At 66.6% G+C, this 57,359-nt stretch carries 52 protein-coding genes, 1 pseudogene and 1 riboswitch (1 of these 54 running past the window's edge); of the genes and pseudogenes, 34 read left to right on the forward strand and 19 right to left on the reverse strand.

From position 1 onward, the window contains the following. From ACGFNJ_RS41525 to ACGFNJ_RS41535, 3 genes are all read left to right on the forward strand, one after another. The coding region (locus ACGFNJ_RS41525) for a GAF domain-containing sensor histidine kinase (RefSeq protein ID WP_393461691.1) at positions 1 to 977 on the forward strand (977 nt) is incomplete at its 5' end. Positions 978 to 1,101: 124 nt separating this feature from the next. Then, positions 1,102 to 2,019: a universal stress protein gene (locus ACGFNJ_RS41530; RefSeq protein ID WP_393461693.1), complete on the forward strand. Its 918-nt coding sequence runs from the start codon at positions 1,102 to 1,104 to the stop codon at positions 2,017 to 2,019. Positions 2,020 to 2,054: 35 nt separating this feature from the next. Next, on the forward strand, positions 2,055 to 2,933 hold the full coding sequence (locus ACGFNJ_RS41535; protein WP_393461695.1) for a universal stress protein: 879 nt from the start codon (positions 2,055 to 2,057) through the stop codon (positions 2,931 to 2,933). Here the strand turns inward: ACGFNJ_RS41535 and ACGFNJ_RS41540 are convergent, their stop codons facing one another. Then, positions 2,934 to 4,277 carry a wax ester/triacylglycerol synthase family O-acyltransferase gene (locus ACGFNJ_RS41540; protein WP_393461697.1) on the reverse strand — a complete coding sequence of 448 codons (1,344 nt, stop codon included), beginning with the start codon at positions 4,275 to 4,277 and terminating at the stop codon, positions 2,934 to 2,936. Positions 4,278 to 4,810: 533 nt separating this feature from the next. Between ACGFNJ_RS41540 and ACGFNJ_RS41545 the strand changes: the two genes are divergently transcribed. Continuing rightward, positions 4,811 to 5,059, forward strand: a complete 249-nt coding sequence (locus ACGFNJ_RS41545; protein WP_393461910.1) for a CBS domain-containing protein — start codon at positions 4,811 to 4,813, stop codon at positions 5,057 to 5,059. A gap of 116 nt (positions 5,060 to 5,175) precedes the next feature. On the opposite strand, the gene ACGFNJ_RS41550 is transcribed toward ACGFNJ_RS41545, so the two are convergent. Then, positions 5,176 to 5,598: an Hsp20/alpha crystallin family protein gene (locus ACGFNJ_RS41550; RefSeq protein WP_393461699.1), complete on the reverse strand. Its 423-nt coding sequence runs from the start codon at positions 5,596 to 5,598 to the stop codon at positions 5,176 to 5,178. 192 nt (positions 5,599 to 5,790) lie between these two features. After that, the gene (locus ACGFNJ_RS41555; protein ID WP_393461701.1) at positions 5,791 to 5,964 is read right to left on the reverse strand and encodes a hypothetical protein; all 174 of its coding nucleotides are present in this window, start codon (positions 5,962 to 5,964) and stop codon (positions 5,791 to 5,793) included. A gap of 387 nt (positions 5,965 to 6,351) precedes the next feature. On the opposite strand from ACGFNJ_RS41555, the gene ACGFNJ_RS41560 reads away from it, so the two are divergent. Next, positions 6,352 to 6,798: a CBS domain-containing protein gene (locus tag ACGFNJ_RS41560; protein WP_393461702.1), complete on the forward strand. Its 447-nt coding sequence runs from the start codon at positions 6,352 to 6,354 to the stop codon at positions 6,796 to 6,798. A gap of 84 nt (positions 6,799 to 6,882) precedes the next feature. On the opposite strand, the gene ACGFNJ_RS41565 is transcribed toward ACGFNJ_RS41560, so the two are convergent. Continuing rightward, positions 6,883 to 7,269 carry an acyl carrier protein gene (locus ACGFNJ_RS41565; RefSeq protein WP_393461704.1) on the reverse strand — a complete coding sequence of 129 codons (387 nt, stop codon included), beginning with the start codon at positions 7,267 to 7,269 and terminating at the stop codon, positions 6,883 to 6,885. A 342-nt stretch (positions 7,270 to 7,611) separates the two neighbouring features. Between ACGFNJ_RS41565 and ACGFNJ_RS41570 the strand changes: the two genes are divergently transcribed. From ACGFNJ_RS41570 to ACGFNJ_RS41585, 4 genes are all read left to right on the forward strand, one after another. Beyond that, positions 7,612 to 9,657: an erythromycin esterase family protein gene (locus ACGFNJ_RS41570; protein WP_393461706.1), complete on the forward strand. Its 2,046-nt coding sequence runs from the start codon at positions 7,612 to 7,614 to the stop codon at positions 9,655 to 9,657. Between the two features lie 150 nt (positions 9,658 to 9,807). Continuing rightward, positions 9,808 to 10,362, forward strand: coding sequence for a flavodoxin domain-containing protein (locus ACGFNJ_RS41575; RefSeq protein WP_393461708.1), 555 nt, complete (start codon positions 9,808 to 9,810; stop codon positions 10,360 to 10,362). Positions 10,363 to 10,489: 127 nt separating this feature from the next. Further along, complete coding sequence (gene ppsA / locus ACGFNJ_RS41580) at positions 10,490 to 12,784, forward strand: phosphoenolpyruvate synthase (protein ID WP_393461710.1); 2,295 nt, start codon at positions 10,490 to 10,492, stop codon at positions 12,782 to 12,784. Positions 12,785 to 13,236: 452 nt separating this feature from the next. Beyond that, positions 13,237 to 14,109 carry a DUF302 domain-containing protein gene (locus ACGFNJ_RS41585; RefSeq protein ID WP_393461712.1) on the forward strand — a complete coding sequence of 291 codons (873 nt, stop codon included), beginning with the start codon at positions 13,237 to 13,239 and terminating at the stop codon, positions 14,107 to 14,109. Positions 14,110 to 14,288: 179 nt separating this feature from the next. On the opposite strand, the gene ACGFNJ_RS41590 is transcribed toward ACGFNJ_RS41585, so the two are convergent. Further along, positions 14,289 to 15,278: an Acg family FMN-binding oxidoreductase gene (locus tag ACGFNJ_RS41590; RefSeq protein ID WP_393461714.1), complete on the reverse strand. Its 990-nt coding sequence runs from the start codon at positions 15,276 to 15,278 to the stop codon at positions 14,289 to 14,291. A 443-nt stretch (positions 15,279 to 15,721) separates the two neighbouring features. Continuing rightward, positions 15,722 to 15,967, reverse strand: a pseudogene (locus tag ACGFNJ_RS41595) (PfkB family carbohydrate kinase); the annotation flags it as partial. 50 nt (positions 15,968 to 16,017) lie between these two features. Between ACGFNJ_RS41595 and ACGFNJ_RS41600 the strand changes: the two are divergent. The 4 genes from ACGFNJ_RS41600 (at position 16,018) to ACGFNJ_RS41615 (ending at position 18,798) form a co-directional block, all read left to right on the forward strand. Then, entirely contained in the window at positions 16,018 to 16,512 is a 495-nt protein-coding gene (locus tag ACGFNJ_RS41600; RefSeq protein WP_393461716.1) for a hypothetical protein, read from the forward strand. A 275-nt stretch (positions 16,513 to 16,787) separates the two neighbouring features. After that, positions 16,788 to 17,165 carry a hypothetical protein gene (locus tag ACGFNJ_RS41605; RefSeq protein WP_393461718.1) on the forward strand — a complete coding sequence of 126 codons (378 nt, stop codon included), beginning with the start codon at positions 16,788 to 16,790 and terminating at the stop codon, positions 17,163 to 17,165. Positions 17,166 to 17,326: 161 nt separating this feature from the next. After that, entirely contained in the window at positions 17,327 to 17,980 is a 654-nt protein-coding gene (locus ACGFNJ_RS41610; RefSeq protein WP_393461720.1) for a phosphoribosyltransferase, read from the forward strand. Between the two features lie 425 nt (positions 17,981 to 18,405). After that, the gene (locus ACGFNJ_RS41615) at positions 18,406 to 18,798 is read left to right on the forward strand and encodes a hypothetical protein (protein WP_393461722.1); all 393 of its coding nucleotides are present in this window, start codon (positions 18,406 to 18,408) and stop codon (positions 18,796 to 18,798) included. 99 nt (positions 18,799 to 18,897) lie between these two features. On the opposite strand, the gene ACGFNJ_RS41620 is transcribed toward ACGFNJ_RS41615, so the two are convergent. After that, positions 18,898 to 19,896 (reverse strand): potassium channel family protein, encoded by a 999-nt coding sequence (locus tag ACGFNJ_RS41620; RefSeq protein ID WP_393461724.1) that lies wholly within the window; start codon positions 19,894 to 19,896, stop codon positions 18,898 to 18,900. A gap of 466 nt (positions 19,897 to 20,362) precedes the next feature. Between ACGFNJ_RS41620 and ACGFNJ_RS41625 the strand changes: the two genes are divergently transcribed. The 3 genes from ACGFNJ_RS41625 (at position 20,363) to ACGFNJ_RS41635 (ending at position 22,734) form a co-directional block, all read left to right on the forward strand. Further along, the gene (locus ACGFNJ_RS41625) at positions 20,363 to 20,629 is read left to right on the forward strand and encodes an SHOCT domain-containing protein (RefSeq protein ID WP_393461726.1); all 267 of its coding nucleotides are present in this window, start codon (positions 20,363 to 20,365) and stop codon (positions 20,627 to 20,629) included. An 88-nt stretch (positions 20,630 to 20,717) separates the two neighbouring features. Beyond that, entirely contained in the window at positions 20,718 to 21,116 is a 399-nt protein-coding gene (locus ACGFNJ_RS41630) for a hypothetical protein (protein ID WP_393461728.1), read from the forward strand. A gap of 94 nt (positions 21,117 to 21,210) precedes the next feature. Beyond that, complete coding sequence (locus ACGFNJ_RS41635; RefSeq protein ID WP_393461730.1) at positions 21,211 to 22,734, forward strand: multicopper oxidase family protein; 1,524 nt, start codon at positions 21,211 to 21,213, stop codon at positions 22,732 to 22,734. 156 nt (positions 22,735 to 22,890) lie between these two features. Here the strand turns inward: ACGFNJ_RS41635 and ACGFNJ_RS41640 are convergent, their stop codons facing one another. Continuing rightward, positions 22,891 to 23,241, reverse strand: coding sequence for a winged helix-turn-helix transcriptional regulator (locus ACGFNJ_RS41640; protein ID WP_393461732.1), 351 nt, complete (start codon positions 23,239 to 23,241; stop codon positions 22,891 to 22,893). Positions 23,242 to 23,402: 161 nt separating this feature from the next. On the opposite strand from ACGFNJ_RS41640, the gene ACGFNJ_RS41645 reads away from it, so the two are divergent. From ACGFNJ_RS41645 to ACGFNJ_RS41655, 3 genes are all read left to right on the forward strand, one after another. Next, the gene (locus ACGFNJ_RS41645) at positions 23,403 to 24,350 is read left to right on the forward strand and encodes an NADP-dependent oxidoreductase (RefSeq protein ID WP_393461912.1); all 948 of its coding nucleotides are present in this window, start codon (positions 23,403 to 23,405) and stop codon (positions 24,348 to 24,350) included. Between the two features lie 512 nt (positions 24,351 to 24,862). Continuing rightward, positions 24,863 to 25,618 carry a respiratory nitrate reductase subunit gamma gene (locus ACGFNJ_RS41650; protein ID WP_393461734.1) on the forward strand — a complete coding sequence of 252 codons (756 nt, stop codon included), beginning with the start codon at positions 24,863 to 24,865 and terminating at the stop codon, positions 25,616 to 25,618. A gap of 462 nt (positions 25,619 to 26,080) precedes the next feature. Next, positions 26,081 to 26,518, forward strand: a complete 438-nt coding sequence (locus tag ACGFNJ_RS41655; protein ID WP_393461736.1) for a hypothetical protein — start codon at positions 26,081 to 26,083, stop codon at positions 26,516 to 26,518. Positions 26,519 to 26,895: 377 nt separating this feature from the next. Here the strand turns inward: ACGFNJ_RS41655 and ACGFNJ_RS41660 are convergent, their stop codons facing one another. Further along, the gene (locus ACGFNJ_RS41660; RefSeq protein ID WP_393461738.1) at positions 26,896 to 29,076 is read right to left on the reverse strand and encodes a malate synthase G; all 2,181 of its coding nucleotides are present in this window, start codon (positions 29,074 to 29,076) and stop codon (positions 26,896 to 26,898) included. A gap of 310 nt (positions 29,077 to 29,386) precedes the next feature. Between ACGFNJ_RS41660 and ACGFNJ_RS41665 the strand changes: the two genes are divergently transcribed. The 4 genes from ACGFNJ_RS41665 to ACGFNJ_RS41680 are packed head-to-tail and all read left to right on the forward strand — an operon-like array spanning position 29,387 to position 33,109. After that, positions 29,387 to 30,136, forward strand: a complete 750-nt coding sequence (locus tag ACGFNJ_RS41665; protein WP_393461914.1) for an SDR family NAD(P)-dependent oxidoreductase — start codon at positions 29,387 to 29,389, stop codon at positions 30,134 to 30,136. Continuing rightward, positions 30,133 to 31,182, forward strand: coding sequence for a zinc-binding dehydrogenase (locus tag ACGFNJ_RS41670; RefSeq protein WP_393461740.1), 1,050 nt, complete (start codon positions 30,133 to 30,135; stop codon positions 31,180 to 31,182). The genes ACGFNJ_RS41665 and ACGFNJ_RS41670 overlap by 4 nt, the downstream gene beginning before the upstream one ends. Continuing rightward, positions 31,179 to 31,817 carry a TetR/AcrR family transcriptional regulator gene (locus ACGFNJ_RS41675; RefSeq protein WP_393461742.1) on the forward strand — a complete coding sequence of 213 codons (639 nt, stop codon included), beginning with the start codon at positions 31,179 to 31,181 and terminating at the stop codon, positions 31,815 to 31,817. The genes ACGFNJ_RS41670 and ACGFNJ_RS41675 overlap by 4 nt, the downstream gene beginning before the upstream one ends. A 2-nt stretch (positions 31,818 to 31,819) precedes the next feature. Then, positions 31,820 to 33,109, forward strand: coding sequence for an acyl-CoA dehydrogenase family protein (locus tag ACGFNJ_RS41680; protein WP_393461744.1), 1,290 nt, complete (start codon positions 31,820 to 31,822; stop codon positions 33,107 to 33,109). A gap of 102 nt (positions 33,110 to 33,211) precedes the next feature. Here ACGFNJ_RS41680 and ACGFNJ_RS41685 read toward each other — a convergent pair whose 3' ends face one another. Next, complete coding sequence (locus ACGFNJ_RS41685) at positions 33,212 to 33,901, reverse strand: winged helix-turn-helix transcriptional regulator (RefSeq protein ID WP_393461746.1); 690 nt, start codon at positions 33,899 to 33,901, stop codon at positions 33,212 to 33,214. A gap of 91 nt (positions 33,902 to 33,992) precedes the next feature. Here ACGFNJ_RS41685 and ACGFNJ_RS41690 point away from each other — a divergent pair, with 91 nt between their 5' ends. The 5 genes from ACGFNJ_RS41690 (at position 33,993) to ACGFNJ_RS41710 (ending at position 38,789) form a co-directional block, all read left to right on the forward strand. Then, entirely contained in the window at positions 33,993 to 35,123 is a 1,131-nt protein-coding gene (locus ACGFNJ_RS41690; protein ID WP_393461748.1) for an acyl-CoA dehydrogenase family protein, read from the forward strand. A gap of 171 nt (positions 35,124 to 35,294) precedes the next feature. Next, complete coding sequence (locus tag ACGFNJ_RS41695; protein WP_393461750.1) at positions 35,295 to 35,840, forward strand: DM13 domain-containing protein; 546 nt, start codon at positions 35,295 to 35,297, stop codon at positions 35,838 to 35,840. A gap of 319 nt (positions 35,841 to 36,159) precedes the next feature. Further along, complete coding sequence (locus tag ACGFNJ_RS41700; protein ID WP_393461752.1) at positions 36,160 to 36,708, forward strand: HNH endonuclease; 549 nt, start codon at positions 36,160 to 36,162, stop codon at positions 36,706 to 36,708. A 26-nt stretch (positions 36,709 to 36,734) separates the two neighbouring features. Then, a complete protein-coding gene (locus ACGFNJ_RS41705) occupies positions 36,735 to 37,010 on the forward strand; it encodes a WhiB family transcriptional regulator (protein ID WP_393461754.1) in 276 nt (91 codons plus the stop codon). A gap of 171 nt (positions 37,011 to 37,181) precedes the next feature. Then, positions 37,182 to 38,789, forward strand: a complete 1,608-nt coding sequence (locus tag ACGFNJ_RS41710) for a VWA domain-containing protein (RefSeq protein ID WP_393461756.1) — start codon at positions 37,182 to 37,184, stop codon at positions 38,787 to 38,789. A gap of 169 nt (positions 38,790 to 38,958) precedes the next feature. Here the strand turns inward: ACGFNJ_RS41710 and gcvP are convergent, their stop codons facing one another. The 7 genes from gcvP to ACGFNJ_RS41745 form a co-directional block, all read right to left on the reverse strand. Beyond that, positions 38,959 to 41,769 (reverse strand): aminomethyl-transferring glycine dehydrogenase, encoded by a 2,811-nt coding sequence (gcvP, locus tag ACGFNJ_RS41715; protein ID WP_393461758.1) that lies wholly within the window; start codon positions 41,767 to 41,769, stop codon positions 38,959 to 38,961. Between the two features lie 151 nt (positions 41,770 to 41,920). After that, positions 41,921 to 42,021, reverse strand: a riboswitch (glycine riboswitch). Positions 42,022 to 42,353: 332 nt separating this feature from the next. After that, the gene (locus ACGFNJ_RS41720) at positions 42,354 to 42,911 is read right to left on the reverse strand and encodes a MerR family transcriptional regulator (RefSeq protein ID WP_069160941.1); all 558 of its coding nucleotides are present in this window, start codon (positions 42,909 to 42,911) and stop codon (positions 42,354 to 42,356) included. 195 nt (positions 42,912 to 43,106) lie between these two features. Continuing rightward, positions 43,107 to 43,580: a bifunctional nuclease family protein gene (locus tag ACGFNJ_RS41725; RefSeq protein WP_069160942.1), complete on the reverse strand. Its 474-nt coding sequence runs from the start codon at positions 43,578 to 43,580 to the stop codon at positions 43,107 to 43,109. Positions 43,581 to 43,899: 319 nt separating this feature from the next. Then, positions 43,900 to 44,691, reverse strand: coding sequence for a MerR family transcriptional regulator (locus tag ACGFNJ_RS41730; RefSeq protein ID WP_393461761.1), 792 nt, complete (start codon positions 44,689 to 44,691; stop codon positions 43,900 to 43,902). Between the two features lie 100 nt (positions 44,692 to 44,791). After that, positions 44,792 to 45,277: a glycogen accumulation regulator GarA gene (gene garA / locus ACGFNJ_RS41735; RefSeq protein ID WP_069160944.1), complete on the reverse strand. Its 486-nt coding sequence runs from the start codon at positions 45,275 to 45,277 to the stop codon at positions 44,792 to 44,794. A 168-nt stretch (positions 45,278 to 45,445) separates the two neighbouring features. Beyond that, entirely contained in the window at positions 45,446 to 45,844 is a 399-nt protein-coding gene (gene gcvH, locus ACGFNJ_RS41740; protein WP_393461763.1) for a glycine cleavage system protein GcvH, read from the reverse strand. Positions 45,845 to 45,926: 82 nt separating this feature from the next. Continuing rightward, the gene (locus tag ACGFNJ_RS41745) at positions 45,927 to 46,523 is read right to left on the reverse strand and encodes a CDP-alcohol phosphatidyltransferase family protein (RefSeq protein WP_393461916.1); all 597 of its coding nucleotides are present in this window, start codon (positions 46,521 to 46,523) and stop codon (positions 45,927 to 45,929) included. A 235-nt stretch (positions 46,524 to 46,758) separates the two neighbouring features. Between ACGFNJ_RS41745 and ACGFNJ_RS41750 the strand changes: the two genes are divergently transcribed. The 3 genes from ACGFNJ_RS41750 to ACGFNJ_RS41760 all read left to right on the forward strand — a co-directional run bounded on the left by ACGFNJ_RS41750 (position 46,759) and on the right by ACGFNJ_RS41760 (position 50,986). Continuing rightward, a complete protein-coding gene (locus ACGFNJ_RS41750) occupies positions 46,759 to 48,453 on the forward strand; it encodes a GMC oxidoreductase (protein ID WP_393461765.1) in 1,695 nt (564 codons plus the stop codon). Between the two features lie 85 nt (positions 48,454 to 48,538). After that, a complete protein-coding gene (locus ACGFNJ_RS41755; protein WP_393461767.1) occupies positions 48,539 to 49,936 on the forward strand; it encodes a DUF2252 domain-containing protein in 1,398 nt (465 codons plus the stop codon). 168 nt (positions 49,937 to 50,104) lie between these two features. Beyond that, entirely contained in the window at positions 50,105 to 50,986 is an 882-nt protein-coding gene (locus ACGFNJ_RS41760; protein WP_393461769.1) for a nuclease-related domain-containing protein, read from the forward strand. A 7-nt stretch (positions 50,987 to 50,993) separates the two neighbouring features. Here ACGFNJ_RS41760 and ACGFNJ_RS41765 read toward each other — a convergent pair whose 3' ends face one another. Then, a complete protein-coding gene (locus tag ACGFNJ_RS41765; RefSeq protein WP_393461771.1) occupies positions 50,994 to 53,399 on the reverse strand; it encodes a LuxR C-terminal-related transcriptional regulator in 2,406 nt (801 codons plus the stop codon). A 312-nt stretch (positions 53,400 to 53,711) separates the two neighbouring features. On the opposite strand from ACGFNJ_RS41765, the gene ACGFNJ_RS41770 reads away from it, so the two are divergent. Beyond that, positions 53,712 to 54,341 (forward strand): phosphatase PAP2 family protein, encoded by a 630-nt coding sequence (locus ACGFNJ_RS41770; protein ID WP_393461773.1) that lies wholly within the window; start codon positions 53,712 to 53,714, stop codon positions 54,339 to 54,341. Here ACGFNJ_RS41770 and ACGFNJ_RS41775 read toward each other — a convergent pair. Next, complete coding sequence (locus ACGFNJ_RS41775; RefSeq protein ID WP_393461775.1) at positions 54,310 to 56,241, reverse strand: acyl-CoA dehydrogenase; 1,932 nt, start codon at positions 56,239 to 56,241, stop codon at positions 54,310 to 54,312. The genes ACGFNJ_RS41770 and ACGFNJ_RS41775 overlap by 32 nt on opposite strands. Positions 56,242 to 56,346: 105 nt before the next feature. On the opposite strand from ACGFNJ_RS41775, the gene ACGFNJ_RS41780 reads away from it, so the two are divergent. Together ACGFNJ_RS41780 and ACGFNJ_RS41785 are read left to right on the forward strand one after the other, a co-directional pair. Then, positions 56,347 to 57,000 (forward strand): TetR family transcriptional regulator, encoded by a 654-nt coding sequence (locus ACGFNJ_RS41780; protein ID WP_393461777.1) that lies wholly within the window; start codon positions 56,347 to 56,349, stop codon positions 56,998 to 57,000. Then, positions 57,000 to 57,359, forward strand: the 5' end (the start) of a protein-coding gene (locus ACGFNJ_RS41785; protein WP_393461779.1) for an ATP-binding cassette domain-containing protein. Its footprint extends 576 nt past the window's final position; only the first 360 of its 936 coding nucleotides appear in the window; it begins with the start codon at positions 57,000 to 57,002; its stop codon lies beyond the right edge, outside the window. Before ACGFNJ_RS41780 ends, ACGFNJ_RS41785 begins: the two co-directional genes overlap by 1 nt.

The raw sequence follows: 57,359 nt of genomic DNA on the forward strand, positions 1-57,359 counted from the left end.
CCCATGACGAGGTCACCGAGCTCGTCATCGTCGCTGCAGCGGGCAGCGGGGCGGAACAACTTCCCGGACAACGCATTCCCGTGGCCGAGTCGCATGCGGGCACGGTCTTCCGGACCGGCCGGGCGGTCGCAGGCGACCAGTTGCTGTTCCGTCCGCAATTCGATGGCCCCGCCGATTTCGGCGCGGCGCTGGTCCTTCCGTTGCGCGCCGAGCACACGGTCATCGGTGTCCTGGTCACCTTGCGCCCCGCCGATGCACAACCGCTGGACGCATCCGGGCAGACGATGATCACCGCCTTCTCCGACCAGGCGGCACTAGCACTGCAATTGGCGGCGACACAACGACGCATGCGCGAACTCGACGTGCTCTCCGACCGCGACCGCATCGCAAGAGACCTGCACGACCACGTCATCCAGCGACTGTTCGCGGTCGGCCTTTCGCTGCAGAGCACAGCCCAACGGGCCCGCACCCCCGAAGTCAAAACCAGGCTCACCGAAACCATTCAAGACATCCAGTCCATCGTGCAGGAAATCCGGCACTCGATCTTCGACCTGCACAGCAGCACCGCCGCCGACGCCCCGACCCTGCGCAAAAAACTGCACGCGGTCATCGCCGAGATGACCGCGGACACCGGCCTGCGCACCACCATCCGGCTCGCAGGCCCGGTCTCGGTGCTGGGACCACCACTGTCCGAAGACGTCGAAGCCGTCCTGCGCGAAGCAGTCAGCAATGTCGTCCGCCACGCCTCGGCGACCACGGTCTCCATCAACCTCACAGTCCGCGACGACGTCACCATCGAAATCACCGACGACGGCACCGGCGTCCCCACCGACCTCTCGCGGATGAGCGGGCTGGCGAACCTTGCCGCACGCGCTGAACAGTCCGGCGGCAGCTTCAAGATCGAGCACGGCGCCGAGCAAGGCACGGTGCTGCGCTGGTCGGCGCCACTGCCCGACCAGCCACCGCGTAGAGCCTGACGAACGACACCCCAGGTAGCAGCCTTTGGACCCGGGCATTGGGGACCAAAGACAGACGTGTCCGGCCACGTCCGCTACCTAACCTTCGGGTACCAGAGTCACTGGACCCGAAGGGACGCCGCGCATGCCCACCTACCCCACCAACGATCCGCACCGGCTGGCCACAGCCGCAGTGGTCGTCGGCGTCGACGGCTCCGAACCCTCCGATCTCGCCGTCCGCTGGGCCGCCGAAACCGCCTCCCAGCACAACCGCAGGCTGCACATCGTGCATGCCCTCGATCTGGCGGCCTCGGCAGAACTGCTCGGCATCTACGACATGCTGGTGCCACCGGTGATCGACACCTTGCGTCAACGCGGCGTCGACCTGGTGACGGCGGCCCGTAGGCTCGCCCACCAGGTCGACCCCACTCTCACAGTGGAAACCGAAGTCTCCGAAGCAAATCCGGCTCGACTGCTGATCCGTCGATCTGAGACGGCATATCTCGTCGCGCTCGGGGCCGCAGGCGGCGGGTCCGCGCTGAGCTATCTCGGATCCACCTTGCTCGCCGTCACCAGTCACGGCCGAGGCAGCATCGTGGTCGTCCGTGACACCGGCACCGACCAGCAGACCCGGCGCGTCGGCCCGGTGGTTGTCGGTCTCGACGGCACCGCGCACAGTGAGCGCGCCGTCGCGGCGGCGTTCGCCGAAGCGAGCGAGCGACACACCCAACTCGTCGCGGTGCACGCGTGGGGCGACCTGTTCTTCGACCGGTTTGCCGGAGTCCCCGCCACCATTCCGGACAAGGACGCGCAGATAGCCGGTCAGGCCATTCTTGCTGAGCAGCTCGCGGGCTGGCAGGAGAAGTACCCGGATGTGCAGGTGATCCGCAAGGCGTATCTGTTCGGTCCACGGCGGGCGCTGATCGACTGGTCCGGGTCCGCCCAGCTCGTCGTGGTCGGCAGCCGGGGTCGCGGCGGATTCCGCGGCCTGCTGCTCGGCTCCACCGGTAACTCGCTGATCCAGCGGGCACACTGCCCGGTCATGGTCGTCCACGCCAAATAGTGGCACCGAATCTTCCCCGAAAGGTGTGCAATCCTATGTCTGCCAACAGCATCAACCCACCGGTCGTGGTCGGCATCGATGGCTCGCACACTGCCGACGAGGCGTTGCGCTGGGCCGCCGTCGACGCCGTACACCACGACGCGCCGCTACACATCGTCCATGCCGTCGGCGCACCGGCCGACTTCGGCCCCGGTGTCGATTTCCACCGCGTCGACCACGACGAATATCTGAAGGCCTGCGCTGTCCGGCTCACGGCGGCGCGGAGGTTCGCCACTGCCGCCGCCGCACCCGTCGATGATCTCGACATCGAGACGTTCCTGGTCGAAGCCGGACCAATCACGACGCTGCGGGACCGGTCCAAGGATGCGCGTTTGCTCGTCGTCGGCTCCCACGGGATGGGAGCGTTCCGGCGTGGACTGCTCGGGTCCGTCAGCACGGCCATGGCGCGGCACGCGCAGTGTCCGGTCGCGGTCGTCCCCGAACCCGAGCGGTACTCCCCGCATCGCCTCCGCGGGCCGGTAGTCGTCGGTGTCGACGGATCGCCGTGCAGCATGCGGGCCGTCGACATCGCCTTCGACGAGGCGTCCCGTCGCGGCGTCCCGGTGCGTGCCGTACTCACCTGGTCCGAGTTCAATCGCTACATTCCCCGCACCGAGATGCAGGCCGAAGCCGAGACACTGCTGTCCGAGACCCTGGCCGGCCACGCCGAGCAGTACCCCGATCTCGAGGTGCAACGGGTGGTCACCGAGGACCGGCCAGCCAAACGTCTGCTCGAGGAGGGTGAAGTGGCGCAATTGATCGTGGTCGGCAGCCACGGCCGCGGCGGTTTCGCGGGGATGACCCTCGGTTCGGTCAGCCAGGCCGTCTTGCACGCGGCCGATTGCCCACTCATCATCGCCCGGTCGCAGAGCTGATCAGTTCGCCTCGCCCGCCCGGGCACGGTTGAGCAGGTGCTCGATGGTCTCCTCGATGCGCTCGGCGAGCAGGTGCAGATCCGGCGTGCTGTCGTAATCGCCGGTGATACCGAACCGCAGCTGGTCCCCGTAGCTGAGAATGGCGATGCCGATGCGCACCCGCATCGCAATCGGCGCGTAGGCCAGGATTTCCAGCACCTCCCGGCCGTGCAGGTGCAGTCGGCGGCGGGGACCGGGCACATTCGTCGCCAGGCCCGAGATCCCCCGCTGCGGATATCGCGACACCAGGCGCACCGTCCACGCGATCGACGCGAACGGCAGCCACCGCGCCAGCGAGAGCAGCGAATTCGCCGCCGCTGCTTCACCACTCGCCTTGTGCTCGGCCATCCTGCGGTGCACAGTGGTCAATTGCTCGACCGGGTCCGCGGATTCGATCGGCAACAACGGCAGCATCGCCGAAACCCGGTTGTCGAGTATGTTCTTCGCGTCGGCGGCGCGCACCGATACCGGAGCGAGGATGCGCAGCTTGTCGGCCGTCGGCTCCTCACCGCGGGACAGCAGGACGGTACGGAACGCCGCGGCAACGGCGGCGAGCACCACGTCGTTCACGGTCGCTCCGAAAGCCGCACCGATCTCCCGAACGGCAGGCAGCGATGCCCGCGCTACGGTGTATCGGCGTTGTCTCCCGATGGAGCCGTTCAGTGACGAACCCGCAGCGGGTAGCACCGCGGATATCGCCAGCGGTACCGCGGCGCGCAGTGTCTGTGCCACGAACCGCGGCGCATCGATCGGCAGTCGCAACGACTTCGCCAGCAGGCCGACCCAATCATTGCGCGCAGCACCCATTTCAGACACGGAGATGTCTGGTAGCTCGGCCGGATCATCGCAGAATCGCTCGAACAGCGTGATCCCGGAGACGCCGTCGACCATGCTGTGGTGGACCTTCACGATCATCGCCCACCGGTCGTCCACCAGGTGCTCGACCACTACGCATTGCCACAGTGGATGATCGCGGTCGAGGCGCTCCTCCATCACCTCGGCAACCAGCTCGCACAGTGCGTCCTCATCCATGGGATCGGGCAACGCCATCCACCGAAGGTGGTGTGCCAGATCGAAATTCAGGTCGGGCACCCACGCAGGTGCCGCGAGATCCCATGGTGTTCTGCGCACCTTCTGGTGCAGCCTGCGGTCCACATCCAACCGCTTCGCCAACTCCGCGCCGAACTCCTCGCGCGACGGCGGCGATCCCGCGACGATCGCGACAGCCCCGATCCCGGCACTCACATGCCGATCGGTGTCCTCCAACTCCATGAATCCCGAGTCCAGCGGGCCAAGTTCGGACATCGTAGACGTTCCGTTCTGACAACGTGGACGCCGAGCCGAGGGTCGGCGACGGTCGCGACCACAGATCCATGGTCCACTGCTGTTCGGGTGGTCGGGAAGATTCGAAAGCCACTCCGGGGCAGTGACCTTCGACCCGGCTCAGCCGACGCGGCGTTGCGACGCCGCACTCACCTCGTCTCCCACGGCGAAGCGCTCCACGTCCGCCGAAGCAGGTCCGGGTGAACCGGACGGCCGCGTCGTGCCGGTGCCGGTGCCGGTGGATCGCACCGTGCCTACCGAACTCTTGGCGGCCGAAGTGCCCACGTCCAGGACCCAATTCCGCTACTGCACGCCGGTTTCGGCGCCGACTTCAGCCGAGAGCAGGTCGGGACGCCGTCGGCAGGGCCATTCGCCACTTTCTGCGAATACCAACGGCCCGAACAGCGCTCGACTTCGACCCTGCCGGACAGCGACGGAGCAGGCGCACACTCACGGCACAGGAGTACAAGCGCGCGGGAGGAAATCCCTTGAAACACAGGAAAGTCACCGACGTGATGACACGCGATGTGGTGTCTGTCCGGGCTTCGTCGTCGTTCCAGCAGGTGGTCCGCACCTTTGCCGAGCAGGACATCAGCGCCGCGCCCGTGCTTGGCCCGCGATCCAAGGTGATCGGCATCGTCAGCGAGGGCGATCTGCTCCGGAGAACGTCGGAATCTTCCACCCACTCACCGAACACTGACACCCATCAAGACACAGCGATAGCGCAGTGCGGTCGTCTCAGCGCTGCTCAATCCTGGCCGTAGCGGGCCGGTCGATGATCCGGTGGATGACCTACCGGATGTCGCGCACCGGCCCGCGGCGCTGTCGTCACCGACCATTCCGGCGTTTGCGGGTCATCTGACAATCCACCTCGTGATCGCTACTCGGCGGTCTTGACCTCAACTTTCTTCGCGAGCTCCGTTGGCTTACCGAGCGGCACGCTGACCGTCAGGATGCCCTTGGCATAGCTGGCCGAGACACCTTCGTCCTCGGCGTTGTGCGGCAACGTCACAGAGCGGTAGAACGAGCCGTAGCTGAACTCCGAACGCCCCTTCTCCTCTCGCCTTTCGGTGCGCTCGGCCTTGATCGTCAGCTGCCTGCCCTGGACAGAAACCTCGACGTCCTTCTCCGGGTCGATACCTGGGATCTCCGCACGCACGACGTAATGGCCGTCCTCGACGGCATCTTCGACCCGCAGCAGGTGCGAACCGAACAGCGGCGCCATTCCGGTGGGCGCGAGGGAGCTCCACAGATCATTGAGATCGGGCAGCAGTGACTCACGATGTGCGGGAAGCAGACTCATCATTCCTCCTGGTGAAAATGTTTCGGACACCATTGATTTCACTCACTCGCGGCGACGGCCGATAGGGCATCGGGTAGCCGATACCACGGACCGCAGATGGTGCGGGTGGTGACCAAAGCCACTTGAGCACCGGCCGCACGTTCTCCTGCGGGGATGCGAGGCCACGGTCGCTCAGCACTCGCAACGGCAGCGTCATGACCGCGCGGCTGTCGTCCGTGCCGCCAGGAGCCTGCGGTAGAGGTCGGCGTAGTCGCGAGCCATACGATGCATGTCGAAGCGGTGCTCGGCCGCGGTACGGCAGTCGCGGCGGATGAACAACCGGACGTCGTGCCCGAGCGCGGTCAAACACCGAGCGAGGTTGTCCACAATGGCTTCGGTGCCGCCGTAGGCGGGTGATGGAATCGGGACCCACGGGGGTGCGATCAGGCCGATCCGGAAGCCGTGATCGGGATCTCGCGGAGCCGAGGAGGCGGTGCTTTCGTCCTGATTCAGGAAACCGCGCGGGCGGTACTACCACGTAGGGGCGCAGGTCACCCGTTGTCGTTACCGCTACGTGTCACGATGGGTGCCGAAAGCCCCTTGCGCAGAACTCCGTTGGTCCGATCACGATTCTCACCCGCGACCACAGCGCGCGGCCGATCTCGCGTGAGCGACGAAAGATCCCTTGCCGCAGTGACCTTCTGCCCTGTTCCCGGTGCGCCCACCATCGAATGATGGTCTGGGCTATTGCCCACTACGGCAGGGAGACTCATCATGACCACTGCACACACCGTCATGCGCTCCGATGTGGAGCACATCACCGTGCGCGACACCATGGAGACCGCGGCACAGCGCATGCGCCAGCTCGATATCGGCGCGTTGCCGATCTGCGACAGCGATGGATGCCCGGTCGGCATCGTGACCGATCGCGACATCATCGTCAAAGTCGTCGGCGTCGGCGCCAACCCGAGGACGACCACCGCGGGTGAAATGGCGCAGGGCGCTGACCAACTGCACACCGTCGAGGCCAGCGCCGATATCGACGAGGCGCTCGCCATGATGGAGCAATACCAGATCAGGCGCCTTCCCGTCACCGAGGACGGCCTGCTCGTCGGCATCATCACCGAGGCCGATCTGGCGCGACACCTGCCCGAGGCGACGGTCGGCGAATTCGTCGAAGCCGTCTGCGCTCAGCATCTTCCGACGGCTAGCGACGCCTGAACCCACGATGCCGCACCGGATATCGAAACCCGGTGCGGCATCCCTGCCGCGTCACCGACGACCGACCTCGCCGGCACGCCGACGTCACGAGGCCGCGGTCACGAAATCAACGCAGGTGCTGATGGTGGCCAAGGTGGGATAGTCGGCCTCGTCGATCCGCACGCCGGTGGCTCGGGTGAGCCGTTCGACGAAGGTGAGGAAGTCCAGGGAGTCGAGATCGAGCGTGACTCGCAACGGCTCGTCGGTGGACAGGTCCGCCAGGTCGGCGTCGGGGGCGAACCCACGGAGCGCGCTCCGTACCGCGGATTCCGCGTCCGCCCGGGACAGGGTGTCGGCATCCCAGGAGAACCCGTGGCATGTCTGCGCGTAGTCGGCCAGGTTGGCGTTCGCCCGCTCGAATGCGGACTTCTCGATCGGTGCCCAGCAGAAAGATCCGGTCGCCGGCGCGCCGGACGCGGTCGTTTCAGTCATATCGTCATGGTCTCCAGCGCAGGCTCGACGCGGCAGAGTCGGCGGACCCGCACTCGTCGGCACTCAACCGGGAAAAGTCCTCTACCAAAAGGACTTCGGGCCCTGGTGCCGTTCGCACGCACCTGATCCGCGCGATCGAGCGCCCAGTCAGGGACCATCGCCCCGCCGGATGGCAACCTTCGGCCCTGTGGCTGGCCGAAGCCGCGCAACAGGCTGGGCAGTACCACCTCTCGATTAGTACCGGGTGATGCACCGAGGAGGAAGCTCATGCCGCACCACGACGATCCGTTCGCGCCACCGTCGCCCAGTATCCGTCCGTGACGACCGATCAGGAGTCCCATCATGAGCAGCACTCGAGCGAAAGACGATGCGCCCCAGACGATCTTTCGTGATCGACACGAAGCCGGGCGAACACTGGCCGCTCTGCTGGACCATTATCGAGGCGATCCTGGCGTGCTCGTACTCGGCTTGCCACGTGGCGGTATCCCCGTTGCCTGGGAGGTCGCCGCAGCGCTCGACGCACCGCTGGACGCCCTGGTCGTGCGCAAGCTCGGCGCGCCGGGCAACCCCGAGTTCGCGATCGGCGCCCTGTCGGCGGGCGGTCACGTCGTGCTCAACGACGATCTGGTGCGCGCGCTGCGGCTCACCGCGGACCAGATACGGACGATCACCCGCGAAGAAGCCGAGGAACTGCACCGCCGCGAGGCGGCCTATCGAGCAGGCCGAGCGCCGATCGATGTCGCTGGGCGAACAGTGATCCTGGTCGACGACGGCTTGGCCACCGGCGCGAGCATGTTCGCGGCGCTCGAGGCGATCAGGGCGGGCGAGCCCAAGCGCATCGTGGTCGCCGTCCCCGCGGCGCCGGAATCGACCTGCCGGGAGCTCGGCGCCTCGGTCGATGAAATGGTGTGCGCCACCATCCCCGCCCCGTTCCGCGCGGTCGGCGAATCGTTCTGGGACTTCACCCAGGTCACCGACGACCAGGTGCGGGCGCTGCTCGCCATGTCGACCACCGGCACCGCGGTGCCACCGACAGATGCCGCGGCGACGATCCGCGCGGCGGCCATCGAGGCCCCCGGCGGCGTCCCGCCCGAAGCGGTACTCGATGACCTCATCGGCGACGCCAAGATTGTGCTGATCGGCGAAAGTACGCACGGCACTCACGAATTCTATGCCGCACGCGCGGCGATCACCCGATGGCTCATCGAGCGAAAGGGTTTCACCGCGGTCGCGGTCGAGGGCGACTGGCCCGCCGCGTACCGGGTGAACCGCTACCTACACGGCAGCGGCGACGACACGACTGCCGCAGAGTCGCTGCGTGGTTTCGAACGGTTCCCTGCGTGGATATGGCGGAATACCGTGGTGCGCGAGTTCATTACCTGGCTACGCGCCCACAACGACGAACAAGTGCGCAACGATCGACCGCGCACCGGGTTCTATGGATTGGATCTCTACAGTCTGCACCGCTCGATGCACGAAGTGGTCGGTTTCCTCGAACACACGAATCCTCTTGCAGCACAACGAGCCAAGGCTCGTTACGGCTGCTTCGATCAGGTCGCGGGCGACGACGGTCAAGCCTACGGATTCGCCGCCGCCTTCGGCGCGGGCAGATCGTGTGAAGCACAGGTGCTCTGGCAGCTGCTCGACCTGCAACGCAGCTCTCCCGGGATCGCCGAGTTGCCTCCGATGGAGGCCGACGACCAGTTCGACGCGTTCCGCAATGCCTGGTCGGTACGCAACGCCGAGACCTACTACCGGGCCATGTTCAGCGACCGGGTGTCCTCATGGAACGTGCGCGATCGGCACATGGCCGACACGCTCGACGCATTGCTCAGCCACCTGTATCGCGGTGGCGTGCAGACTCCGAGCGATAGCGGAAACAATCCTCGTATCGTTGTGTGGGCACACAACTCTCATGTCGGCAACGCCCGCGCCACCGAGCTTGGCAGCGACGGTCAATTGAGCCTGGGGCAGCTCGTCCGCGAGCGCCACGGCGTGCACTGCCGATCCCTCGGGTTCAGCACGTGTACGGGCACGGTCACCGCGGCCGAAGACTGGGGCGGCCCCGCCGTTCAGGAAAACGTCCGCGCCGCATTGCCTTCCAGCGTAGAAGCGGTGCTGCACGACACCGGCGTTGCGCAGTTCCTGCTCCGCATGGACGTTCCCGGCGACGCGGTCGAACTGCTGCGTCAGCCACGGCTGCAGCGCGCCATCGGGGTCATCTACCGGCCGGGCACCGAACGCCAGAACCACTATTTCCACACTCGTCCCGCCGACCAGTTCGACGCTCTCATCCACATCGATCGGACAACGGCGGTCGAGCCACTCGAAACCGCGGGCCAATGGCTCGAGGGTACGACGCCGGAGACCTACCCCTCCGGCCTGTGAGCGCATGGTCGCGGTGAGCCTCGTACAGCGGCGCATCGCAGTCCTTCAAATCACTACAGCGCCAAAGACTTCTCGGAAAGGACATTGGTCCCTCCAGCCCGGGTACCACGGCTCTGACCTGTGTATGTGCCTCTGCGCCACGCTGAATGCATGGAAACGAAACCCACCAGGATCGCGGTCATCTACGCGACCGCGCAAGGATCGACCCGCGATATCGCGGAGTTCATCGCCGCGGATCTCACCGAGCGTGGCGCCACCGTCGAGCTGAGCGACTTCGAGCACGCGCCTGATCTGTCCCGCTTCGACGGTGTCATCCTGGGCAGTGCGGTGCACAACCGGGACTTTCTGCCCGCTGCGGCGGCCTACATCCGGGCCCACCGCGACGAGCTGCGCAGATCGGATGTGTGGATGTTCAGCGTCGGCCTCGGCCCTGCGCTGCGCGGACCGATCGGCCGTCGCATCGGTGCCACTGTGCCGAAAAAGATTGCCGCCCTGTGCAAAACGGTCTGCCCGTGGGACTTCCGCCCCTTCGCCGGGCATTACGAGCGGATCAACGTGTCCTTGCAGGCAAGGCTGCTCTACCGCCTCATGGGCGGCGGCCGCTACGGCGACCTGCGGAACTGGCACGCGATCCGCACGTGGTCGACGATGATCGCACAGTCGCTCGGCCTGCCAAGCGCCAATGCGGCGACCGTCCATCCCTAGAGCTCGACATCCGTCTCGGCGTGACCCCGGGTCCAACGCCGCGGTATGCCGGGACTTTCGGCCGTAGTGACCAACTCCCTATCCGGGAGACGCTGAACGCCAGGACATAACAGAGATCGGAGCCGAAATGGGCGACTACGTGGCTGGATTCGGCGAGCTGCGGCTCGCTGACGCGGACAAGGCCGGGGGCAAGGGCGCGAACCTCGGCGAGCTGGTGGCGGCGACCCTGCCGGTGCCACCGGGATTCGTGATCCTGCGGTCGTGCTACGACGAGCTGATCACCGAGGGGCCACACGGTACGGAGCTCGATCGCCTGCACACCGAGGCACTCCAGGCGAGCGCCGACGGCCCCCGCGTTGCCGAATTGTGCCGTCGCATGCGCGAACTCGTACACAAAGCGACCATCGACGGGGCAGTCCGAGATTCCGTACTGTCCGCCTACCACGCGCTCGGCGAGGACGCGACCGTGGCGGTGCGCTCCTCCGCCATCGGCGAGGACGGCGCCACCTCATCGTTCGCCGGTATGAACATCTCGCGCACCAACGTGCGCGGCGACGACAAGCTGATCGCGACCGTCATCGATTGCTGGGCTTCACTGTTCACTCCGCGCGTGGTGACCTACCGGGCCAGGCGCGGCATGCATCAGCGCCCGGTGATGGCGGTCGTGGTGCAACGCATGGTTGCCGCCCGGCAGTCCGGGGTCGCGTTCACCGCCGACCCGGCGACCGGACGCCGCGATCGCGTCGTCGTCGATGCCGCCCGCGGCCAAGGCGAGGTCGTCGTGTCCGGCGCGACCGAGCCCGACACCTACCTGTTCGACTCGGCGGGCCCGACCTTGCTCGAAAGCCACAGGGGCCACCAGAGTTTCGAGATCGTCGCGGGACCGGACGGCGACCGCCAGGTCGACCTGACCGGTACCGATGCGCCGGTGCTCGACGAGGCGCAGGCCACAGCGGTCGCCCGGCTCGCGCTGGCCGTGCAGCAGCACCACGGCGGCAAACCGCAGGATGTCGAATGGACCTTCGACGACGACACCCTGTGGCTGGTGCAGGCGCGCCCGATCACCATGCTCCCCGACAGTCCGCACGAGCAGCCCATCGCGGGCCCGATCCCGCGGCCCGTCCTCGTCCGCGGCCTCGCCGCCGCACCGGGCAAGGCCACCGGCGCCGTGCGCGTCCTCTCCTCTCCCGCACAAGGTCAGTCGCTGCGCGACGGCGAGGTGCTGGTGGCGCCGATGACCAATCCCGACTGGCTGCCCACCCTCACCCGCGCCGCGGCCGTCGTCACCGACAGCGGTGGGATGACTTGTCACGCTGCGATCGTGGCACGTGAGCTCGGTGTGCCCTGCATCGTGGGAGCCCGTACCGCGACCACGACACTCACCGACGGCCTTGTCGTCACAGTGGACGGTTCCGCGGGTGAAGTCCGTGCAGGACAACAGGAGTCGTCCACCAGCACGGTCACCGTCGAACCCGCCCCACGCGTCGCCGCAGCGACCACGGCCACCCGTATCTACGTCAATCTCGCATTGCCGGAAGCGGCAGAGCGGGTGGCGAAGACCGATGTCGACGGCGTCGGCCTGCTGCGCGCGGAAACATTGCTCACCGAGGCGCTCGACGGCCGCCACCCGCGCGATCTCATCGTCCGTGGCGAGGAACAGCGCTTCGTCGACCGCATGGCCGAGTCGCTGCACCGCATCACCGCCGCCTTCCAGCCACGACCGGTCGTCTACCGCGCAACCGACCTGCGCAGCAACGAGTTCCGGGCGCTTACCGGCGGAAGCCGCTATGAGCCTGTCGAACACAACCCGATGATCGGATACCGCGGCTGCTACCGCTACATCCGCGAACCCGAACTCTTCGCACTCGAACTCGCCGCCCTTGCCCGGGTCCGCGAGCAAACCCCCAACCTGCACTTGATGATTCCCTTCGTCCGCACCCGCTGGGAGCTCGAAGCCTGCCTAGAACTCGTCGACAAGAGCCCGCTCGGCAAGCAACGCGGTCTGCACCGCTGGGTGATGGCCGAGGTGCCGTCGGTCGTGCACTGGCTCCCCGCATACGTGGGGCTCGGCATCGACGGCGTCTCTATCGGCAGCAACGACCTCACCCAGCTCATGCTCGGCGTCGACCGCGACTCCGAACACTGCGCCGAGCTCTTCGACGAGTCCGATCCCGCGGTCCTCGACGCCATCGGCCGCATCGTCTCCACCGCCCGCCGTCTCGGCATCACATCATCGCTCTGTGGACAAGCGCCGTCGAACCACCCCGAGTTCGCCGAACACCTTGTACGCATGGGCATTACATCAATTTCGGTCACGCCGGATGCCGTTCCCGCAGCCCGGCGGGCGGTCGCCGCGGCGGAACGGCGACTACTCCTCGACCGCGCACTCGCTGATTCGGCAACCGTTCCTGGACATCCGTGAGCCGACCGGTTCGACCGCGAACGTAGACGACCTTGGTCCAGCTGCCACAGGACCAAAGACCCTGACCGCGACACCACTGAGCAGGCAATGTGTCCATCGGGCCGCAGCACTCCCCCTGGCTGCGGCCCACCCTCGTTCATCGGAGGAATCATCGTGCGTGACACGACTTCCCGCGAGCTGTATCACAAGCAAACCCCGTGAGAGTCCTGCCACCGCTTGTCCAGCGGCACCAGGTCGGGATGCGATGAGGTACCGCCGGCGTGCCGGTCAGCGGACGTTCGATCGGGCTCTGCCCCACTCCGCCGGTGCGCGGCCGAAAGTCCCTAGGCAAGCGTCAATTCGGCACTATTCGCGGCCGCGGCGGTTCCTTAGCGTCGAACTGACAACGCGTTGCAGTCGGTCAACCGAACAGGACCGGATCGCGCAGTGCGTACGAACCTGAGGAGTCGACAATGTCGTATCAGATCTCGGTCGACCGCTCGGCCCCGCACACCGTTCTCGGGCTGCGCCGGACCGTGCGGATCGACCACGCCGGAGACGACATCGGCGCCGGTATGGCCGCGCTCTACGAGCTGGCAGCCGTCACCGGATTCAGCCCCGCCGGGCCGCCGTCCACCACCTATCGCGGCGAATTTCGAGCAGGCACGTCGACGGAGGCCGACTTCGGACTTCCCGTCGCCCCGGAATCGATAAGAGCGGCCAACGAAGAGGTGACAGTGCGGCGGAGTGAGCCGGAGATCTTCGCGCACCTCACCCATCGCGGCGACTACCACCGCATCGGCGACGCCTACAGCGCCCTCTACGAGTGGATCCGCGGCTCCCAGTATCAGCAGGCTGGTCCACCAACCGAGGTGTATCTGGTTGCGCCCGACGAGGCGCTCAATCCCCATGATCTACTCACCGAAATCCGCGTCCCCGTTGTGCTCGCCGAACTCGTGGTGCGCGTCTCGACACCATTCGCCGAAACCGTCGCTGTGGTGCGAGAGGCGCTGGCCGAGCAGGGATTCGGTGTACTCACCGAAATCGACGTCCGCGCGACCTTGCGCACCAAGCTCGGCGTTGACATGGAGGACTATCTCATCCTCGGCGCCTGCAACCCGAATCTCGCGCATCAGGCACTCGATATCGACAGGCACATCGGGCAGCTCCTGCCCTGCAATGTCGTAGTCCGTACCGACGACGACGTCACTGTCGTCGAGGCTGTCGATCCCGACCAGCTGCTGCGTGCGGATAATCAGGCGGCACTCCGCCCGATCGCGCACGACGCTCGAGACCGGTTGGCCGCCGCACTCTCCGCCGTCGCCAAGCGTGCCACCACGCAGTAGTTCCCTCTCGCTGCGGCAGCCAGGGACGGTCGAACGCCCCTGGATGTTCTGTGCATGCTTCGATCCGATCATCTTCCTGCGCAACGATATTCATGACGAAGCAGCCGATGGTCCGGACACCGACGGCCGCCGGGTGCACTGGGTGCGCCCGGCGGCCGGTGCAGGTCTGGTTCGGCGGATCAGCGTCCAGTGCAGGACTCGAACGGGTCGAGCACGTCCTCGATCGAACGACGTGGCGTCGGCGGCAACGGTTCGGCACTCGTCGGCACCCAGCCGATACGGACGATCGCCTGCGGATAGGCGCTGTCATCGAGTACGCCGACGCGGACATCGCGACGCAGTTGCGCAAGCTCGAGCGGTTCGGTGAGCACGCACGTGGCCAGGCCGACGTTGGTCGCAGTCAGTAGCACCGCACTCAACGCCTCACCGGCCCGCAGCCGGGAGATCCGGTCGTCGGCAGACGTACCGATCACCAGCAACTCCGCACAATCCGGTTCATGCGCGCTGTCGCTGAGCTGCGGGGCGACAAAGGTCCTGGCAGGCAACTCGTCATCCGGCCGAGGGCTCGGGGTGTTGCGCGCGGGCACCCCGTCGGCGGCACTGTGCCTACCGCTCCAGTTCGCCAATTCGAATCGGTACTCCGGGTCCATCGCATGCTGGACGGCCGCGGCGCGCGCTGCCGCGACCAGATGATCACGCGACCGATCCGAGGCCTGCCGGACGATCGCACCGAGGGCAGCCGCGCGTTCTGCGGCGAGCCCGAGATAACCGGCCGGGATCGGCCACGAGCTGTAGTGCCTGCGATCGGTCCGCCTGCGCGAAATGACCGCGCTGAGTTCGACTTCCGCCGGGGTGGGCCGGTGCCGCAGCAGTTCGACCGACGCCAAGTGATTCGGGTCCGCCGGATTGGGCAGCCGGTGCACCACCGCCGACCAGCCGAGCGCCGCGCAGGCCACGCGCAGATGATGCAGTGCCGCACCACAACTCACTATCATGTCGCGCTGATCGGGATCGGTGGCCGGCAGTGCGCGTGCTGGATCGAGGTATAGATGCACCGACCGGCGACCGATCCGCCAGCGCCACGGCTGGGAGTTGTGCACCGACGGCGCCCGCACCGCGAGCGCCAGTGCCGCCTTGACCGTGTTGTCGTCGGGCAGTCCATGGTCCATGTCGTCTCCTCCGTCGTGTTTCGAACAACCGTCTCACCAGCGCATGCCCACGGATAAGAGCCGGACGGCCTCGACTCGGACCAGAAGACCCTCGCCATCAAGGACCTTCGGCCACCCCGGCGGATTCGATGACTCCGCGTGTCACGCGCGCCCGCGCTACGCGGTGTGTGCGCACCGCATCGAGTAGCGCGTCGACGGCCCTCGGCTCGAATACCTCGGTACCTGGTCGCAAGACGGTGGCCGCGGCTGCCGCGACGCCGTCTGCCGGTCAAGACAAGGTACGGAAACTGGTGCGCGGCAGCGATAATCGCCTCGACGCAGCGATCCTGTTCGATCGCGGTGAGCTCAGTACCCGGTGGGACCAGGTGATAACTGTGCCACGGGTGCGTCTCGGCGACAACAACGGCTTCTCTTGTGTCAGAACCTATCTCGACTCCCCGATGCGGGAGCCCCTCCTCGTCGAGCAGCCGATTCAGTCGCTGCCCGACTTCCCTGCCGTAAGTGTGCAGCGCAAGTGCGGAACCACCGAGTTTGCCGACACAGCGGGCGACATTGATCCCGCCACCACCGCCCTGTACCGAACGCACTCTGGCCCGGTTCTTCCCCTCGTCGCGCAGACGATCCACCTCGAGACTGATATCCACGGTCGGGTTCATCGTGACCGTCAGAATCGTCGGAGACACCGCCATCGAGTTCTCCTCGCGAGATTGGGCTCGGCCACCATAGAAGCAACGGCGGCATGACCAATACCGTACGAAGACAGGGCCATACCGGACTGCTGGACATCGTCACCAACAGAGAGGCCGAACGGCCCTGCACTCCCCTCGCGACCAAGCCGACACTGGAAACAGGCCGGAAAGAACAGCTTTCCGACTCCGACGAACGCCAGAAGGTGCCACAGATGAAGGTCGCGGACGTGCTCACCACAGCAAAGGACTCCATGGCGGTATCGCGAGTATTCGGCGAACCGATCGAACGAGACGGCATCACCATGATCGCCGCGGCCGCGATCTCCGGCGGCGGCGGCGCCGGTGAAGGCGGGGACGACACGGGGCAAGGATCCGGAGGCGGATTCGGCCTCGGCGCAAAACCGGTCGGCGCCTTCATCATCAAGGATGGTCAGGTGAGTTGGCAGCCATCGGTCGACGTCAACCGCATGGCGCTGGTCGCTGGGGTAGTCGTCGTGACCGCGCTCATCGTCGGGGCCCGCATCGCACGACTTTTCGCACGCTGATAACCCGGTGCACTGTGCTGTCACCCGCACGGTGCACCGGATCGGGTCGCACGTGCTCTCGAGAGCTCCATTTCGTAGTCCAGATCTCTCGACGACCGGTCGTTCTACGTTGTAGAACTATCACGTAGCCCAACGCTGTTGACTTCCCTCATGTGCAGGCGTGTACTGGGAGAATCATCCGGTCCAGAAGACGGAAGCTTCTGGGCGATCGAGGATCAGCTTGTGCCATGTGGAAGCGGCAGGCTCCCCGTGGCGAATCACGACAAAGGGACGCGATGACGCCCACGACCGTAAACCGAGATGCCGCCAGCGCGGAGATGACGCAGCCGCACCCAACCGGGCATGGCAGTAGCCTGCTCACACACCACGGCGCCATGCCTGTTGAACTCAATAATCGCCTGGTTCAGCACCTGAATGACATCAGCGACGCGGTTCTGACCATCACTGAGCAAAGCCAGGACACCACCGCGGCCGTTGACGAAGCCGTGACCCGAGTAGTCACCGAGCTCGACCACATCATTTTTGAAGCACACATGTTCCTGAGCAGACTCGGCTCTTCGCCCGCACCACACCCCCGCGTGACTGAGCCTCCGGTTGCACATCAACCCGCAAAGGCTCAGCATTCCCACCAGAACCCAACAGCCGAAGTTTAGTTGAGGATTGCCGTTGACGCGCGGCCCGGCGATCGCGGTAGCCGCAACCGTGCGCTGGCCAGCTATATGTTCGGTGGTTCACGGCGTACAGTTCCAACTACTTTCTCCGAGTCCCGCAGCGCGGCTCGCCCCGGTGTGGATGCCAGACTCAGGAGCAGAGTGTGTCGTTTCTCGATCGCCATGACGCGGGCCGTCGACTCGCCGAACGCCTGGAGTCGCATCGAGGGCCAGCAGTGGTGGTGCTCGGGCTACCACGCGGCGGTGTCCCAGTCGCCTACGAGGTCGCGACCGCGCTCGGTGTTCCGCTCGATATTGTGGTGTCCCGCAAGCTCGTTGTCCCGGATCGGCCATGGCTGGTGTTCGGCGCTGTCGGCGAGGGCGGGGTGCGGGTGACCGATAGCGATTTCGGGGGTCGCGCCTTCATTTCCGCAGACGACCGAGCTCAGGTGGCCGGTGAGCGACGAGAACAGTTGCGCCGCAGCGTTGCTCGCTACCGTCGCGGAGATCTCCCCCTGCCATTGGACAGCACTACCGCGCTCATCATCGATGACGGCCTCGCGACCGGCGCCACCGCACACGTGGCCCGCGGTGTCGCCCGCGCCCGCGGCGCCGCTCGGGTGGTGTTCGCCACCCCGGTCGGTTCGTGCCGAGCCCTGCGTGCGTTGACCGCGGTCGCAGACCAGGTCATCTGCTTGCACGCACCGCAACTGCACGGCCCGATTCGCCCCTGGTACAAGGACTTCGCCGAGGTGACCGACGACGAGGTCTGCGCCTTGCTGGATCGGGCGGGCGAAACCCGCGCTGTCCACGCGTAGTCAGCGCAGCCTCCCTGCTCACCTGACTACGGCCGCATCGAGATCCATTCTGCGTGCTGATCTCGTTCATCGGGGACATTGATCCCGGCGCCAGGAGCCGGATGCCTCTCATCACCGCCACCTGCGGAGAAGGCGGTGGAGTTGCTGGCCGCCGGACTGTCCCTGCTCAACGCGATCATCTTCGCCGTCGGACTGCTGGTGGGCAATGTGCCCGAGGGGCTACTGCCCACCAGCACCCTCGCGCTGGCGATCGGTGTCCGTGATCTGGCACGCCGCGGCGCGATCGAACACCGATCGCACTCATTTCAGCAGAGTCTTTCGACCCCTCGACGGCGCCGAAAGTCGGCAACCGCGCACCGTCGAAATTGTGACATCAGAGGCCGTTCTGCTCTGGTCCCGACGGGATCCGGCACCGACACTTGGACGTGCAGACACTGTCGAAACACATTGCTGATCAACATATTTCGAGAGGCTCAATCATGAAATCGTTGTCGGAATCGCTGATGGAACTCGCCACCAAGGTGAAGAAGTTCGAAGAATCATCGACCGCCGCACGGGAGAAGAACCGGGCCAAGCTGCAGTCTCGACGGGAAGAGTTCGACTCAACCTTCGAGCACGAGCGGGCCGAGTTCGACAAGACCACGGCGGAACTGCGCGAAGCAGCGCTGAGCTGGTGGTCGGACACCAAAGAGGCCGTTGAACGTCAGATCAGCGTAATGCGAGCCGACTTCGAGAAGTGGCAGGCCGACATCAAAGCTGCGGAAACAGCACAGCCTGCTGCGGCGGACAAGCCCGCCGAAGCACTGCGTGAAGGCTGATCGAGACAGAACGCCCGGCCGAAGAGGCCAGTTCGGCCTCGGCTCGTCGAACCCGCCGACGACGTGGACAACTCTGGTGAAATCCGTTGCCGGTCAATGTCAGATACTCGTTGCGACCGCAGCGCGGGTGTGTACTGCGTCGAGCTGGGCCCGGGTGCCGAGGACGATCAGGATGGCGTTGGCGCATAGCTCGATGTCGTCGGTGGGGTTGGCGACGAACTGGCCACCGGAAGTTCGCAAAGCCAGTAGCAATGCACCGGTGGCCCTGCGCAATTCGATGTCTCTGAGTGAGCAGCCGATCAGCGGTGACCCCGCGCCGATCGCTATCTCCTCGATCCGGTATTCGAGGGTCTCGTCGTGCATCACAACGTCGAGGAACTCAGCCACGTTGGGCTGCAAGGCAAATGCCGCCATCCGGCGGCCACCGATGAGTTGAGGGTTGACGGCCCGGTTCGCTCCGGCGCGTAACAGTTTGGATTTGGAGCCTTCGGTCCGTGCCCGGGCGATGATCACCAGATCGCTGCGCATTGCCCGGCTCGACAACGTCACGTAAACGTTGTCGGCGTCGCTGTCCAGCGCCGCGATCAAGGCTTGGGCGTGCTGGATACCGGCAGCCTCCAGCACGCTGTCGTCGGTGACATCGCCGAGAATGTACGGGTAGTCGATGTCCTGTAGCCGCTGCGGATCATGATCGATGACCACGATCGTCTTACCGAGGCTCGTCAGATACTTCGCGGTCGAACATCCGACCCTGCCCCAGCCGCACACGATGATGTGCCCACGCATTCGGTCGATGTGGCGATTCATCCGTCTCTGCTCCAGGTGGTGGCGTAGATGTTCTTCGATGAGGGCCTCCAGCAGCACCCCGAACATGTAGAAGACGGTGCCCGCGCCGACCAGGATGAGCGCCATGGTGAACACCTGGCCGATCGGCGAAAGTGGATGCACCTCACGGAAACCGACCGTCGATATCGTCGTTACCGTCTGATAGAGCGCATCGAGGACACCGAACCCGAGAATCACATAGCCGACCGTGCCGACCAGCACTACGAGCAGGAACACCAGCACCACGCGGCTCAGACGACGCAAAGGGTTCACGCGGAGACCATGTCCTTGCCCTGTGGCGCAACCGCGTGCGACGTCGACTCCGATTCGATAGTCACACCGCGAGCAGACCAAATTCTGGCCTCTTGCCCATAGGGCCACAGGTCCCCTCGCCGGGAGACCTTCGTTCGATGTGGCAGTTGCGGAGTGATCCGACAGCGGCTGCTCCGCACCACACGAGTGACCGAAAGCCCGTCGCTGAGAGCCGGATTGCTCTACACGCCGGCGGCCCGCACATCGACAGTTGATACGTACCCAACTCACCAGATCGTTGAGGTACCGACGGCTCACCAGCATTCGAGGCATGGTCGGAGTCCGCGCAGCTGATCGTGGTCGGCAGCCGGGGCTGCGACGGCTTCCGAATCACGATGCCACTAAGCACAATCACCCGACACCTGGAAGGAGTCCACCAATGATGTATTGGAACAACGGAGACATGAGCGGTTGGGGTTATGCGCTCATGTCGATCAGCATGATCGTGTTCTGGGGGTTGGTCATTGCCGGTGCTGTCGCGGTGTTCCGCTACGCGGGCCGACCCCAGCAATTCGACAATCATCCCACGGTGCGTCTGACCCCCGAGCAACTGCTCGCCGAACGATTTGCTCGCGGAGAAATCGACCAGCAGGAATACCGTGACCGCATGCGCACGCTGGGCAACCCGACCGGCCCCAGCCAGCCTGTTCTCGACAAGAACGGGCCCGCTGTCACACCATCGCATCAACCGTGACCTCTCGCCAGCGGACCGGGTGGCCTCTGTCATCGGGTGGTTGCGCGATGACGGTTCCGACGCCAGGTCGCCGCGTACGATTTCCGGTATGACCGCAGCGAACCGACAGCTGGTGCTGACGTGGGCACTGCTGTTGTCGCTGGCGGTCACGATCATGCATTCGCTCACCGCGTGCCCGCCGAACCGGATGCACGGCATGCACGGCGCTGATTCTCCCGAACACCCCGTGGCCGTGGTGCTGACCAGCCCGGCCGATACCGCGCCGGTTGCCGGATGCGAGCACGACCAGCCCGGTGTACGCGCCCATCAATGCGTGGGAGTTCCCAGTCCGCTGTTCACGATCGCGCCGCCGGGAACGCCTGCGCTCTCGATCGAGCTGTCGACCGAACCCGAAACGCGAAACGCGGTATTGGTGCGAGCGTTCGGAGGGCGCGGGCCGCCGTGGACGACTCCGTCGTTGTCACAACTTTCGATTCTGCGCGTGTGACGGACACCCCCGCCCGGCACGCCTGCCGGAGCGGGACCGCTGTCTGTCCCAATTCTTGCGCGCTCGCGCACACCTTTTTCGAGGGAATCTTGTGATGACCGAATATTTGCGCCGTACCCCGCTTACCCGCCGAACCTTCCTCGCCGCCACGATGATCGGCGGACTCGCGCTGACCGCGTGCGGCCGTACCGGTGACGACGCCGCTTCCAACAGGTCCGCGCCCACCGTGGATACCGCAGCGCTCGAGGCCGCCGAAGCAGCCCGCCCGCACACTGGTCGCACCGTCACCGCAGCACTGCGACCGCAGACCGCCGAGATAGATCTCGGCGGAATCACCGCCCGGACACTCGCCTACGGCGACACCGTGCCCGGTCCACTGATCCGCGCGAACGTCGGCGACGGACTCGGCATCACCGTCGCCAACGGCCTCGACCACCCGACCTCGATCCACTGGCACGGCATCGCGCTGCGCAACGACATGGACGGCGCCGCACCCGCCAGCCCCGACATCGGTCCGGGCAAGGACTTCACCTACCGATTCTCGGTCCCGCATCCCGGCACCTACTGGGCCCATCCGCACACCGGGCTCGACACTGACTACGGCCTGTATATGCCGGTGATCGTGGACGATCCCACCGAACCAGGGCGCTACGACGCCGAATGGATCGTCGTCGTCGATGACTGGACCGACGGTGTCGGTAAGAGCCCACAACAGATCCTCGACGGGCTGCGGGCCTCCGGGTCAGGCATGCCGTCCTCGGGCATGGGCCACGGCGGCATGCCGGGGATGGGTGGCGTCGGCAGCAGTGCACTCCTCGGCGGCGACGCAGGCGACATCGCCTACCCGCACTACCTGATCAACGGCCGCATCCCTGCCGCACCGTCCACCTTCAAAGCCACACCAGGACAACGCATTCGGATCAGGATCAGCAACGCCGGAGCTGACACCGCGTTCCGGGTCGCACTGGCCGGGCACCCGATGACAGTCACCCACACCGACGGCTTCCCCATCCAACCCACAGTCGTGGACGCCCTCCTACTGGGCATGGGCGAGCGCTACGACGTCACCGTCACCGCGGGCGACGGCGTGTTCCCGCTGGTCGCCCTTGCCGAAGGCAAGAACCGGATCGCCCGCGCACTGCTGTCCACCGGCAGCGGCAGCGCCCCCGACCCGGGATTGCGGCCCACCGAACTGAGCGGACGCGTCGGCACCGTCGACTCGTTCACCGCAACTACGGAAGCCGCACTGCCCCAAACGAAACCGGATGTAACGCTCGCCGCGAACCTCACCGGCGGAATGATGAGATACGACTGGGCCATCGGCAACCGGGCTTACCCGGACAACACGCCGCTGACCGTCACACAGGGGCAACGAGCACGGCTCACGTTCACCAACAAGACGATGATGTGGCACCCGATGCACCTGCACGGTCACACCTTCCAGGTCGTCAAACCCGACGGCACCCCAGGCCCACGCAAGGACACCGTGATCGTGCTCCCGATGTCCAACGTCCGGGTCGACCTCATCGCCGACAACCCCGGCGACTGGATGCTGCACTGTCACAACGGATATCACATGGATGTCGGCATGATGACCAGACTCGACTACCGAGCATGAGCGAAGCGGCCTCCACCAGGCTGCACACAGCTCGAGCAGGCCAGGCCGCATCATCTCGATGACCGCCGCATGGGTCGGATAGCGGCGACCGCACCAGCGCCCAACCGCGTGAGTTCCATCGGCCGCGCCTTGAACACGCGGATCAGCAGCCGACTCCTAGGCCGGGTGCTCGGCGATCTCGTCCATGTGATGTTCGACCCAGATGCGCAGTCCCGCAAGCGGTTCGGCGACACTTCGGCCGAGCTTCGTCAGGGCGTACTCGACATGCAGAGGGACGGCGGGGTAGATGGTGCGGTCGACGAAGCCCATGGACTCGAGCCTGCGCAGGGTGTTGGTCAGGACCTTCGGACTGACGCCGTCCAGCCGTCGCTGCAGCTCGCCGAAGCGCTGCGGACCCTGTTCCAGCGCGCCGATCGCCAACGCCGACCACTTGTTGGCGAGCAGGTCGAGCACATCACGGCAGGGGCACTGGGCCGAGTAGACATCGTGGTGGTCGTGCAAACCCACCGTGCAGCTCATAGCCACGGCAATAATTCCCTTCACTACCTCTACACTTCCCAATAGATAGTACTCGCCCTTGCGGGTAACTACCACCCTGCGGATAGCTTCGTCGGTACACCGCACGGCCATTCGACGCCGAGCCCCAGTGAGGAGATTTCGTGAACACGATGCGAGCGATCACCCAGGATCAGTTCGGCGGACCCGAGGTCCTGCACCTGACCGAGCTGCCGAGGCCCGAGCCGCTGCCTACCGAGATCCTGGTCCGCGTGCACGCCGCCGGCGTCAACCCTGTCGATGACAAGACCCGCGCCGGAGGCGGTATGGCACACATCCTCGGTGCGCCACCGATCATCCTCGGCTGGGACGTCTCCGGCGTCGTCGAAGAAGTCGGCTTCGGCGTGCACACACTCCAGGTCGGCGACGAGGTGTACGGCATGCCGTGGTTCCCGCGCCAAGCAGGCGGCTACGCCGAATATGTGACCGCCCCCTCCCGGCAGTTCGCTCGCAAACCGGCGACGATCGGTCACGACCAGGCCGCGGCCGTGCCGCTGGCGGCGCTGACCGCCTGGGAATCACTGGTGGACGCGGCCGGCGTGCAAGCAGGCCAGCGCGTCCTCATCCACGCCGCAGGCGGCGGCGTCGGCCATTTCGCCGTACAGTTCGCCAAACATCTCGGTGCCCACGTCATCGGCACCGCGCGCACCGACAAGCACGACTGGCTGCGCAAGCTCGGCGCCGACGAACTCATCGACTACACCCAACAGCCATTCGAACAAGCTGCACACGACATCGACGTGGTGATCGACCTGATCGGCGACGCCAACGACCGCACAAGCACCCGCTCACTCGACACACTCCGCCCTGGCGGACTCATCGTCGCCGTCCCGTCCGGTGTCTCCCCCGAGCTGTTCGAACAAGCACACGGACGCGGCCTGCGCGCCATGCCCTTCCTCGTCGAACCCGACGGCCACGCACTGACCCGCATCGCCGAGCTCATCGACGGCGGCCAAGTACACGTCGAAGTCGAAGAGGTCCTCCCGCTCGAGCAGGCAGGCGAAGCCCACCGCCGCATCGAACAGGGCCGTACCCGAGGAAAACTCGTGCTCAGCATTTGACCCCCACAACCCACCGCGACACCGACCACACGTCCAGCTGATGAAGCTGACGGCCTGGCGTTGGACCGGGCGGTAGTGGTCGCTCTCGACCTCTGTCGAGAGCGACCACTGATTTGTTCGAACTTATCCGGCTGCGGTGCGGATGATGTTCGCGACCGCGGCCGGGCGGGGAACGTAGATGGCGTGGCTGCCCGGAGTTTCGACGACGAGAACGATTCTCGCCAACCCAAGTACAGGCCGAGCACGGCCTACCCGACAGTGCCGAAAGGCCTTCTCCGCAAATATCTTCAGGCAATGAGCAAACCAGCCGGTCGCCACCGCGCCGATGCCGAATCCGCGAAATTCGCACTGCCCATACTGTTTCGAGATTGCTACCTGCGATGTAGGACCGTCTACGGTTGCATGATTTCAGTCAGCCGACCGACGTCCCGGTATGCGGTGGGCTTTTCGCGCAGTTCGGGCCGGTAGGAGTCGTTGGTCCCTAGCGGGGCGTTCCCATCCCTGCCAGAGTGATGCGCTATCGAGGTAGCCGTGCGCGAAAGGTGTGTGGAAAGTTGTCTGCGCTGATATGGATCATATTGCCCTACAGCGCTTTCCTCTCCTTCGTCCTAGGTCACGTGTGGCGGCTTCGGCACGACGGATTCCGGCGCTACACCAGCGGAACCGGGTTGCACCGGGCCGAACGCATCGGGGCGAGGACGTTCGGACTCGGGGTAGGACTGCTCGTGGTTGCGCGGCTCACCGATCTGGCGGCGTCGGGACCCCACACCCATCCAGGCAGCACCGTCCGTCTCGCCATCACCGTCATCGAGATTCTCGCCGCCGTTCCCGCGGTCATCGGCGCCATGCTCCTGCTGGTCCCGAATTTGATCACGGCCACCGCCGGATCACCGGTCACACCGTTGGACCGCGTGACGTTCCCGCTGCTGACCGCGGGCCTGCTGTCCAGGGTCGCCATCCACGTGGACCCGAATTCCGACAGCGGTCGATATCGCAGCGCCGAAACACTGTTCAGCTGGTTCCGTTCCTTGTTCACCACCCACCCGCAGGTCGAAATGATGCAGCAGGCCCCGCTGCTCTACCAGACACGAGCACTGATCCTGTTGCTACTCATAGCGATCTGGCCCTACACCCGCCTCGCCGGGACCTTCACCCGACCGATCTACCGCACAATCAAACACCTCGCCTCGCACCCGACCCGCCCAGCGCGCGGCGCTGCGGCACCGGGTGGTTACCGACTTGCTCAGACCGGCACACCAAAACGCTGAAACCGCCACCGGGTTACCGACGGAAAGTTGCCTCTCCGATCGGCCATCTACGGCCACCACTCTGATACCCCGAACCCGCCGACCACGATGTTCTCGACCATCACGCCCGGCACCGTCAACACGGACGATGCGTTCGATCCTCGGATGTCAATCAAACGACCGATAGCTTCCCCCTATTCAGGTCATTACGCTGTATAGGAAGCGATGTCTGTCGCTGTATTGTCAGGAGCAGCGATGCCAATCCCATCCACTCGAAGATGGGCCGCGCTCATCGCTGGTCCGTTGCTTTTGCTCGCTTCTGCGTGCGGCACTGACGATTCCAGTGGCTCGGGATGGGAACCCAAGCCCTGCGAGACCTACCGAGGGCCCAACCCTACTCAGGCACAGGTTGTCACGGACAGGCGTGAGCGGGCCATCGGGGCGAACAAGGTCGCCGCCGCGCACGCCCAGACGATACTCGACATGACCCTCGACACATTTCGAAACGCCGGCGCACCGCTGCCTCCTGGAATCGACCTGTCCACCGTCGCAACCCCTGCCGACGTCGATGAGGCCGCACGACTTCCCGCCCGCCAGACGCGAATCCTTGCCACAATGCCGCCAAACGCTCTCGACAAGTTCTCGCAGCACGTCTGCAATTATGTCGCAACCGCAGACACTGACAAGGAGATCAAGTCGATAGCGGCCGAAGTCGGCATCGACAACTTGCCCAGCGGCCCAGACGTCAGTCCCGCTGCCGCCAAATACTTCGCCGCGCTCTCGGCGAACAACTCCGCACACCTCATGGCACAACTGCTCGACACCGCAGAATCAGTCTGCACCACTCCAGAAAGAGAACAGAACCCCACCACGGAAACCAGAAAGATCTACACAGACTCGGCTCCCCTGATGTGCCGCTGAAGATTCCACCAAACGGCCGACCGCAACGAACGTAGCCACCTTGTTTCCCGCACACTTTCTGTCTTCCCGCACACGATCTAACATGCGAAATGGTGTGCGGGAACTCAAAAAGTGTGCGGCACGGAGTCTTTGATCTTGAAGGGTCCGTACCGAGCCGACGACCTTGTGCCGAACCCGTCGGCCACGCGGCCGTTGAAAGCGGGTAGCCAACAGAAGACGAACTCCGATGTGGGCGTGCGTCTCACCCTGTGAGCGTGACGGACCGGTATTCGAGCTGATCTCCAGTAACGAACGAGCCCCCCACGCCGGGTGTCTCCGGCGCGGAGGGCTCGAGCGGAAAAGTGGTGCTAGGCGCTACTTTTCAAGCACTGAACGCGCTACTTGCAGTCCAGCGCTTTGGCTTCCCGCCGCCGCCGGTGCAGGATCGGCTCGGTGTAGCCGTTCGGCTGCTTGGTGCCTTCCAGAATCAACTCCTTGGCCGCCTGGAACGCGATACTGCCCGCGAAATCCGGCGCCATCGGCCGGTAATTCGCGTCGCCCGAGTTCTGCCGATCCACCACCGGCGCCATGCGCTCCAGGCTGGCCACCACCTCGTCGGCGCTGACAACGCCGTGGCGCAGCCAGTTTGCCATCAGCTGGCTCGAAATGCGCAGGGTGGCACGGTCTTCCATGAGCGCGACATCGGCGATGTCGGGCACCTTGGAGCAGCCGACGCCGTGGTCGATCCAGCGCACCACGTAGCCGAGGATGGACTGCGAGTTGTTGTCCAGCTCCTGCTGCTTCTCCTCGGCCGACCAGTTCGGCGCCTGCGCCAGCGGGATCTCCAGGATCTGGTCGACGGTGGCCCTGCGGCCGCCCTTGACGATCTCGCGCTGCCGGTCGAGCACGTTCACCTGGTGGTAGTGGGTGGCGTGCAGCGTGGCCGCGGTCGGCGACGGCACCCACGCGGTGTTGGCGCCCGCCTTGGGGTGGCCGATCTTCTGCACGAGCATGTCGGCCATCAGGTCCGGCATCGCCCACATGCCCTTGCCGATCTGCGCCTTGCCGGGCAGTCCGGTGGCCAGGCCGGTGTCGACGTTCCAGTCCTCGTAGGACTTGATCCACTGCTGGGCCTTCATGTCGGCCTTGCGGACCATCGGCCCGGCCTCCATGGAGGTGTGGATCTCGTCGCCGGTGCGGTCGAGGAAGCCGGTGTTGATGAACACGACGCGCTCGGCGGCGGCCTGGATACAGGCCTTGAGGTTCACCGTGGTGCGGCGCTCCTCGTCCATGATGCCGACCTTGAGGGTGTTGCGCGGGACGCCGATGACGTCCTCGATCCGGCCGAACAGCTCGGCGGCGAAGGCAACTTCGTCGGGTCCGTGCATCTTCGGCTTGACGATGTAGACCGAGCCGGTGCGGCTGTTCTTCAGTGCGGTGTCCTCGCGCAACGAGTGCGTCGCGATGAGCGAGGTGACCAGGCCGTCCAGGATGCCTTCCGGCACCTCGTTGCCATCCTTGTCGATGATCGCATCGCTGGTCATCAGGTGCCCGACGTTGCGCACGAACAGCAGCGAACGACCGTGCAGCACAAGCTCACTGCCGTCGAGCGCGGTGTAGATGCGGTCGGGGTTCATGGTGCGGGTGAAGGACTTCTCGCCCTTGGTCACCTTCTCGGCGAGGTCGCCCTTCATCAGGCCGAGCCAGTTGTGGTAGCAGAGCACCTTGTCCTCGGCGTCCACGGCCGCGACCGAGTCCTCGAAGTCCATGATCGTGGTGACCGCGGACTCGAGCACCAGATCCTTGACGCCCGCGGTGTCGGTGCTGCCGACCGGCGAGCTCGGGTCGATCTGGATCTCGATGTGTAATCCGTTGTGCTTCAACAACACCGAGGTGGGCGCGGCCGGGTCGCCGAGGTAGCCGACGAGCTGTCCCGGATCGGCGAGGCCGATCTCGGTGCCGTCCTCGAGGCCGACCTCCAGCTCACCGTCGACGATCTTGTACGAGGTGGATCCGATGTGCGAACCGGTGATCAGCGTGGCGGCGTCGTCGAGGAAGTTGCGAGCCCACTCGATGACCTTGTCACCGCGAACCTTGTTGTAGCCCTTGCCTTTTTCCGCGCCGTTGGCCTCGGAGATGGCGTCGGTGCCGTAGAGCGCGTCGTACAGCGAGCCCCAGCGCGCGTTCGCGGCGTTGATCGCGAAGCGGGCGTTCATCACCGGCACCACGAGCTGCGGCCCTGCGGTGGTGGCGATTTCGGCGTCCACGTGCTCGGTGCTGATCTGGAAATCGGCGGGCTCGGGGCGCAGGTAGCCGATCTCGGTCAGGAAGCTCTTGTAGGCGGCCTTGTCGTAGTTCGCGCCGGGGTGCTCGGCGTGCCAGGCGTCGACCTTGCCCTGGATCTCGTCGCGTTCGGCGAGCAGGGCGCGGTTGCGCGGCGCGAGATCGTTGATGACCTGCTCGGCACCGGCCCAGAACGCGGCGGAATCTACGCCGGTTCCGGGAAGCGCCTCGTTCTCGATGAACTCATGGAGAACGCTGGCCACCTGAAGCCCGCCGACCTGAATCCGCTCTGTCATCTACTGCCTCACTTCTGAGAAAGCCGGGTGGGAAAGACGCATCCATGTTACCGGTGGGTAGTGATACCACCCTGTGCCGGGTCGAAACGCCGCGTCTCACCGTTTCATTCCGCCGCGCCGATCGTGAGGAGGTCGATCAGTCGGCGCGTCGCATCCTGTCGGCGGTCGGCCGGACAGTGCCCTTGATTGTAGAGCGGCAGGCATTTAATGTACTGATCGGAACATTTTCTGACCTGCGGGAGTGTATGTGTCGCTCACAGACAGCGGCGCCCTGGTTGACAGCGGCGCCCGCACCACAAGCGATGCCCTCATAGACAGCGGCGCCCTCACCGACAAGGTCGTCGTCGTCACCGGCGGCAGCCGAGGGCTCGGCAAGGACATGGTGTGCGCGTTCGCCGCCGCGGGCGCGGACGTGGTGATCGCCAGCCGCAAGCTCGACAGCTGCGCCGAACTGGCCGACGAGGTCGAGCACACGCGCGGCCGCCGCGCACTGCCGGTCGCCTGCAACGTCAGCGACTGGGCCCAGTGCGACGCACTCGTCGACACCGTGTACGCCGAGTTCGGCCGCGTCGACGTGCTGGTCAACAACGCTGGCCTCTCGCCGCTCTACCCGAGCCTGGATCAGGTGTCCGAGGCACTGTTCGACAAGGTCATCGGGGTGAACCTCAAAGGGCCGTTCCGGCTTTCATCGCTGATCGGCACCAGGATGGCGGCCGGTGGCGGCGGTTCGATCATCAACATCTCCTCGATCGAGGCGACCCGTCCCGCGCCGTTCGCGCTGCCGTACGCGGCCGCGAAGGCCGGATTGAACACGCTGACTGTCGGTCTCGCGCAGAGCTTCGGACCGACGGTGCGCGTCAACACCATTCAGTGCGGCGCGTTCGCCACCGACATCGCCAAGGCATGGCCCGACGAGATGCGCAAGCAACTCGCCACCCTCAACGCCCTCGGCCGGGTCGGCGAACCACACGAAATCGTCGGCGCCGCACTGTTCTTCGCGACCGACGCCTCGGCGTTCTGCACCGGCGCCACCCTCGCACTGGACGGCGGCTGGCGATGAAAGCACTCACTTACGAAGGTCAACGCCAGATTTCGTACTCCGACGTGCCCGACCCGACGGTGACCGCGCCGGACAGCGCGATCATCCGGGTCACCGCGACCGGCATCTGCGGCAGCGATCTGCACATCTACGGCGGCCACGGCTTCACCGACCGCACCGGCTACAGCGTCGGCCACGAAGCGGTCGGCGAGATCGTCGAGGTCGGCCCCGAGGTGCGCCGCCACGCGATCGGTGACCGGGTGCTCGTCGCCGCGTCGGCGGGCTGCGACCGCTGCGCACGCTGCCGGGTCGGCGTGGTCGCGGCCTGCGAACGCACGCCGCTCCCGATCGACGCCTGCTACGGCCTCGGCGGCGCCCTGCCCGGCGGCCAAGCCCAGCTGCTCGCCGTCCCGCACGCCGACGGCAACCTGATCGCGCTGCCCGACGAGATCAGCGACGCGGCCGCGGTCGTCCTCACCGACAACGCGCCCACCGCCTGGTACGGCGCCCGCCGCGCCCGCATCGCACCCGGTGAGACCGTGGTGGTGATCGGGCTCGGCCCGGTCGGGCTGATGGCGGTCCAGTCGGCGTTCGCGATGGGCGCGGCCCGCGTCCTCGGCGTCGACCTGATCGCCGAGCGCCGCAAGCAAGCCGCCGAGCTCGGCGCGGAACCCGTCGAAGGGGACGACCCGAAGCTCGCCATCCGCGAACTACTCGGCGGCGGCGCGGATGTCGCGATCGAGGCGGTCGGCGCCGACGCCACCATCAAGCTGGCGATCAGCGCGGTCGGCCACCGCGGCCGGGTCAGCGTCATCGGCGTCAGCCAGAACCGGGCCTATCCTTTCCACATGCCACTGGCGCAGGTCAAGGAGCTCGAGTTCCATATCGGCCTCTGCTCGATCCAGTACGAACTGCCCGCATTGCTGCGCCTCACCGCGGCCGGGCGGCTCCGGCCGGAGGCGGTGGTCACCCACCGGCTGCCGATGTCGGAGGGCCCGCACGCCTACCAGCTGTTCGCCGAGCGCGCGGACGGAGTCGGCAAGGTCGTGCTGGACCCGGCCCGATGAACGCCCCCGCGCGCAGGCGCGGCCGCCCGCCCGCGACCGAGTCGACGGCGGGCGACACCCGGGCACGCATCATGCGGGCCGCACGGGACCTGTTCGCGGAGAAGGGTTTCCACGGGACCGGGGTGGCGGAGATCGGTGACCGGGCCGACGTGCAGCGCGGCGCGCTGTACTACCACATCGGCTCCAAGGAGGAGCTGCTCTGGCAGATCCTGCACGACTACATCCAGCTGATCCTGGTCGACGCCGAACGGATCGTCGCCGCCGACGACGATCCGATCACCAAGCTGCGCAGCCTGATCCACAGCTACGTCGGCTTGATCATCGAGCACCGCCGCGAGGTCGCGATCCAGCTGCGCGATGTCACCGCGCTCACCGGCGAGCGCGGCGCGCAGCTGCAGGAGCTGCGCGACCAGGTGCAGCACCGCTGGCAGCGGGTGATCGACGACGGCCACGCGGCCGGGCTGCTGCGCACCGACGATCACGTCATCACCAACAGCGTGCTCGGCATGCTCAACTCGGTGACCCTCTGGTACCGCCCGCACGGCGAGCGCTCCCCCGCCGAGATCGCCGACATTCTCGCGACCACGTTCCTCGACGGCGTGGTCACCACGACCGACCCCCACACGAAAGGCTGATCATGGCTTGGGATTTCGAGACCGACCCGGAGTTTCAGCAGAAACTGGACTGGGCAGCGGAATTCGTCCGCACCGAGGTCGAGCCCATGGACCTGCTGTACCCGAACCCCTACGACCGCACCGACAAAGAGGCCATGGCGCTGATGCGCCCGCTCAAGGAGCAGGTGAAGGAACAGGGCCTGTGGGCCTGCCACCTCGGTCCCGAGCTCGGCGGGCAAGGCTACGGGCAGATGAAGCTGGCCCTGCTCAACGAGGTGCTCGGCACGTCGGTTTGGGCGCCGTCGGTCTTCGGTTGCCAGGCACCGGATTCCGGTAACGCCGAGATCCTCGCGCACTACGGCACCCCGGAGCAGAAGGCGAAGTACCTCGCGCCGCTGCTGGCCGGTGAGATCGGATCCTGTTATGTGATGACCGAGCCCACCGGCGGCTCGGACCCGACGACGTTCCAGACCCGCGCGGTCCGCGACGGCGACCACTGGGTGATCAACGGCGAGAAGTGGTTCAACTCCAACGCCCAGTTCGCCAGCTTCCACATCGTCATGGTGGTCACCAACCCCGATGTCAGCCCCTACCAGGGCATGTCGATGTTCATCGTGCCCGCCGACACCCCCGGCCTGGAGATCGTCAAGAACTTCCACGTGCACGGCTTCAGCGAGCACGAGGGCCACCTGCGCTTCACCGACGTCCGTGTTCCCGCCGACCACCTGCTCGGCGCCGAGGGACAGGGCTTCATCGTGGCGCAGACCCGGCTCGGCGGCGGCCGCGTGCACCATGCGATGCGCACGGTCGCCTTGGTGCGCAAGGCCTTCGACATGATGGCCGAACGCGTCGTCTCCCGTCCGATGCGCAAGGGCCCGCTCGCAGGCCTGCAGATGACCCAGGAGCGGATCGCGGACAGCTGGATCGAGATGGAGCAGTTCCGGCTGCTGGTGCTGCGCACCGCGTGGCGCATCGATAAGGAACAGGACTACCTCAAGGTGCGCAAGGACATTGCCGCCATCAAGGTGGCCATGCCGAAGGTGATGCACGACATCGCCCAGCGCGCACTGCACCTGCACGGCGCCATCGGCGTCAGCACCGACCTGCCGTTCGTGGACATGATGAACTACGCCGAGGTGATGGCGATCGCCGACGGCCCCACCGAGGTGCACAAGATCACCCTCGCCAAGGAGGTCCTGAAGGACTACGCTCCAGGCGATCCCGTGTACCCGAGCGGCTACCGGCCCGCACTGCGCGAGAAGGCCCGCGAGCTGGTCGCACAGCGTCTCGAGCACGTCGTCGGCAACCTGTAGCAGGCACCCCGGAGTCGGCATCACCGCATCGACGCCGACGCCGACTCCGGCCACGGGCGCGGTGGCCGCCGCACGCAGACGACAACCGCGCCGAGCCACGGATCACGAAGCGCGACTGGCGAAATCGACAGGCTGCGGTTCGGCATAAGGCGCCATCGGGCTCAACTGCAGCACCGACGGCATCCGCCGAGTCAGCGCGGTCGGGCCGGAGAAGACCAACCGCCCCGTCCGAATCGCCTGTGCCGCAGACACTCTGCCGAGCCACACCTGATACAGCGAAGCAACGTCGGAGGTGATGATCACGTCGACCGGATACCCCGGATCGGCGTCACACACCGACGGCGTGCCCGCCTCGATCACGATCCAGAACCGGTGCGCCACATCGGCGAACCGCACCGCGAACACCTGCCGCCGCCCCGGAAACGCCGACGTGTCCATGCGCGTATGCATCCACCACACCAGCACCGCCGGATCGAGCTCCTCGGGCCGCGGATCGCCGAAGGTCCACCGCGAACCCCATTCGCCGAGACCGAACAGGATCGGCTTCAGCTCCAGACCCGCCTCGGTGAGCAGATACTCCGAGCCGACCTTGTCCACCAATCCGGCCCGCTCGAACTGACGTAACCGCTTGGCCAGCAGGCTGCGGGACAGCCCGGGCAGCCCGCGCGCGAGATCGTTGAAGCGCGTGCTGCCGACCAGCAGGTCGCGCAGGATCAGCAGCGACCAGCGCTCGCCGAGCACATCGAGCGCCCGGGAAATGGGACAGTACTGGCCGTAACCGGGTGTCGTCATGGGTCACCTCACGATCGGGGTCCAGATTCTGGACCGGCAGGGTCCACTTTCTGGACTATTCGGTTATCGCGCGCCTTCTTACCTTCGAAACATGACGACAACCTCCCCTGACATCAGCATCGACTGGACCGCCCGCGCCCGCCGGGTCGGCGAAACCCTGCGCCCCGAGGTAGCCGCCCGCGACCGCAGCGGCGAATTCTCCACGGCCGCTTTCGATCTGCTTCGCGACGCGGGCCTTTCCGCCGCGCTGGTTCCCGCCGAATTCGGCGGTGGCGGCGCCACCCATCACGAGATGGGCGCGATCCTGCGCGAACTCGGCCGCCACGATCCGTCCACCGCGGTCGCCTTCGCCATGCACACCCATCTGGTCGCCGCCCAGGTGTGGCGGCACAATCACGGCATCGACGCCGCCCCGCTGTTCGGCAAGGTGGTCGACGGCGCGATCCTGATCAGCACCGGCGCCTCGGACTGGGTCGGCTCCAGCGGCCGCGCCGAGCGGGTGGACGGCGGCTACCGGGTGCACGCGCGCAAGGCACCGGCCAGCGGCGTCGAGGCGGGCACGGTGCTGGTCACCAGCATCCGCTGGGGTGACGCACCCGACGGCCCGCACGTCCTGCACTGCGCCGTCCCGCTGAACTCCCCCGGTGTGCGCATCGAAAAGACCTGGGACACCCTCGGTTTGCGCGCGAGCGGCTCACACACCGTGATCCTCGACGACGTCTTCGTCCCCGACAAAGCGGTCTCGCTGATCCGCCGCGCGGATGCCTGGCCGCCGTTGCTCAACGTGGTGATGGGCGCGGCGATGCCGCTGGTGATGTCGGCCTACCTCGGCATCGCCGACGGCGCGGTGGAATTGGCGGCGGCGCTGGCGGCCGAGCGCGCCGACGCACCGACCTTCCAGCTCGCCGGTGAGATGGTCAACGCCCACCTCACCGCCACCGATCTCATCGCCGCCATGTTCACCGCCGCCGACAACCTGCAGTTCGACAACACCGACCAGCACGCAAGCCACATCCTCGCCCGCAAGACCGCCGCCGCCGAAGCACTCCTCAACACCGTCCGCATTGCGATTGAAACCGTTGGCGGACTGGGCTATTCGCGACACTGCGAGCTGGAGATGCGCTACCGCGACGTGCACGGCTGCCTGTTCCATCCGCTGCCGAGGGCCAAGCAGACCCGGTTCTCCGGGCGAGTCCTGCTCGGACACACGCCGAACGGCTAACACCGAACCCCGCCGCCCCCATAATCCAATGGGGGCCCAACCCACTCCCCGACTCCGGCCGTCCCGATTTCGTCACACATTCCCGGGGCCTTTTCCGAACGGCCGGCCCTACCGTTGAAGTCGTCGGCCGCCCGGTCCGACAGCCGCGAACCGTCGAAGGAGCAAGCAGCCATGGTGTCCGTACGCAGGATCGCGCGTTCCCCGATCACCTGGACGCTGGCAGTCCTGCTCGTGCTCGGGCTCGGCGTCGGCTTGGCGCTCACCCAGCCGTGGCGGCTGTTCACCAACACCACCGTCGTCGAGGCGGCACCGACTGTCGCGCACTCCAACGGCGCCGCACCGCCCGTGGGCACCGCGCAAGAACCGCGCGTCCTCGCCACCGGCACCTTCGTCTCGCACGAACACGACACCTCGGGCAGCGTGCGGATCCTGCAACTGCCCGACGGCAACCGAGTGCTGCGGCTCGAAGACCTCGACACCTCCGACGGACCCGCGCTGCACGTCTGGCTCACCGACGCACCGGTGGTCGAGGGCAAGGCAGGCTGGTTCCTCTTCGACGACGGCAAGCACACCGACCTCGGCAGCCTGAAGGGCAACAAGGGCAGCCAGAACTACCCTGTCGCCGCCGACGTCGACCTCGGCACCCTGACCAGCGTGTCGATCTGGTGCGAACGCTTCCACGTCTCGTTCGGCGCGGCCACGCTGCGCTACACCTGACCCGACGGGCCGGATCGAAGGTCGCCTCGGGCCGGCCCGAAATAAATGACCCGACAGCGGCGGGTCCGTTATGTCACCATGGAATTCGACGATGATCACCGAGTAACGGTGGTCGAACGAGCAGGTGGAAAGGAGGAGGTGGCGAATGATCCCGAACGCTGCGATTCGAGCGAATGCCGATGCTACGCAACGGTTGTCGATGGACAAACTCGCATCAGGCCGAAAGCAGAGCCCAGCATGCGACGACAGCCACCTCCAGGCCGGTCACTGACCCGCCCTCCCCTTTCTCGCTCGACTTTCCCGAAACATGGTGATTCCCATGACCTTCCGCCATGCCGCCAGATCCGCGGCACTCACCGCAGACAACTGGATACACACCCCGGTGCTGGTGCTCAACGCCTCCTACGAGGCGCTCGACGAGATCAGCGCCGACCGGGCCGTCGTGTTGCTGATGGCCGGAACCGCGGAGTCGATCGCCGACCGGGCGCCGCACTTCCTCGTTCGCTCCCAGCGCGTCGAAGTGCTACTCCCGGAAACCATTCGGCTACGGCACTACGTGTACATCGAGCACACCGGCCGGGTCAACGACGAGAGCCGGGCGACCCTGGCCGGCGTGCTGCGCCGCGACAAGCACCGGTGCGGCTACTGCGCCGCCTGGGCCCGCACCGTCGACCACATCCGCCCGCGCAGCCGGGGCGGCCCGAACACCTGGGCCAACCTCGTCGCCTGCTGCGGTCCGTGCAATACCGCCAAGGCCGACCGCACCCCGGAAGAGGCGGGCATGCGGCTGCTCTGGCAGCCGAAGGCGCCCAACCACCGGGCCAAGCAACAGCGCAGGGTCTGGCAGCAACTCGCCGCCGCGACCTGAACCGATCCGAGAAAGGAGAGATCGCGATGAGCGTTCGTACCGACACCACCGCCGTGGTGGACCTGACCCTGGCCGAGCTGCTCCCACTCTCGGATTCCCGCGAGTGGCATCGGGCGGCCTGCCGGGGTGACCCGCATCACGAGGCCTGGTTCCCGTACCCGTCGCAGGACTTCGAGTACGCGCGCGAAGTCTGCGCGGGCTGCCCCATCCGGGTGGCCTGCGGTGAATTCGCGGCCAGCACCGGCCAGTCCGGGGTGTGGGGTGGCCACGAGTTCGACCGAGGGCAGCTGATCCGCCCGTAGCGACCGCCGCCGTGTCCGCAGGGGCACGGCGGCGTTTCGTGTCGGCGTGCCGCGCACGGCACGCGCCACTCGCCGAGCCCGCAAACCGCAGGTGAACATACACTGTGCTGCGTGGGCACTCATCGCAGCGGAGCCAGGTCCCGAGGAGTCAGCAAAGGTCCGGTTCTCGCCGTGTTAGCCGTTGTGTTGCTGGTCGCGGGCGTCGTCACCTGGTTTCAACTCCGCGACCGCGCGGCCAATGAGGACAGCGCAGCGGCCGCCGAGTGCGTCTCCGGCCCGGCGACGCTCTACGTCACGGCCGATCCGGACATCGCCACCCAGATACGGGCCGCCGCCGACCGGTACAACGCCACCAACCCGCGCGTCCGCGATCACTGCGCCAAGGTCGCGGTGACCGCGCGACCCTCCTCGGCCATCGTCGCGGCCTTCACCAGCGGCAAACCATGGGATCAGGCCCTCGGCCCGCAGCCGGTGCTGTGGATCCCCGACTCGACCCGCTCGATCGAAGCCATGCGGGTGCCCGGCGTGATCGAGGGCAACCCGGCGCCGATCGCGGTGAGCCCGATCGTGCTCGCCGTGCCGGAACCGTTGCGTGGCGCCCTCGACGAGGCCAAGGTCTCCTGGTCGGATCTGCCACGCCTGCAACAGGGTTCGCTCAAAGATATCGGCCTGCCCGGCTGGGGCGGGCTGAAGATGGCGTTACCGGCGGGCGATGCCACGCTCGCCGCGGCCGCCGCCGTCGGCTCCGCGATCTCGGGCACCGAACCGCTGAGCGAGCAGGCCGCCCAATCCGGCCAGGTCGTCTCGGCGATCTCCGGGCTCGCCGCCGACGCACCCGAGGAACCGGATACCGCCGCCGCCTTCGCGACCCTCGCAGGCCCGCCGGAAGCCGCCGCCGTGCACGCCGTCGCCGCCACCGAGCAACAGGTGAAAACCCAACCGGCGCTGGCCATTTACCGACCGGCGGGAGTGGGCCCGGTGGCCGATCACCCGGCCGCGCTGATGTCGGGACCGTGGGTGGACAAGACGCAGAACCTCATCGGTGGACTCTTCGCCGACTTCTTACGCGCGCCCGAACAAGCGCAGGCGTTCACCGCGGCCGGGTTCAGCGCCGCGCCGATCGCCGCAGCGCCACCGCAGAAGGCCGCACTCGACAAGGTGCGCGACATCATGGCCAATCCGGTGCTCGGCGTGCACTCCACTGTCCTGCTGGATGTTTCGGCCTCCATGGCCACCAAGGACGGCACGCTGACCCGGCTCGCGAACGTGATCGGCGCCGTCAACTCGACGATGGCCGTGATGCCACCCGACTTCGGCCTCGGCATCTGGACCTACGGCAAGAACCTCGACGGCACCAAGCCGTACAAGGTGCAGGCGGCCACCGCGCCGCTCACCACCGACCAGCGCACCAAGATCAGCAACGCGCTCGACGACGTCCAGCCGAGCGACCTGCGCGCCGATCAGGCCTATCCCACCTTGCTGGCCGCGTTCAAGAACGCGATCGCCGGATACACCGCGAGCCGCACCAACTCGGTGCTGCTCATCACCGACGGTCCCGACGACGACTCGACCGTCACCGGCGCCAAGCTCGCCGCCGACATCGCCGCGGCCATCGACAAAACCCACCCCGTCCGCATCGACATCATCGTGATCGGCGGCACCGGAACCCAGACGCTGCAAGCCATCTCGGAGCAGACCGGCGGCACCTACACTCGCCTGCCCACCTCGAACGACCTCAAGTTCGGGACCGCCGTCGTCCAGGCACTCACCGCACCCTGATCCCCGCAAGCACCACCCCTGATCACACGCAAGTGCCCTCCCACCGATCTCGGCGGGAGGGCACTTCACGGTGCGGCGCTTGATATTTCAGCGCTAGATCCGTCGGGACTGAGACACTCGGCGTGAATCTCTTCAGCGCCGAGCGTTTTCCGCACTCAGCCGGTACCGCTCAGTCGGCGTACGCCTCGAGCGGCGGGCACGAGCAGACCAGGTTCCGGTCGCCATAGGCACCGTCGATGCGCCGCACCGGCGGCCACACCTTCGGCCGCGCATGCCCGAGACCCCGTGGGTAGACCGCGGTTTCCCGGCTGTACGGGTGCGCCCACTCGCCGACCAGGCTGGCCGCCGTGTGCGGCGCCCCGCGCAACGGGTTGTCGGTGACCGGCCAGACGCCGGCGGCGACCTGATCGATCTCCTTGCGGATCGCGATCATCGCCTCGATGAAATCGTCCAGTTCCGCGAGGTTTTCGCTCTCGGTCGGCTCGACCATCAGCGTGCCGGCCACCGGGAAGCTCATGGTCGGCGCGTGGAAACCGTAGTCGGCGAGCCGCTTCGCCACATCGTCGACGGTGACGCCGGTCTGCTTGGTGATCTCCCGCAGATCGAGGATGCACTCGTGCGCGACCATGCCGTGCTCGCCGGTGTAGAGCACCGGGAAGTACTCGTCGAGCCTGCGCGCGATGTAGTTGGCCGAGGCGATGGCGGTCAGCGTCGCGCCGCGCAGGCCGTCCGCACCCATCATCCGGATGTAGGCCCAGGTGATCGGCAGGATCGACGCGGAACCGTACTTGGCCGCCGACACCGCGTGCGAGTCGATCTCCAGCGGATCGCCGGGCAGGTACGGCGCCAGGTGCGAGCGCACCGCGACCGGGCCGACACCCGGTCCGCCGCCGCCGTGCGGGATGCAGAAGGTCTTGTGCAGGTTCAGGTGGCTGACGTCGCCGCCGAACCGGCCCGGACGGGCAAGCCCGACAAGGGCATTCAGGTTCGCGCCGTCGACGTACACCTGACCGCCCGCGTCGTGCACCAGCGCGCACAGCTCGGCGACCTCGTGCTCGTACACGCCGTGCGTGGACGGGTAGGTGATCATGATGCAGGCCAGCCGGTCGGCGTGGTCGGCGATCTTGGCGCGCAGGTCGTCCAGGTCGACGTCGCCGTTGTCGCGGCACTTGACCACCTCGACGCGCAGCCCGGCCATCGCCGCGGAAGCCGCGTTGGTGCCGTGCGCGCTGGACGGGATCAGGCAGGTATCCCGGTGCGTGTCACCGCGATCCAGGTGGTAGCGCCGGATCGCCAGCAGGCCCGCGTACTCGCCCTGGCTGCCCGCGTTCGGCTGCAGGCTCACCGAGTCGTACCCGGTGATGTCCGAAAGCCACTGCTCCAGATCCGTGATCACCTGCAGGATGCCCGGCGCGTCCGCCTCCGGTGCGTACGGGTGCACCCGGGCGAAGCCCGGCCAGGTGATGGCTTCCATCTCCGCGGTCGCGTTGAGCTTCATCGTGCAGGAGCCGAGCGGAATCATGCTGCGGTCCAACGCGATGTCCTTGTCGGACAGCGACCGCAGGTAGCGCAGCATGGCGGTCTCGGTGTGGTACTTGGTGAACGCCGAGTGCTCGAGGAACGCGGAGGTGCGGGTCTCGATCGCGGCGACCGGCGCAGGCTCGGGCTGCTCGGAAGACAATGTGGTGCCGAAGGATTCGAGCACCGCGGCGACGTGCGCGGCGGTGGTCGCCTCGTCGCACGCGATGCCGACATGATCGGCGTCGACCAGGCGCAGGTTGATGCCGCTCGACTTCGCCTTGGCGACAACGGCTTCCGCGCCGCCGGGCACGTGCGCGAGCACCGTGTCGAAGAAGCTGTCATGTACGACCGCACCGTCGAGCCCCGCCGCGATCGCGGCGGCATGCCCGTGCACCCTGCGCGCGATCGCCCGCAGCCCGTCCGCGCCGTGGTAGCTCGCGTACATCGCCGCGACGATGGCGAGCAGCACCTGGGCGGTACAGATGTTGGAGGTGGCCTTCTCCCGCCGGATGTGCTGCTCACGGGTCTGCAGCGCGAGCCGGTAGGCGACATCGCCGTCCGCGTCCACCGAGACGCCGACCAGGCGGCCTGGCAGCTGCCTGGCATACGCCGTGCGCACTGCCAGATACCCCGCGTGCGGGCCACCGAATCCCAGTGGCACACCGAAACGCTGGCTGGTGCCGAAGCACACGTCGGCGCCCTGATCGCCCGGCGAGGCGATCAGCGTCATCGCCAGCAGGTCCGCGCCCACCGCGACCAACGCCCCGCGCTCGTGCGCCGCGGAGATCAGCGACGTCCAGTCCACTACCCGGCCGGAGGCGCCGGGCGCCTGCACCAGCACACCGAAGAATTCACCCTCCGGCAATTCCCCCGCGGACAGATCGGCTGTGACGAGCTCGATCCCGAGCGGCTGCGCGCGGGTGGTGAGCACCGTCTTGGTCTGCGGGAACAGATCGGTGTCGAGCACAAGCCGGTTCGACTTGGACCGGCTCGCCCGCTGCAGCAAGGTCATCGCCTCGGCTGCGGCGGTGGCCTCGTCCAGCATCGACGCGTTCGCCACGTCCATCCCGGTCAGCTCCGACACCATGGTCTGGAAGTTGAGCAGCGCCTCGAGCCTGCCCTGGCTGATCTCCGGCTGGTACGGCGTGTACGCGGTGTACCAGGCCGGGTTCTCCAGCAGGTTGCGCACCAGCACCGGCGGCGTCAACGTGTCGTAGTAGCCGAGCCCGATCATCGAGGTGGCCACCGTGTTCGAGTGCGCGAGCGCGGCAAGCTCGGCGAGCACCTCGTGTTCGGTTGCCGCGGGCGGCAATCCGGCGAGGCCGGTCCCGTCCAGGATGCTGGCGGGCAGGGCCTTCGTGGCGAGCTCGTCGAGCGAGCCGACGCCGACGACGTCCAAGATCCGGGCGAGTTCGTCCCGATCTGGTCCGATATGACGATCGGCAAATGAACGAGTCACGGCAAGCTCCCATGGGTCGGGCGGGTCGACGCGGGTGTCGACAGGTACCAGCCCTCCCCCTCTGTCGTGGGCGCCTGAGAGATTCGGGTGTCGATCGACATCCCTTTCCCCATGGGCGGGCAGCTCGAAGCCACCGCTTTCCAGAGGCGCCCAAGCCCGCACGGTCCCTTGTGCCTGAGAGATTGACGGGGAGGTGCTGCTCCTTCGGCGCCCGGACTCTGGTCGAACCCGGGACTCTCCCGCACGGCGTTGGCGCGCCACCAGTTTATGCCGACGCCACGCCCGAACGCGGCACTGGTCCCCTCCCGGCTGTGTCGCGCTGGTCACGTGGGGTCCATCGCGAACTCGTCCATGAAGAGATGCATCGTTTGATGCGCATATCTACCTAACATCATGTGTATTCGTAGATCGACCAGCACGACACCGGGGACTCGACCGGCACGACAACAGACGCAGGCTCGACCCGACGCGCCCGCCAGAGGTGCCCCCTCCCCCTGCGCATCAAAAACCAAGTGCCACAAAGCACAACACCCCGCTACCCTGTGTGACGGGGAGGCGGGATGCTGTGTTCGTTGGTCTGACTATTAACCGGTCTTGCGGTTCATCCGTGCCTTGCGCCGGTAGGACAGCTCGTCCTCCGGCCGCTCGGTCACCGCGGACGCGCGTTCCGCCGGGAAGTTGGCGATGGCGCCGGTGAGTTCACGCATGGCACCGCTGACGGCGATGCCGAAGACGCCCTGCCCGCCCTGCAGTAAATCAACTACCTCCTCGGCCGAGGTGCACTCGTACACCGAGGTGCCGTCGGAGAACAGCGTGATGCCCGCGAGATCCTGCACGCCACGGCTACGCAGATGATCGACGGCGATCCGGATGTTCTGCAGCGAGATGCCCGCATCCAAGAGCCGCTTCACGATCTTGAGGACGAGAATGTCTTTGAAGGAATACAGCCGCTGGCTCCCCGAGCCTGCCGCGCTGCGGATGGAAGGCACCACCAATCCGGTGCGTGCCCAGTAGTCGAGCTGCCGGTAGGTGATCCCGGCCACCTGGCATGCGCTTGGTACTCGGTAGCCGACTAGATCGTCGGGAACCGAGTCGTCCGGGAACAGGCCTGGCTGTACCACATCCTGCGATTGCTCTGCCACTGACCACTCCCTTGCTTCGCCGACGGCTAGCCCTCATCGATGACCCGGCTCCGTTTCGACCTACTGCGATGCCACTAACCCTGCAACCTGGCCAAAACGGACGTGGCCCAACTATCGAGATTACTCCCCCTGATTGTCAGGGGAGCACCATCGTCGGGCCAAACGCGACGCGCGGGTAAAGTCTCGACCTCTAGTTCAGCTGTCGGTGGCTTTGAAATCGTCGGGCGAGACCGATTCCAGGAACTCCTTGAACTTTTCGACCTCGTCCTCGCGCTCGTCCGGCATGACCAGCCCGGCTTCCTCGAGCACCGGCTCCTCGGCGTAGATCGGGCAACCCACCCGCAAGGCGATCGCTACCGAATCCGACGGCCGCGCCGAGATGTGCAGATCGTTCTCGAAGACCAGATCCGCGTAGAAGGTGCCTTCCTGCAGGTCGACGATGCGCACTTCCTTCAGGGTGTGCCCGAGCTCGGTGATCAGGATCTTGATCAAATCGTGGGTCAGCGGCCGGATCGGCGTGACCCCCTCTTGTTCCAGCACGATCGCGGTGGCCTCGGCCTGCCCGATCCAGATCGGTAGATACCTGTCCCCCGACACCTCGCGAAGCAGCAGCACGGGCTGGTTCTGCGGCTGCTCGACACGAATACCGATCACACGCATTTCACTCATGACTCCGCCTCGCTGGCGCTCAGCTCCGTCATGTGCGAAGCACGCTGTGACATGATTCGCTCACTTCGTTCGCTCATGCCTGCGCCTCACTCGACCTCGGCATGCGCGATGCACGCTGTGACATGGTTCGCTCGCTACGCTCACTCATCGCACTGCCTCCCATACTCGCCGGCCGCCCGGCATGACTGCTGCAGAGCTCGCCGTACCACGAGTCTAGGCGAACGCGGGCGGGTGCAGCGATCGGTGTGCACAGCCGAAATCGGCGTGTTGGACGACCGAAACATGGCGGAGATTGCAGACCGGTTATTCGGCGGGATGCTCAGCCGCCCAGCGACGTCCGCACCGACGACTTCACCAGACACGCGTGCAGTGTCAGCGACAGCGCCGCCAGCTCGCGCACCGTTTCCTCGGCCCTGGCGCGCGCCCCCGCGTCTCTGCTCTTCGCGATCGGGGCGGCGATCTGCGCGACCAGCGCGGCCTCCCGGTCCGCGGCCAGCTTGAACGCACGCAGATGCCGTGCCTCCAAACCGAATTCGGCCATCGCCTTGGCGGTCTTGGCCAGCGTCACCGCGTCGCCGTCGAAAAAGCCTGCGGCGCCGGGGGTGATGAGATTGGCCCGGATCAGATCGTTGAGGAAGGCGTCGTCGATCTCGGCCTTGGCGAGCAAATCCGCGCGGGTGAGCCGGATTTCGTGATCGAAACGCAGATCGTCGGGGGAAATTTCGCTGGGCACCACGCCGAGCCTCCTCGGCGCGGCGGCGCCGTTTCTGTTCCCGCCGGGCGCGGCTTGGTGCTCGGAGTCGACTGCCGACTCCGAGCCACCGGGACGGCCGGCGTGCGCTCGGGCGCGGGCTTCCCGCACTCCGAGCGTCGCCGCACCGCTGTCGATCGCTTCTAGTTGTTCCTTGATCACCTTGAGCGGCAAGTACTGATCGCGTTGCGCGGTCAGGACGAACCGGAGCCGTTCACAGTCGGCGACGGAGAATCTGCGATAGCCCGAGGGCGTGCGCTCCGGCCGGATCAGGCCCTCCGCTTCCAGGAAGCGGATCTTCGAGATGGTGATATCCGGAAAGTCTGGACGCAACAGGTCGAGCACGGAGCCGATCGACATGCCTCCGCGTGCCCACTGCGCCGCGCCGGTCACAGCGCCGAATCCGTCATGCCACTGACCCCGAGCCCTTCACTGTGTGCGAAGACCCAGCGTCGCGTGCTCATAGACTTCCCGCACCCGCAGACGAATCGCTCACCTGTGCCCGCGGCCCGGTGAGGAACACCAGGCGGAACTTGCCGATCTGTACCTCGTCGCCGTTCTGGAGTTCCGAGGAGTCCACCGGCTCCCGATTCACATAGGTGCCGTTCAGGCTGCCGACATCGACCACCTGGAACGAATCGTCGTCCTGACGGAACTCGGCGTGCCGACGGCTGACGGTGACGTCGTCGAGAAAGATGTCACTGTCGGGATGGCGGCCGGCCGACGTGGTCGGCTGATCCAGCAGGAACCGCGAGCCCGCGTTCGGGCCACGCTTCACGACCAGGAGGGCCGCACCAACGGGCAGACCCTCGACCCCTTGGACCGGCTGTTCACCGGTCGGCTCTCCGGAGCGCGACGCGTCGACCTCGTTCAGGAAATCCGCGCGGAAGACCGACGTCGTCTCGGCCGCGCTCTCCCCGTAACCCGGGTCATTGTTCTCGCTCACCGTTTCTCTCCTCCTCGAACCTGATTATCCATGCAAGCAGGTGATACCTGTGGCACCACGACCTGCCGTCGAGTCCCTAGACTTCCGGCAAGAACTGCCGGTGCATCTGTTGGCATTGACCGTACCCTGCCAGGGCGTGCCCGTGCAGGTAGAACCGGGAAGGCTGATTCAGCCCCCGATAACTCCTTGATAACCTGCCGAATCCAGCAGTTCACCGAGTGTCGCGTCGAGGCCTGCGGCGTCAGCGACCTCCAACTCGAACAGCCAGCCGTCACCGTACGGGTCGGTGTTCAGCGTCTCCGGCTGCTGCACCAATTCCTCGTTCACCGCAACAACTTTCGCCGCGAGCGGCGCGTAGATGTCGGACACGCTCTTGGTCGATTCGACCTCGGCGATGCTCTCCTCGACGGCAACATCCTTGTCGATTTCGGGCAGCTGCACGAACACAACGTCACCCAGTTGAGACTGGGCGTAATCGGTGATGCCGACCCGAACCCGGGTGGGGGCAATCCGCTTCACCCACTCGTGCTCTTCGGTGTAGCGCAGATCCTCGGGGGTCTGGGTCACAGGCCGTCCGTCCTTTCCGTTGTGATCGTGTGGGCGCAACTCTATGCGAGGTTCGGACGATCGTTCGACCCGACGCTGCCGACTACGCGGACTGGTGTGGCACAGCCGGTATCGACCGCGCGACCGCGATGGCTTTACCGGTGTAGAGCACGCCGGTCCATACATACACCGTCGTACCCCAGACCAGTAGTGCCCCGCCGAAGGCCCGTCCGAAACCATCGAGCGGCCAGTCCATTTCTCCGGCGAGCAACCAGGGCAATGCGGACATCAACGCGAAGGTGGCCGCCTTGCCCAGATAGATGACATCGGGCGGCGGCAGGTCGCGGCGCTTGTAGATGACGAGCGTCAGCGTCAGCACCAGTTCGCGGCCGAGCAGGATCGCCACCACCCACCACGGGATGATGCCGCGAATCAAGAAGGCCGCCACCGTGGTCACCAGATACAGCCGGTCCACGAACGGATCGAGCAGGGCGCCGAGGCGCGAGGACTGATCGAGCAGCCTGGCCAGCTTGCCGTCGAGGAAGTCGGTGACGCCGCTGAGGATCAGCAGGGTGAACGCCCAGCCGTCGGCGTGCCGCACCAGCAGCAACCACACCAACAGCGGAACGCCGAGCAGGCGAACGACACTCAGGACATTCGGGACGGTGAGGATGCGGTCGGCGAAAACGCCGCCGAGCACGCCGCCGGTCTCGGCGCGCTCCTCCGGTTCCGTCGTGCCCGATTCGGTTGTCACGCCCCGTGCTTACCGCACCGACCCCGGTCGACGCCATCCAGACGCGGCCTTTTTTCTATATTCGCGCTCGATATCAGCGTGCGACGATGGCCTGAGCCACACCATCGACCTGACAGAATGAGTATGAAATCATCTCACTGTCGGTGCCGTCAGCCCTGGTGGCCGGTGATGAGAGGAAGTCATGCCCACATTCGACTACGACGTGGTGGTGATCGGTTCCGGATTCGGCGGTAGCGTGAGCGCGCTTCGGCTGACCGAGAAGGGATATCGGGTCGGGGTGCTCGAGGCGGGCAGACGCTGGGACGCCGACACCATTCCGAACACGAATTGGAATGTGCGCAAATCGATCTGGGCGCCGCGGCTCGGCCTGACCGGCCCGCAACGGATCAGCATCCTCGGCAAGTGCGCGGTGTTCTCCGGCGCAGGCGTCGGCGGCGGGTCGCTCATCTACGGCAACACGCTGTACGAACCACTGCCCGACTTCTACACCGACAAGCAGTGGGCGCACATCACCGACTGGCGGGCCGAGCTCGCGCCGTACTACGACCAGGCACAGCGGATGCTCGGCGTGGCGCCGAACCCGAGGATGACCCCGGCCGACGACGTGATCAAGGAGATCGCCGACGATCTCGGCGTCGCACACACCTTCCATCCGACCAATGTCGGCGTCTTCTTCAACGAGAGCGACCCGGGCACCGAGGTCGACGACCCGTACTTCGGCGGCGTCGGCCCGCGCAGGCGCGGCTGCGTGCACTGCGCGCGCTGCTTCACCGGCTGCCCGAACAACGCCAAGAACACGACCACCACGAACTACCTCTACCTGGCCGAACAGGCAGGCGCCGCGGTGCATCCGCTGACAACGGCCACCGCGGTGCGCCCGCTGCCCGACGGCGGCTACGCCGTCGACACCGAGCGCTCGGACCGCTGGATCCGCAAGCAGCGCCGGACCTTCACCGCCGAGCAGGTGGTGTTCGCCGGCGCCGCACTCGGCACCCAGAAGCTGCTGCACAAGATGCGCGACGAGAAGGTGCTGCCGCAGCTCTCGCCCCGACTCGGCGAGCTGACCCGCAGCAACTCCGAGGCAATCCTCAATGTGGTGAGCCGCTCGCGTAAGGACTTCGCCGAGGGCATCGCGATCACCTCCTCGATCCACCCGGCCGACGACACCCACATCGAGGTCTGCCACTACGGCAAGGGGCAGAACGCGTTGTTCCCGCTGTCCGCGCCGATCATCGACGGCGGCGCGTTCCGCTTCCTTCGCTTCCTGCTGGCGATGGTGTTGCACCCCATGGTCTTCCTGCGCAGCCTCAACGCCAGGCACGCCTCGGAGAAGTCGGTGATCCTGCTCGTCATGCAGTCGCTGGACAATTCGCTGACCTCCTTCCGGCGGCGCGGGCTGCTGAAGACGAAACAGGGCAGCGGCGAACCGAATCCGACCTGGATTCCGCTGGCACACGACATCGGGCGCCGGTTCGGCGAGAAGGTGAACGGCGATGTGCAGGGGCTGGTGATGGACGTGTTCAACATCCCGGCGACCGCGCACTACATCGGCGGCTGCGTGATCGGCGATACCGCGGACACCGGCGTGGTCGACCCCTACCAGCGGGTGTTCGGCCACCCTGGCCTGCATGTCGCCGACGGCTCGGCGGTGACCGCCAACCTCGGCGTCAATCCGTCGCTCACCATCACCGCGCAGGCGGAGCGGGCAATGGCGTTCTGGCCCAACAAGAACGAGGCCGACCCGCGTCCGGAGCTCGGCACCGCGTACCAGCGCATCACCCCGGTCGCGCCGCAGCGGCCGGTGGTGCCCGCGACCGCGTCGGGCGCGCTGCGGCTGCCGATCACGCCAGTCGTGCCACCTGTGCCCGCCAACTGAAAGTCTCAGCGGTATATCCGCGCCCCCGTGAACGTGGCGGAATCGACACCACCGCGGGGGCCGGAAACCGCTAGCGTCGGTTGTTGTGTCAGACAGTGGTATCGACCTCCGCACCTACGTTCCTTCCGCGCAGGTGCTGGCGCGCGGTCAGGAATTACGCGAGCGAGTTCCGCTCGACGCCAGGGACCGGGCGGCCGAGGGCGCACGTCGCCCCGATGTGCTCGAGTTCATCGAGGCGAGCAACGCGGGCCGGTTGCCGCACCTGCTTCCGCTGCGGGTCGGCCGGATGATGGCCTCGCCGTTCACCTTCTACCGTGGCGCGGCGGGCCTGATGGCCGCCGATCTCGCGGGCGGACCCGATACCGGGCTCACCGCCCAGCTCTGCGGCGACGCGCACGCCGCCAATTTCGGCCTGTACGGCACGCCACGCGGCGAAATCATCATGGACATCAACGATTTCGATGAAACCATCGTCGGCCCGTGGGAGTGGGATCTGGACCGGTTGGCGGCCAGCCTGGTGCTGGCGGGCCGGGAAAGCGGTGCGGGCGAGGACGATTGCCGCAGGGCGGCCCACGATGCCGCCCGCACCTACCGGCTGGCGGCAGGCAAACTGGCCGAGCAGCCGTTCCTGGAATCGTGGAGTGCGCTGCCCGACGAGTCGGTGCTGAGCAAGGCCGCCGCCCACGATCTGATCGACGACTTCAAGAAGGCCGCGAAGAAGGCGCGCAAGAACACCAGCGCCAAGGTCGTCGCCAAATGGACCGAACATCTCGATGATCACGAGACCGACATCCGCAAACACCGATTCATCAGCGACCCACCGATTCTCACGCCCGTCGACGACCGGGTCGAGGCGGCGATCGTGGACGGCCTCGGGCGGTATGCCGATACCCTGCGCGAGTCGCGGCGCACCCTGCTGACCCGATTCGCGGTGTCCGATGTCGCTTTTCGGATCGTCGGCACCGGCAGCGTCGGCCTGCACACCTATGTCGCGCTGTTGCACGGCAACGAGGGCGAGAATCTGGTGCTGCAGATCAAGCAGGCCAATCCGTCGGCACTGCGCCCGTACCTGCCCGCGCCGCCGGTGCGACACGAGGGTGAGCGAATCGTGCAGGGCGCCAGGCTGGTTCAGTCCGAGACCGACATCCTGCTCGGCTGGACGAGCGTGGACATCGCGGGCGACAGCACCGAATTGCCGTTCATCGTGCGGCAATTCCGTAATCTCAAGGGCAGCATCGACCCTGCCGCACTCTCCGCGGCCGACCTCGACGACTACGGCAGGCTCGCGGGCGCACTGCTGGCTCGTGCGCACTCACGCTCGCTGGACCCGCGCCTGCTCGCGGGCTATCTCGGCGACGACGAGCGCTTCGACGACGCGGTGGCGCGCTTCGCCGTCCGCTACGCCGACCGCACCGAAAACGACCATGCCGTGCTGGTCAAGGCGGTGCAGGCAGGCAAGATCGCGGCCGAACAGCCGGACTGAGCGCACCCGCTGCTGGCGGGTGTATCAGCTGCGAGCACACTTCCCAAGTCTGCGCAGACTTGATCAACACGCCGACACTTCCCACGGGCGCGACGAACTCCGCGACACACCTCGTATCCTGAGGTGTCGAGTGTCGACGTGAAGGGCGGGTCGCCAATGCTCGTGCGAGTGCAGAATGCCGCAGGCACCAATGCCGAGCGGGCGCTGATCGATTGGCTGCGCACCTGGAAGGATCCGGGCAGTCCGCACGGCGTCGCCACGATCAATTGCAGCCTCTTCCACAAGGATCGGCTGCATCAGTTCGACGCGGTGGTGTGGACGCCGACCAGCTGCGTGGTGATCGAGGCCGAGGCGCTGGTGGCCAGGCAGGACGGCGTGCTGGAGATCCCGCTCAACGGCCAGTGGACGATCAACGGCGACCCGGCCGCGATGGAGGGCCGCGATCGGCGCACCCCGCTGGAGAAGTCCCGCGAACACACCTTCGCCCTGCAGAACTGGCTCGCCGCACGCGGGCTCGGCCAGCGCGCGGTGCACGGCCTCGCCCTGGTGGTCCCGCTGCGCGGCGCCGAGCTGAAGATCCAGCAGGCCTGGAGCGACCCGAGCTTCGATGTGATCCTCGGCGACGACCCCGGCAGGCTGAAGCACTACTTCGAGGCGCTCGCCGAGCAGGAAAAGCACCTGTGGACGGCCAACGACGTCGCGGTCGCCTTCCGCGGCCTCGGCATCCTGCCCTACCTGCCCGCCCCGCAGGAACTGCTCAACGAGGGCTTCCTCGGCCCGATCGACATCACGCTGTGGCACGGCGGCCCCAACCAGGCGCAGGCCGAGGCATATGCCGAAGAACTGGCGCAGGCTGAGCGGGAGGCGCAGCGACCGGTCTACGCGATCGAGACGCCCTGGTACAGCCCGTGGAAGCTGTATCCGCGGGAAACCCGCGACATGGACTTCGGTCGTGCCTTCATGCGGATCACCCTGGCGCTCGGCATGTTCATCGCGTTCGCCTGGGTGCTGTGGTTCGTGATCAGCGCGATCCTGACCTACGGGCCCTGATCGCCGCTCATCCCTTGCGCAGCACGGTGATTCGCGCCTGCGGGAGCGCAGTCTGCGTCAGGTCGTCGGTCACCGGCTTGCTTGCACCGTCGGGACCTGGCTGCGCGTACCGTTCCACCACCAGGGCGACATGCAGCCGGGACGGACAGTCCAGCTTCGACATCACCTGGCGCACATGGTTGACGACGGTCCACTCCGAGATGCCCAACTGGCTGGCGATCTTCCGGTTGGTCATCCCGGTCGCCACCAGCTCTGCGATCTCGCGCTGACGGTTGGTGAGCGCGGCCAGCGGCGAGGCGTCGGGATCGGGCAGCGTCGGAGTGGTGCGGGCGTAGCCGATCACGTCCGTCAGCGACATCTCCCCCGCCAGCCGCTGGATGTCTCGGAACTTGCTCTCCCCCACGGCGTTCCGGTGCTCGGATTCGCGCGGTGCCGGATCCCCCGGCCCGAGTTGCGGAATCCCGTGCGCGGTGCGGAGCCTGCGGGCGGCCAGCATCAGCGTCAGCGTGTATTCGGCGTACTCCACCCCCGCCGCGTCGTAGGCCAGCGCGCAGCCCTCCACCGCGATGATCGTCTGCAGCACGTGCGTCGCCACATCGTCGTCGGCCAGGTTCTCCCGGTACAGCGACTGGGCGCGGTCGGCGGTGCGCGGGCCGATCTGGGTGCGCGCCAACGTGTTCAGGCCGATGAGCCGCGCGGTGCTGTCCAGCTGCCGCACCTCGTCCCGCATCGTCGTCCAGGTCTTGGCATCCCGGACCGGCGGCACCGGGAAGGCAAGCAGCGCCTTGGACAGCTCGATCCGCATCGGCCACGGTCCGCCGAGCTCGGCGGAGCGACGGCTCGCGATGCGCAGCAGCTCCGTGGCGGCGGCGTGCTCGCCGGTGGCGATCAACGCGACGGCCAGCGGCACGGCCGCCCGCGCGGCATCCAACGGCCGGTCGAAACGACGGTATGCGGCAACGGCATTCGACAACAGGGCGACCGCGCGGCGCAGCCTGCCCGATCGTCCGGCCCAGAGGCCGAGCACCTCGAGGCACAGCGGCGCGGTCACGCCGGGCGCCAGCGTGCCGCGATCGCTCATCTCCAGCGCCTTGGCGAGCACGGACTCCACCTCGGCCTGAAAGCCGTGCTGGATCCACGCCGACTCCAGCTGAGCGGCCAGCCGGACGGCCCGCTCCGGCTGCCCGGTGTCGATCAGATAGTGCAGTGCGGCAAGGAAATCCACGATCCGCTTGCCCGCAGCAGCCAGTGCCGCGCCGCGGTGCGCATGCTGATCGAACAGCGGCCCGACGGTTTCGGCGAGCTGACACAACCGGTCGACGTGGTCCTGGCGAATCGCCTTGGCACGTACCGGATCCGCACTGAGCGTCCGACGGCAGTAGGCCCGCACCGGAGCAAACAGCCGGTAGCCGTGGCCGCTCGGTCCGCTGGCGACATGGTCGAGCAGGCTGCGATGCACCAGCTCGCCGAGCCAGGCCGCGGTCTCCTCCTCGGTGGCTCCGGCTGCGAGGCAGGCGATTTCGGTGTCGAGCATGGACTCATACAGCGAAAGCCGGAGCATCAGGTCGAGCAGCTCGGGGGCGAGACCGTGCAGTCCCCACTCCACCGCGCCGTGCATGGTGCGGTGCCGCGCAGGCACATCGACGAAGGACGGCGAGTGCAGGTCGGCGCCCGCCTCTATCCGGTGCAGGGTGCGCACCGGGCCGACCCTGGCGATCGACCCCGCCGCCAGCTCGATGGCCAGCGGCACACCGCCGAGCTCGCTCACGATTTCGTCGATCACCAAGCGGTCCGCCAGCGCACTCGAGCCGCGGTAGTGGCTGTCGATGCTGTCGAGCAGTAGTCGCGCGCCGGGCGAAGACCCGGGGAGATAGTCGCCTGCACCGAAGACGGTCTGCAGCGGCCGCACGCACAGCACACACTCGCGGTAGAGGTTGAACGGGACGCGACTCGTTGCCACCAGCACCAGCTGCGGACAGCGTTCCAGCAGCCATGCCACCTCGGCGGATATCTGTTCGACCACCCGATCGCAGTTGTCCAGCAACAGGATTGCGCGGCCGCCGCCGATCCGGGCGGCCAGCACCGCGAGCGCGTCGGCCGGGCCGAGCGGCTGGTACGCCGGCGCCAACGGCCGGTAACTGGCCGCCTCGAGCACCGCGTTCCACGCGGCGGTCCGGTCGAGGCAGTCGCCGACATCGACCTTCGCGTCGAGACAGCCGGGAAAGGTCTTGTCCGACAACGCGGCACGCGCCAGCCTCGACTTGCCGACCCCGGCGGTCCCGGTGAGCGTGAGCAGCCGGACCCGTGGATCGTCGAGCAGTCTGCCGAGCTCGGCGAGTTCGGCGGCGCGTCCGACGATGGTCGGAAGTCGATAGGTCCCGGCCAACGAGGGCTGGACGTTGTCGCCCACCATGGGCACCTCTCAGTCACTGCCACGGATCGGACGACCGCACATCACTGTGTCCGAGCCACGTTGCCCCCTGGCCGACCGAGCCGAGATCTTTGATTGATGAACCAGAATGTTCACCGATCGAGGTCGACGATACCAAGCCGGTGCGAGGTCGCGAAGGATTCCAGGATCCCGCGAGTTGAGCTGGGCCGGTGTCACTTTCGACGACGGAGGATTCTGCCCGGCTTCGGTCGAGTGACCATTGGGTTTCCCGCCGGGACCGGCGCACCCGCCGCGGTCGGCTAGCAAGATCTTGTCAATGGCTATCGTCAGACCGTGCTCGGACTACGACAGGACGTCCTCGGCCGCGACGCGTACCGCCTCGGCGGCATCGCGCTGGCCTGCGGCGTCACGGCCGCGCTGCCGTTGACGTTCCCCGCCGACGGCGGCCCGACCGCGCTCGATCGTGCCGTGGTCACCCGGATCCACACAGCCCTCGACGACCGGCCCGGCGTGTATGACGCGCTGGTCTTCCCGAGTAACTGGTACGTCCTGATGCCACTGCTGCTGCTCGCGTGCGCCTGGTTCGCCTATCGGGCCGAATGGCGCAGCGCCGCCCTCATGCTGGTGGTGCCGGAACTCACCGCAGGCCTGAACGCTGTGGTGTGGAAACCGTTGTGGCAGCGGCACCTACACGATTACCTCGCCTATCCCAGCGGGCACACCGTGCACCTGGTCGCGATCGCCGCCACATTTTTCGTGCTGAGCCGGTCCGTTCGGACGCGGCTCAGCACGCTCATCGTGACGGCGGTGGCCCTGCTCGCGGCGGCCGTCGGCATGATCGGGCTCGACTATCACTGGCCCACCGACATTCTCGGCGGCACCGCCGCGGCCATCGCCATGGTGCTGGCGCTGACCTGGTCGGTGGACAAGGTCAGCCCCGCTCGAACACGCTCGCATCGCTGAGCATCGCCGCACGCAGCATCGACTCCGGCACCCCCATCCCCTCGACGAGGGTGAGCGCCTCCGGCCGCAGCCGGTCGACCAGCTCGTTCACGCCGCGACGCACCGCCTTCGCGCGTTCCACCGACATGAACCGATGCATGATGTACCAGGCCTGATTCTCTTCCAAGGTCGAGTACACGTAGAGGTCGCAGACCGTTTCGGCAAGGGCGCGCGCCTCCGGATCCTGAATGTCGGCAATGCCTTCGATGAAGGCCTCCAGGGTCAGCCGGTCGATGTGCGCGGTGCCCGCGGTGAGGATGTGGTCCTGGGCGTTGTTGAACGCCTCGAACGGACTGGTGTCCTCGGCGCGGGCGCGCAGCCGGTGGCCAGCGGTGCGCACCAGGTAGTCCTCGCGGTCGGCGAACAGCTGCAGCTGCACCGAGCGGCGGGACAGGTCGCCCTCGTCGACGGTGTCGTTCGCGCCGTCGCGCAGCCGCTGGATCAGCTGCCGCACACCGGAACGCTTGCGTACCTCATCGCCCGCCATGGTCGCGGCGAACTTCACCCAGCCCAGCGCGTCCAGGTCGCGGATCTCATCGGAGTACGCGGTCAGCAGTTCCTTGGCGACCAGCTGGGTGAGCACCACGTTGTCGCCCTCGAAGGTGGTGAACACATCGGTGTCCGCCTTCAGCGTGACGAGCCGGTTCTCGGTCAAATATCCTGCGCCGCCGCAAGCTTCGCGGCATTCCTGGATGGCGCGGGTGGCGTGCCTGGTCTGCGCGACCTTCAGCCCGGCGGCCCGCTTCTCCAGTGCCCGTTGCGAACTCGGGTTGAGGTCCTGGCCGGTCTGCACCAGATGCATCCGCCGGACCAGGTCGTTCTGCGCGAAGGCCAGCGCATAGGACTTGGCGACCAGTGGCAGCAGCCTGCGCTGGTGGCTGCGGTAGTCGAGCAGCACGGTCTCCTGCCCGGTGTCCGGATCGGCGAACTGCCTGCGCTTCAACGCATATCGCACCGCGATGCTCAGCGCGACCCTGGTGCCCGCGGCGGCCGCACCGCCGACGCTGACCCGCCCGCGCACCAGGGTGCCGAGCGTGGTGAAGAAGCGCCTGCTCGGGTTTTCGATCTCCGAGTAGTAGGTGCCGTCCGGTGCGACGTCGGCATACCGGTTGAGCAGGTTCTCTCGCGGTATCCGGACGTGGTCGAACACGATGCGCCCGTTGTCGACACCGGGCAGCCCGCCCTTGAGCCCGTCGTCGAAGGTGGTCACGCCGGGCAGGTCCGCGCCGCTCTCGTCCCGGATGGGCACCAGCAGGCAGTGCACGCCGCGGCCCTCCCCCTGGGTGATCAACTGCGCGAAAACCGCTGCCATCCTGGCGTGTTCGGCCGCGCCGCCGATGTAGTCCTTGCGCGCCGACGGCGTCGGCGAGTGGATCACGAACTCCTGGGTCTCCGCGTCGTAGGTGGCGGTGGTCTCCAGCTGGGCGACGTCGCTGCCGTGCCCGGACTCGGTCATCGCGAAACAGCCGAGCAGGTCGAGCGACAACAGCCGGTGGATGTAGTCGCGGTGTCGTTCGGTGCCGAGGTTCTCCACCGCCCCGCCGAACAACCCCCACTGCACGCCCGCCTTCACCCACAGCGACAGATCCGCGTAGGCGAGCATCTCCAGTCCGGTGACCGCGGCGCCCGGCTCGCTGGTGCCGCCGTTCTCCCTGCGAAAACCGCGTTCCGCGTACCCCATCGTCGCGATGACCCGCATCTGCTCGAGCACGCGCGCCCTGGCCGCCTGGTAGTCGAGATAGGGGTCTCCGGCGAACTTGTCGTCGGCGAGCTGGATTCGGGCTTGTTCCCGGATCTCGCCCCAGGGTCCGTCGAGTGCTGCGCGGAGCTGATCTGCCGTTGTTGCGGTCCCGGTAGTCATAACTCGACAGTAGCCCGCAGAACGCCGAGCAAACCGTGACTGTTGACACGACATTCCGGACAGGCTCTTGTGGTGCTTTGAACGCGTGTTTAGTATATTGAACATGTGTTTAACCAACAGCCCCTACCGCAAGGACCCGCCACGGATCTGACCACCGCGGCACGAATACGCGATGCCGCGATCGAGGTCTTCGGCGATCAGGGGTTCCAGGTCGGCGTGCGTGCCATCGCGAAAGCGGCGGGCGTCTCGCCGGGATTGGTGAACCATCACTTCGGCTCCAAGGACGGCCTGCGCGCCGCCTGCGACGAGCGGGTGATTCAGCTGATTCACGACGAGAAGATCAAGGCGATCACCGCGCCCAGCGTCGCAAAGGGGATGCTGGCCGCCCTCGCCGAGATCGAGGTCTACGGACCGCTGGTCGCCTACATGGTGCGCAGCCTGCAGGCGGGCGGTCCGATGGCAGAGTCGTTGTTCGAGCACATGATCGCCGATGCCGAGGTCTACATCCAGCAGGGCGTCGACGCAGGCGCCATCAAGCCGAGCCGCGACCCAGCAGCACGCGCCCGATACCTGTTGACGCTCAACCTCGGCGCGACCCTGCTTTGGGTGCAGCTGCATTCGAAGCCCGGCGAAAAGCTCGATTTCCGTAAGGCCATTCGTGACCTGACCGAAGAGTTCACACCCCCCGCCCTGGAGTTCTACACCCAGGGCCTACTCACCGACCCCACGCTTTTGGACACTGTCACCAAGGAGCACTGATGTCCGAGGTCATTCAAATCACCGATCTCCGTAAGACTTTCGGCCATGTCGCCGCACTGGACGGGTTGAATCTCGCGGTCAGCGAAGGCGAGATCCACGGCTTTCTCGGGCCGAACGGCGCAGGCAAGTCGACCACGATCCGGGTGCTACTCGGCATCCTGCGGGCGACCTCGGGCAGAGCCACGCTCTTCGATCGCGATCCGTGGGCTGACGCGGTCGCGCTGCATCACGAACTCGCCTATGTGCCAGGCGATGTCACGCTGTGGCCGTCGCTGTCCGGCGGCGAGACCATCGATCTGCTCGCCAGGATGCGCGGCGGCATCAACGCCGAGCGGCGCAAGGAACTGATCGAGCGATTC

The organism is Nocardia sp. NPDC049149 (assembly GCF_043197455.1).
Lineage (GTDB): Bacteria > Actinomycetota > Actinomycetes > Mycobacteriales > Mycobacteriaceae > Nocardia.

Coding starts and splice junctions, on each gene's coding strand:
- ppsA (WP_393461710.1), top strand. CDS start 10,490: ATGGGCGACTACGTGGCTGGATTCGGCGAGCTGCGGCTCGCTGACGCG.
- ACGFNJ_RS41690 (WP_393461748.1), top strand. CDS start 33,993: ATGACGACAACCTCCCCTGACATCAGCATCGACTGGACCGCCCGCGCC.
- ACGFNJ_RS41550 (WP_393461699.1), bottom strand. CDS start 5,598: ATGAGTCTGCTTCCCGCACATCGTGAGTCACTGCTGCCCGATCTCAAT.
- ACGFNJ_RS41660 (WP_393461738.1), bottom strand. CDS start 29,076: ATGACAGAGCGGATTCAGGTCGGCGGGCTTCAGGTGGCCAGCGTTCTC.
- ACGFNJ_RS41765 (WP_393461771.1), bottom strand. CDS start 53,399: ATGGTGGGCGACAACGTCCAGCCCTCGTTGGCCGGGACCTATCGACTT.
- ACGFNJ_RS41635 (WP_393461730.1), top strand. CDS start 21,211: ATGACCGAATATTTGCGCCGTACCCCGCTTACCCGCCGAACCTTCCTC.
- ACGFNJ_RS41545 (WP_393461910.1), top strand. CDS start 4,811: ATGACACGCGATGTGGTGTCTGTCCGGGCTTCGTCGTCGTTCCAGCAG.
- ACGFNJ_RS41530 (WP_393461693.1), top strand. CDS start 1,102: ATGCCCACCTACCCCACCAACGATCCGCACCGGCTGGCCACAGCCGCA.
- ACGFNJ_RS41670 (WP_393461740.1), top strand. CDS start 30,133: ATGAAAGCACTCACTTACGAAGGTCAACGCCAGATTTCGTACTCCGAC.
- ACGFNJ_RS41645 (WP_393461912.1), top strand. CDS start 23,403: ATGCGAGCGATCACCCAGGATCAGTTCGGCGGACCCGAGGTCCTGCAC.
- ACGFNJ_RS41560 (WP_393461702.1), top strand. CDS start 6,352: ATGACCACTGCACACACCGTCATGCGCTCCGATGTGGAGCACATCACC.
- ACGFNJ_RS41700 (WP_393461752.1), top strand. CDS start 36,160: ATGACCTTCCGCCATGCCGCCAGATCCGCGGCACTCACCGCAGACAAC.
- ACGFNJ_RS41585 (WP_393461712.1), top strand. CDS start 13,237: ATGTCGTATCAGATCTCGGTCGACCGCTCGGCCCCGCACACCGTTCTC.
- ACGFNJ_RS41675 (WP_393461742.1), top strand. CDS start 31,179: ATGAACGCCCCCGCGCGCAGGCGCGGCCGCCCGCCCGCGACCGAGTCG.
- ACGFNJ_RS41750 (WP_393461765.1), top strand. CDS start 46,759: ATGCCCACATTCGACTACGACGTGGTGGTGATCGGTTCCGGATTCGGC.
- ACGFNJ_RS41705 (WP_393461754.1), top strand. CDS start 36,735: ATGAGCGTTCGTACCGACACCACCGCCGTGGTGGACCTGACCCTGGCC.
- ACGFNJ_RS41535 (WP_393461695.1), top strand. CDS start 2,055: ATGTCTGCCAACAGCATCAACCCACCGGTCGTGGTCGGCATCGATGGC.
- ACGFNJ_RS41680 (WP_393461744.1), top strand. CDS start 31,820: ATGGCTTGGGATTTCGAGACCGACCCGGAGTTTCAGCAGAAACTGGAC.
- ACGFNJ_RS41625 (WP_393461726.1), top strand. CDS start 20,363: ATGTCGATCAGCATGATCGTGTTCTGGGGGTTGGTCATTGCCGGTGCT.
- ACGFNJ_RS41725 (WP_069160942.1), bottom strand. CDS start 43,580: ATGAGTGAAATGCGTGTGATCGGTATTCGTGTCGAGCAGCCGCAGAAC.
- ACGFNJ_RS41775 (WP_393461775.1), bottom strand. CDS start 56,241: ATGACTACCGGGACCGCAACAACGGCAGATCAGCTCCGCGCAGCACTC.
- ACGFNJ_RS41605 (WP_393461718.1), top strand. CDS start 16,788: ATGACGCCCACGACCGTAAACCGAGATGCCGCCAGCGCGGAGATGACG.
- ACGFNJ_RS41570 (WP_393461706.1), top strand. CDS start 7,612: ATGAGCAGCACTCGAGCGAAAGACGATGCGCCCCAGACGATCTTTCGT.
- ACGFNJ_RS41685 (WP_393461746.1), bottom strand. CDS start 33,901: ATGACGACACCCGGTTACGGCCAGTACTGTCCCATTTCCCGGGCGCTC.
- ACGFNJ_RS41650 (WP_393461734.1), top strand. CDS start 24,863: ATGCGCTATCGAGGTAGCCGTGCGCGAAAGGTGTGTGGAAAGTTGTCT.
- ACGFNJ_RS41655 (WP_393461736.1), top strand. CDS start 26,081: ATGACCCTCGACACATTTCGAAACGCCGGCGCACCGCTGCCTCCTGGA.
- ACGFNJ_RS41575 (WP_393461708.1), top strand. CDS start 9,808: ATGGAAACGAAACCCACCAGGATCGCGGTCATCTACGCGACCGCGCAA.
- ACGFNJ_RS41590 (WP_393461714.1), bottom strand. CDS start 15,278: ATGGACCATGGACTGCCCGACGACAACACGGTCAAGGCGGCACTGGCG.
- ACGFNJ_RS41695 (WP_393461750.1), top strand. CDS start 35,295: ATGGTGTCCGTACGCAGGATCGCGCGTTCCCCGATCACCTGGACGCTG.
- ACGFNJ_RS41630 (WP_393461728.1), top strand. CDS start 20,718: ATGACCGCAGCGAACCGACAGCTGGTGCTGACGTGGGCACTGCTGTTG.
- ACGFNJ_RS41540 (WP_393461697.1), bottom strand. CDS start 4,277: ATGTCCGAACTTGGCCCGCTGGACTCGGGATTCATGGAGTTGGAGGAC.
- ACGFNJ_RS41600 (WP_393461716.1), top strand. CDS start 16,018: ATGACCAATACCGTACGAAGACAGGGCCATACCGGACTGCTGGACATC.
- ACGFNJ_RS41565 (WP_393461704.1), bottom strand. CDS start 7,269: ATGACTGAAACGACCGCGTCCGGCGCGCCGGCGACCGGATCTTTCTGC.
- ACGFNJ_RS41730 (WP_393461761.1), bottom strand. CDS start 44,691: ATGTCGATCGGCTCCGTGCTCGACCTGTTGCGTCCAGACTTTCCGGAT.